We start from the raw sequence: 54,779 nt of genomic DNA on the forward strand, positions 1-54,779 counted from the left end.
AACCACCTACGCGCGCTTTACGCCCAGTAATTCCGATTAACGCTTGCACCCTCTGTATTACCGCGGCTGCTGGCACAGAGTTAGCCGGTGCTTATTCTGTCGGTAACGTCAAGACACCAACGTATTAGGTTAATGCCCTTCCTCCCAACTTAAAGTGCTTTACAATCCGAAGACCTTCTTCACACACGCGGCATGGCTGGATCAGGCTTTCGCCCATTGTCCAATATTCCCCACTGCTGCCTCCCGTAGGAGTCTGGACCGTGTCTCAGTTCCAGTGTGACTGATCATCCTCTCAGACCAGTTACGGATCGTCGCCTTGGTGAGCCATTACCTCACCAACTAGCTAATCCGACCTAGGCTCATCTGATAGCGCAAGGCCCGAAGGTCCCCTGCTTTCTCCCGTAGGACGTATGCGGTATTAGCGTCCGTTTCCGAGCGTTATCCCCCACTACCAGGCAGATTCCTAGGCATTACTCACCCGTCCGCCGCTCTCAAGAGAAGCAAGCTTCTCTCTACCGCTCGACTTGCATGTGTTAGGCCTGCCGCCAGCGTTCAATCTGAGCCATGATCAAACTCTTCAGTTCAAACATCTTTGGGTTTTTAAGAAACCCTAAACTTGGCCCAGCAATCGTTGGTTACATCTTTGATTTCTCGCGGAGTAACTTGTGATGCTGATAATCTTGTTGACTATCAGTCTGACTCCACAAGCACCCACACGAATTGCTTGATTCAGTTGTTAAAGAGCGGTTGGTTAAGATCTTTCGTCTCAACCGAGGCGCGCATTCTACAGCACACTCCTCAAATTGCAACCTTAAAAGTTTTTGACTTCATTAATAAAATCAACTACTTAAGCCAAGAGCAACATCAAACTGCTCGTTAGCGGGAGGCGAATAGTACAGCATTAAAATACGTGGTCAACCCCCGTCTAAAAATCTTTTCCTTACCAAGGCGCCTAGGTTGCCACTATGAAAACTTCCAAGGTCCGTTCAAAGCATCAGGGCAGCAGAGAACCCAGACCTCGTCGTAATTGAAGCCCCCCTTATTCCGTGGACGCTGACTAACCACAAACCCGGTCAGCCCGTCGATAGTTACCCCGGCGTTCGGCGGTACGGCACAGTCGAAAGCATCAGCTCGGCGTCGGGCTCGAGCTTCTCGTTGCTGCCCGCGCAGAACACAACTGGCAATTGGGTCAAGGTCGTGCAGCGAATTCCAGAGCGCATCAGCATCGATGATGTAGCGGAAAAACCATCATTGCACACCGGCATGAGTGTGGAAGCACAGATTGATACAGGCTCGGCGCGCGGCATCGTCGCAGCTGCAATCATGAGGCCGCCCCCCCTCTCCGGCCAAACGCTCCGGTCGCAAACGCGCGCTGCTGCGGGCGATTGTAGGTTTCGTCGTCTCGTCAATTCATTGCGGCTTGGCGCAGTCGCCGAAGGAAATCATCCTGACCCGTCTACTGCAAGAGCTTGCAGGTGCGGCGTTAGTGCCTTTATCCCAAGGCATTCTGCTGGATATTTACAACCTCAAAGAGCGCGGCTCAGCCATGACACTGTCCGGTGTGTCAGTCAGGGTCGACCCGGTGCTGGGCCCGATGCTGACATGCTCCTCGCAGACCGGTTGCTGGGCATAGTCGATACGCGCTTATTGCTGTTGACGGGACTGGGATTGCCAGCACTTTCCATGTGGCTGATGACCGGTTGGACGCCTGATGTGTCGATACAAACCATCATCTATATCGGCTTCCTTCAAGGCACCGGCCTGGGAATGCTTTTTGTGCCGCTGACCACAGTCGACTTTGCGACATTGCCAGCCACCTTACGGGCAGAAAGTACCGGGCTTTTTGCCCTGTCGCGAAATGTCGGTTCCTGCGTCGGGATCTCCATCGTCACCGTGCTGCTTGCTCAGAACGCTCAGGTCAATCTTGCGGAAATAGCTGCCTACATTCACCCCATTCAATCGGGCCCTCGACGCCTGGCTGATCAAGAATTATCTGGACCCGGTGGTCGCATCCGGTCGCGCAACATTGGACGCAATGATCACGGTGCAAGCCAGCTGGATCACTTAGGCGTTGTCACTAGCAGCCATGTCTTTGCTGCTGATTATCAAAACCCCAAAGATTCAGGCGAATGAAGAGCCAGCACCAGTCATGGAGTAGTTCAAGGGCTGCGGCAGATCCTGGATCACTAGAATGCATCCGATCCGCGGTATCGACCGACGACTGCGGACTTCAATGGCTCAGTCGCGTTCCAGGCAGCTTGTGCTCTGGTGTTTGAAGGTGTGCACCAACCGAGTGGTTACACCGAGCCGCTTCTGCACCGGTGCCGCGCCATTTTCAAACATCAAAGCCAGTATCACTGACCAAATTCCCATGCCTGCCGTGACTTTTTCACCTGATCTGGCCACCTGGATCACATCTGCGCCCAGTTGCAGCAGTAATTAAGTTGCATGCGGCCAAGCAACAACTGACTGACATCTATGAATTTCACATCTTTAAGGCAGGGCCATTCCGGCTTCTGACCCCATTACTTCAGACTCCCCGCCAAAAACTGCTGCAAACGCTCGCTACGGGGCTGTTCCAGCCCCGTGCCCGGTACCCCCTGCTGCTCCACCCGGCCTTGGTGCAGAAACATAATGTGGCTCGATACCTGCCTGGCAAAAGCCATTTCATGGGTAACGACAACCATAGTCCTGCCCTTTTCGGCAAGCTGCTGCATGACTTTGAGCACCTCGCCCACCAGTTCGGGATCCAGGGCGGAGGTCGGTTCATCGAACAACATCACCTGGGGCTACATCGCCAGAGCGCGGGCGATTGCTAGGCGCTGCTGCTGGCCGCCGGACAGGTGGACCGGATACTGGTCCTCGACCTTTGCTGGCAGACCGAGCTTCGCGAGGTAATGACGCGCCCGCTCCAATGCTTGCGGCCGAGCGATGCCCAGCACACTCATCGGGCACTCAATGAGGTTTTCCAGCACCGCCATGTGGCTCCACAGATTGAAATGCTGAAACACCATCGACAACTGGCTGCGCACGAGTTGCAACTGCCGGGATCGAGCGCACACAAATCGCCCCTTGAGTTCTTGCGGGTCAGCAGCTCCTGCGAATTGACAATGATCCGCCCCACCGAAGGCTGCTCCAGATGATTGATACAACGCAAAAAAGTACCTTTCCCTGACCCGGAGGAGCCGATGATGCTGATCACATCACCCGCCCTGGCCTTGAACGAAACACCCGTTCGAACCGCGACAGTTGAGCATCGTGACACGCCGCAGTGGTGCACTCAGCAATCCGGCATTGTGCTTCACCGACTGCCTGTTGCAGGTCATCCGGCGCCACGCGCGCTCGGCCAAAAAAGAAGATCGTCAGTTATTCGAAACGTTGCGTCTGATGTTGTGAAACTGCATCGAGTCGCGTCCCCACGAATGTGCCTAATAGGCTCTCGCATACCCGTAGCAGTTGCGTTTCTGAGGAAAAATTCAGCCTGAAGCGAAAAAACAAACCAGGAAAAAAAGAAATTCAACCACTAACTCCTTGATTCGCTTTATCCTCGATCCAAATCCCAATGCAAAGCCATGCCTGCACACGGCCGTTGACTGCTCCCCCATGCGCAAACTTCTGTACCTGACCTTTTCCATGGCGATCATTGCCGCCCTGACAACCTACGCCATGTGGGCCACGGATCGTCCCGTGGGCCATTACCTGTCGGACCTGCGCATCAACCTGGCCATCGATCAAGGCACACCCGCTGATCGCGGCAATTTGCTGGGCATCCAGCCCGAACTGTTCCCGACCGACTATCAAAGCCCCGAGCGTTTGCATCGCAAACTCGCGGCTTATTTGCAGAAGGCCCAGGATCAGGGCCTGCTGAATGACAAGACCATCGTCGTGTTACCCGAACATGTCGGCACCTGGCTGATGGTCAGCGGCGAGAAAGACGAGTTGTACCAGGCTACGACGATCAAGGAAGCCATGAACTGGCTGGCGGCGAGCAATCCTTTGCAATTCGTTCGCGCGCTGATCAGCGCCGAGGGCGGCAGCCGCCTCGACGATGCCCATTTGCGGATGAAAGCCAAAGGCATGGCCAAGAATTACCAGGCACTATTCGGTGGGCTGGCGAAGGAATTTCACGTGACGCTGGTGGCGGGCACCATCGTATTGCCGGAGCCCAGCGTCATCGACGGAAGGCTGAAAATCGGGCGCGGCGCGCTGTACAACAGCAGTGTGATCTTTGGTCGCGATGGCCTGCCGATTGGCCAGCCTCAACGCCAAATGCATCCAGTGTTCGAGACGCCTGACGACACCAAGGCCAATGACCAACAGGCACTCAGCGTCATCGATACGCCGGCCGGACGCTTGGGCGTGTTGATCGGCAGCGACAGTTGGTACCCGGAGAATTACCGCAAGCTCGACGATCAAGGTGTGCAACTGGTGGCGGTTCCGGCGTTCGTCGTCGGTCGCGATACCTGGGATAAACCGTGGCGTGGTTACCGGGGATTGCCAACACCCAAATCCGTCAGCCTCAAACCCGGCGAACTGAGTGAAGGTCAGGCCTGGCATCGCCTGACATTGACCGCCCAACCGCCGAGCAGCCAGGCCATCGCTGGGATGAGCGTGTTCCTGCGCGGCCAGTTCTGGGATCAGGGCAGCGCCGGGCAAAGTTTTCTCAGCAACAACGGTCAACAGTTCGCCGACGGCAACGCCCGTGGCGCGCGGTTGCTGAACCTCTGGCTGTAACCCATGAAACCGCTGACGATGCGCCTCGGGGATTTGTCGGTGGGTTTCGTCCATAGCCTGGCCGATGCGGTGCACAGCCACGGCTTAGACCCTCAACCGTTGCTCGATCAATACGGCCTGGATGCGGCCCGGCTTGCAGAGCCAGGTGCCCGACTGTCGATTCCGCGCTACATGCGCCTGGGGCACGGGGCGATTCAACTGACGGATGACCCGGCACTGGGTTTGCGCATGGGCCATTTCAGTCGTCTGAGCCAGGCCGGCCTGGCCGGCGTCACGGCCGCACAGGCGCCGACGGTTCGCGAAGCCGCGCGCTGCCTGATTCGTTTCGAAGCTTTGTACGGCTCCAACTATCGCGGGCAGTCGAGCTTTAATGAAGACGCCCAGGGCGCATGGCTGCGCTTCTACTCCATCAGCCCGTACAACGCCTATAACCGCTTTGTAGTGGACTCGATCATCGCTGGCTGGCTGCAGCAATTGTCGAGCCTGAGCCCTGCCCCGCTGCGCGCAGAACGCATCGAAATCGAATTTGACGCGCCGGATTACCGTGAGGCGTATGCCCTGCTGGGCGATTGCCCGATCCAGTTTGGCTCCGAGCATAACCAACTGCGTCTGAGCCTAACCAGCCTCGCCCAACGCAACCCGGTGCACTGCCCGAGTACCTGGCGGCATTTGCTGCAACTCTGCGAACGGGAACTGGAGCAACTGACACGCACCCGCAGCCTGCGCGAACGCATCACTCAGTTACTGGGACCATTACTCAATGGTGGCCGGGAACCCGACCTGGAGGAAGTGGCGGCACGCCTGAAGCTGCCCACCTGGACCTTGCGCCGCAAACTCGCCGAAGAGGGCACGCAATATCGCGCGATTCTCAACGGCACACGTCGCGACCTGGCCATGACCTACATCCGCGATACCGAACTGGCATTCGGAGAAGTCGCCTACCTGTTGGGTTTCGCTTCAGCTGAAGCCTTCCAACGGGCCTTCAAACGCTGGAATGGCCAGACACCCGGCGAGTTTCGCCGCAGTCAACGCCAATCAGCTTGACGCTTACAGCTCGGTAGCGTCTTCGGCAGGTTCCAGCGGGTCCAGTTCAAACGCCTGATACTCGAGCAGCTCTTCTTGATAATCGTCCATTTTTGAATCCCCCAGCGCTCGTTTAAAAATGCCTGAATAAATGACCAACGCCCCGAGCATAAAGTGCCCCTGTGAAAGAAAAATGACACAGGCGCACCGCTCAACGGCTGCTTAGTAAAACGTAGCAGGCGGTCAGGAATTTATCACCGGTTTTTTTCGATAGGGGCTGTAGGACTAAGGCCTGGCTGATGCAGATCAACGTAAAGCGCCTACGGGATCGTTGTCGTCTGACCCGATCCCGTCGGGAATCGATTACTGACCAGAAACCGGCATGGCCGGAATTGGCTCGCTTGGCGGCGGCAAGTCCGACTGCGGTGGCGGTGTGACCGCTTCCAAGGCCGGTGCCGGTTCGCTGATTTGCGCAGGGGTAATCGGCGCGGTTTCAGCCGGTGGTGCGACCGGTTCCGAGGCTACTGGGGCGGGTGCAGGTTCGGCAGCCGGGGCTGGGGCTGGGGCTGGGGCTGGCGTTGGTTCTACCGCAGCTGCCGGGGTAGGTGCAGGTGCCGCTGTGGCTTCAGGCACGCCCAGATCGGTTTTCGGCTTCTCGACAATGTGCGCCGCTTTCTTCGCTTCCGGCGGCAGGAACAATTCGACCAGAGTGAAAAAACGTTCGTAGAACTTGGCCGAGGAAACGGTTTCGCTGGCGACCTTGACCATCGAGTCGTCGGACGAGCCGATCGGCATCGATACCGAGCCCAACACACCGACACCGAGACTGGCGGAGTTATTGGTTTTCTTCAGCGCATAACGGTCCTGCAAGGCGTTGGCGAACATGGTCGCGTGGTGCCCGTCGCTGCCGTCATCGGCACAGACCACACTGAAACTGATCTCCATGTGCGTCTCGCCGGTCTGCTGGAAACTCTTGTGCCCGCTGATCAGCTTGGGGTCGCTGCTGGTAATGATGTAACCCTGGCTGAGCAAGGCACGGCGCGCTGCTTCGCAGGTCTTCGCATCGGTCACGGGGTAGTTGCGCGAAAAGGTGCCGGAGTCGGCGAAGTTCTCATGCTCATAGATCGCGGCTTTTTTGGACGAGCAGCCGGCAGCGGCGAGCACCAGTGCCAGCCCGACGAGACGCATGGGAATTGATTTAAACATTGAACATCCTGAGGAAAACGGTCTGGGGCGTATTGTGCAACAGATCGATGCTTAGCGGCGCATCGATTAGTGTCTTAAAACAGTTACAAGTGTAAAGACTGCCATTGACGCGAAAAGGTCGCTCCACGCCCGCTTTCGGCGACGGATAACCCTTTCGCGCTCCTTTCAGACACAAAAAACCCCGGCCTTTCGGCCAGGGTCTTTGTGTCGCGACGCGCTCAATCAGGCATCAATAACGCTTGATATCAGCTTCGCTTTCCAGCTGTTTGCGGTAAGCCGCGAAGTCTTGCTGGCCAATGCGCGAGGCGAGGAAGCGACGGTATTGAGCCTTCTCTTCATCGGTCGGCGCGGCCGCTTCGTTCACGTTGTTCAAACGCACGATCACCAGGCTACCATCGGCCAGGGTCACGTTGCTGAAGGCTGGCTTGTCCTTGGCGGCTGGCTTGGGCATCCGGAACAGCGCTTGCAGCACGGTTGGGTCGACCCCTTCCTGAGCGCGGGTAGCCGCTTCGGTCACTTTCCAGTTCTGGCCATCAATTGCCGTGTTCAGCGGAGTTTTGCCGTCACGCAGGCTGGCAATCAACTGTTCAGCCTTGGTCTTGGCGGCAGAACTGGCGTGTTCCTTGGCCAATTGCGTGCGGATACTCGCATCCACGCTTTCCAGCGGCAGCTGTGCTGGTTTGAGGTGCTCCTTGGCGCGCAACACAATCACGGTTTCCGGATCGAGTTCGATGGCGGTGCTGTTGGCACCTTCATCCAGCACTTCAGGACTGAACGCAGCGGTAATCACCGCACGGTTGGCCGCAATCCCCTCACCGCCTTCACGACCAAATGGCTTGGCGGTGTGAACGGTCAGCTTCAGGTCTTGCGCCGGCTGGGCCAGGTCGGACGCTTCGAACGAGGCATCTTCCAGTTGCTTGGTCGCTTCGACGAAACGCTGCTCGACCTGCTGGGTTTTCAGCTCGCGGGTCAGCTTGTCTTTCAGGCTGGCAAACGTCGGCACTTCAGGTGCTTCCACACCCAACAGCTTGATCAGGTGGAAACCGAAATCAGTACGAACCGGCTCGGAGACTTGATCCTTGTCCAGCGAATACAGGGCTTTTTCGAAGACCGGGTCGTAGACACCAGGACCTGCATAGCCGAGGTCACCGCCATTGTTGGCCGAACCCGGGTCCTGGGAGAACTCTTTGGCCAGGGCCTCGAATTTTTCGCCTTTGGCCAGACGTGCCTGCACTTCTTCGATCTTGGCCTTGGCTTGCGCCTCGGTCATTTTGTCGTTCACTTCGATCAGAATGTGCGCAGCCCGACGCTGTTCGGACAGGTTCGCGATTTCTTTCTGATACGCCGCTTGCAGGTCTTCGTCCTTGACGGCGACCTGATCGAAGAAGGAAGCCTTCTTCAATTCCAGGTAATCGATGATCACCTGATCCGGCGTCATGAACTCCTTGGCGTGCTCGTCGTAGTAGGCTTTGACTTCTTCGTCAGTCAGCTTCACAGACGCCGGGTCAACCTTGACATTCAGGGAAGCGAAATCGCGGGTCTGCTTTTCCAGACGGGCGAAGGCAAGCACCTGAGCGTCGGTGACGAAACCGCTACCGGCCAAGCCAGCGCGCAGCTGACCAATCAGCATTTCCTGAGCCAGCATCTGGCGGAACTGCATACGGCTGTAACCGAGTTGGCGGATCACCTGATCGAAACGCTCAGGGCTGAACTTGCCGTCGGCCTGGAATTCAGGCGTCTGCAGGATCACCTGGTCCAGAGCGGCTTCAGAGAAAGCGAATTTCGAGTTTTGTGCGCCTTGCAGCAGCAATTTGCGATCGATCAAGCCTTTGAGGGCCGATTCGCGGAGCATTTTTTCATCGAGCAAGGAAGCATCGAAATCTTTGCCCAGCTGTTGCATGAGTTGACGGCGTTGCATATCAACCGCCTGGCTCAGCTCGTTCTGGGTGATTTCTTCACCATTGACCTTGGCCGCATCATTGCTGTGCGTCGTGGCCTGGAAAATGGCGTCGAAACCGGTCAAAGCCATCAGTGCAACGATGACCCCGATAATGGTCTTGGCAATCCAGCCTTGTGAATTGTCCCTGATATTCTGCAGCATGCGTCCCCCAGAAACGGTTGAACTTCAAAATTAGGCAACCGTGGAGCGTGGGTAGAATCCGGATAGAAGAAAGGCGCATCCGGGGATGCGCCTTCTCGTAACTGGCGGAGCGGATCGAAGGGTCGAACATGCGACCCTCGGCGTCTCGGACCGGCAACTTGCCGATTGGACTACCGCTCCGCTGCCAGGTCAGGCATGACCCTGACCCGGATAGGCAAAAACCTGAATCGAACTTAGTTGACAGCTTCTTTCAGTGCTTTACCGGCTTTAAAACCTGGCTTTTTGGCTGCTGCGATTTCCAGTGTCTTACCGGTCTGAGGGTTACGACCAATGCGAGCTGGACGATCAGTCACGGAGAAGGTACCGAAACCAACCAGAACAACAGAGTCGCCAGCCTTGAGAGCGCCAGTGACGGATTCGATTACAGCGTCCAGCGCACGGCCAGCAGCAGCTTTCGGGATATCAGCGGATGCAGCGATAGCATCAATCAGTTCCGACTTGTTCACTCTAAGTCCCCTTATATCTATTTGAGTATGATTCTAAGTTTTTTTGGTGAAAGCAAAAAACGTGTGTGCTGAATGGCCTACAGACACTTAAGAGCCGCTTTATAACAAGGGCTCTAAAAAGCTGTCAAGGAAGCCCCCCAGGCAAATGCGTACTAATGCGTGCTAATTCTTTCCTTAGAGTCAGACTCGCGTTTTTCATCCTTTGCAACTATCTCTGGAACCACATCAGGCAGGGGCTCCGGCGCGTATTGCAGCGCAATTTGCAGGACCTCGTCAATCCATTTAACCGGTTTAATCTGCAGATCTTGCTTGATATTGTCCGGAATTTCCTTCAGATCGCGTACGTTCTCTTCAGGAATGATCACGGTCTTGATTCCGCCACGGTGAGCCGCGAGCAGTTTTTCTTTCAAGCCGCCAATCGCCAGCACCTGACCGCGCAGGGTGATTTCACCCGTCATGGCGACGTCCGCACGCACCGGAATCCCGGTCAAAGCCGATACAAGGGCCGTGCACATGCCCACACCGGCGCTAGGGCCGTCCTTCGGGGTTGCCCCTTCCGGCATATGGATATGCGTGTCGCGCTTCTCGTGGAAGTCCAGAGGGATCCCCAGACTCTTCGCTCGGCTGCGGACAACGGTCAGCGCTGCGGTGATCGATTCGACCATCACATCACCCAGGGAACCGGTCTTGATCAACTGGCCTTTACCCGGTACGACTGCGGCTTCGATGGTCAGCAATTCGCCGCCCACTTGCGTCCACGCCAGCCCGGTCACCTGACCGATCTGATCCTGCGATTCGGCCAGCCCGTAGCGGAATTTACGTACGCCCAGGAAGTGCTCGAGCATCTCGGCAGTGACTTTCACCGAGAAGCGTTTTTCCATTGCATGCTCTTTGACCGCCTTGCGGCACACCTTGGCAATCTGGCGTTCCAGCCCACGCACACCCGCTTCGCGGGTGTAGTAGCGGATGATGTCGCGGATCGCTTCGGCGTCGAATTCCAGCTCGCCTTTCTTCAAGCCGTTGGCAGTAATCTGCTTGGGCGAGAGGTACTTGACGGCGATGTTGATTTTCTCGTCTTCGGTGTAACCCGGCAGGCGAATCACTTCCATCCGGTCCAGCAATGCCGGCGGGATGTTCATGGAGTTCGAGGTGCACAGGAACATCACATCGGACAAGTCGTAATCGACTTCCAGGTAGTGATCGTTGAAGTTGTGGTTCTGCTCAGGGTCGAGCACTTCCAACAACGCCGACGCCGGATCGCCACGCATGTCGCTGCCCATTTTGTCGATTTCATCGAGCAGGAACAGCGGGTTGCGGACGCCCACCTTTGTCATCTTTTGAATCAATCTTCCTGGCATCGAACCGATGTAAGTACGGCGATGACCACGAATTTCAGCTTCGTCACGCACGCCACCGAGGGCCATTCGCACGAATTTGCGGTTGGTGGCGTGAGCAATCGACTCTGCCAGCGAGGTTTTACCCACGCCCGGAGGACCGACCAAGCACAACACCGGGCCACGAATTTTTTTCACCCGCTTTTGCACGGCGAGGTATTCGAGGATCCGCTCTTTGACTTCTTCCAGACCATAGTGGTCTGCATCGAGAATGTCTTCGGCGCGCGCAAGGTCCAGACGTACTTTGCTCTGGGCTTTCCAAGGCACCTGAACCAGCCAGTCGATGTACGAACGCACCACGGTCGCTTCCGCGGACATTGGTGACATTTGCTTAAGCTTGTTCAATTCGCCCTGGGCTTTGGCCAAGGCATCTTTCGGCAGGCCAGCGGCATCGATGCGCTTTTTCAGCTCTTCGATTTCGTTGTGACCTTCGTCGCTGTCGCCGAGCTCCTTCTGAATGGCCTTCATCTGCTCATTCAAGTAGTACTCGCGCTGACTGCGCTCCATTTGTTTTTTGACGCGACCGCGAATGCGTTTTTCGACCTGCAGCAGGTCGATCTCGGCATCCAGCAGCGCCAGAACGTGCTCGACCCGGGCCGACAAATCGATGATTTCGAGGATTTCCTGCTTCTGCTCGATCTTCAGGGCCATATGCGCGGCCATGGTGTCGACCAGCCGACCTGGCTCGTCGATGCTGTTGAGCGACGACAGGACTTCAGCCGGAACTTTCTTGCCCAATTGCACATATTGTTCGAACTGAGCCAGCAGGCTACGTACAAACACTTCCGATTCGCGCTCAGGCGCGTCGACTTCGTCGATCAACGAGACTTCGGCACGGCAGTGGCCATCCACTTCGCTGAAGCGCTCCACGGCGCCCCGCTGCTCGCCTTCGACCAAAACCTTGACCGTGCCGTCAGGCAGCTTGAGCAGCTGCAGAACGGTCGCAATAGTACCTACGCGATAAAGTGCATCTTCACCGGGATCGTCGTCAGCAGGGTTTCTCTGAGCCAGCAGAAGGATCTGCTTGTCGCCCGTCATCGCAGCCTCAAGGGCTTCGATGGATTTCTCGCGCCCCACGAACAGCGGGATAACCATGTGCGGATAAACCACAACATCACGCAATGGCAGGAGAGGCAATTCGATGGTTGTCTTCATGATTTCGCCTCTACGGCGGCCATAAGGCCGTAAACAGATGGAAGTAAGCTTGAAACCAAGATGGGGGCTGCCTACAAAAAAAACAAGCGCAAAGACAGGGATAAAAGGCAGTAAAAGCAAAGGGGCCCGAAGGCCCCTTCTTTGTTCCAGCTGCGTGACGCTTAGGCGTCTGGCGCGGCCTTGGCAGCAGGCTCACTGTTTTCGTAGATATACAGTGGCTTGGACTTGCCTTCTATAACGCTTTCGTCGATCACTACTTTACTCACCTCTGACTGCGAGGGGATTTCATACATAGTGTCGAGCAACACGCCTTCGAGAATCGAACGCAGTCCACGGGCACCGGTCTTGCGTTCCAGGGCACGTTTGGCGACCGATTTCAGTGCGTCGGCCCGGAATTCCAGGTCCACGCCTTCCATCTCGAACAACTTGGCATACTGCTTGGTCAGGGCATTTTTCGGCTCGGTGAGAATCTGCATCAGTGCAGCCTCATCAAGCTCGTCGAGCGTGGCAAGTACCGGCAGACGACCAACGAATTCCGGGATCAGACCGAACTTGACCAGATCGTCAGGCTCGACTTCTCGCAGGGACTCACCGACTTTCTTGCCTTCTTCCTTGCTGCGCACTTCTGCGTTGAAACCAATGCCGCCCTTGGTGGAACGGTTTTGAATAACCTTTTCCAGACCGGAGAACGCACCACCGCAGATGAACAGGATGTTACGGGTATCGACCTGAAGGAATTCCTGCTGCGGATGCTTGCGACCACCTTGAGGCGGAACGGAAGCGACCGTGCCTTCGATCAACTTGAGCAGGGCCTGCTGCACGCCTTCACCGGAAACGTCCCGGGTGATCGACGGGTTGTCAGACTTGCGCGAGATCTTGTCGATCTCATCGATATAGACAATGCCCATCTGGGCTTTTTCTACGTCGTAATCGCACTTCTGCAGCAGCTTCTGAATGATGTTCTCGACATCTTCACCCACATAACCCGCCTCGGTGAGGGTGGTTGCGTCGGCAATGGTGAACGGAACGTTCAGCAAACGAGCCAATGTTTCGGCAAGCAGGGTTTTACCCGAGCCTGTCGGGCCGATCAGCAAGATGTTGCTTTTGCCGAGTTCGACGTCGTCATTCTTTTTGTCACGCTGGTTCAGGCGCTTGTAGTGGTTGTACACCGCTACTGCCAGAACCTTTTTCGCACGTTCCTGACCAATCACGTACTGATCAAGGATGCCGCTGATTTCTTTAGGCGAAGGCAATTTATGCGCGCTGCTTTCGGCCTGGGCTTCCTGCACCTCCTCACGGATGATGTCATTGCACAGGTCTACGCACTCGTCGCAGATAAAGACCGAGGGGCCGGCAATCAATTTGCGCACTTCATGCTGGCTTTTGCCACAGAAGGAGCAATAGAGCAGCTTGCCGTTGTCCTCGCCGTTGCGGGTGTCAGTCATTCGTTCGATCCAAATCCGATAGGCTTGCAACACAAGATGAAGGCTATTGCGGGCTTTTTCAAGCCCGCCGGTGATCAGACCAGCCGACCATCCTTATTTTGAGCTGCTTATTTTTAAGCCGGGCGCTGGCTGATCACTTCATCGATCAACCCGTACTCACGCGCAGCTTCTGCACTCATGAAATTGTCGCGATTGGTATCGCGCTCGATTTCTTCAAGAGTGTGCCCGCTGTGCTGGGCCATCAACGTGTTGAGACGCTCACGAATGAAGAGGATTTCCTTGGCATGGATTTCGATATCCGAGGCCTGGCCCTGGAAACCGCCCAGAGGCTGGTGAATCATCACACGCGAATTTGGCAGGCAGTAACGCTTGCCAGCGGCACCGGCCGTCAGAAGAAACGCGCCCATGCTGCACGCTTGACCGATACAGGTAGTCGACACGTTTGGCTTGATGAACTGCATGGTGTCGTAGATCGACATGCCCGCCGTCACCGAACCGCCCGGGGAGTTGATATAGAGATGGATGTCCTTGTCCGGGTTTTCCGCTTCAAGGAACAGCAGTTGCGCACAGATCAGGTTGGCCATGTAGTCCTCTACCGGACCAACCAGAAAGATCACTCGCTCCTTGAGAAGGCGCGAGTAGATGTCATAGGCGCGCTCGCCACGAGCAGATTGCTCGACAACCATCGGGACCAGGCCGCCTGCGGCCTGGATATCAGAGTTCTGCTGAATATACGAATTACGGAACATGCTCTGCAGTCACTCCCAAATAGTTATGTCTTGAATACGCATAAGCCAGCACGAAGGCTGGCTTATGGTGATTACTTCTTACCGCAAAAACGATCAGTCGGCTTGTGGAGCTTCTACCGGCTTGACTGCTTCTTCGTAAGAGACCGATTTGTCGGTCACACTAGCTTTCTGCAGAACAGTATCCACAACTTGTTCTTCCAGCACAACCGAACGGACTTCGTTCAGCTGCTGGTCGTTCTTGTAGTACCAGGACACGACCTGCTCAGGCTCTTGGTAGGCCGAAGCCATTTCCTGAATCATTTCGCGAACGCGGGTTTCGTCAGGCTTGAGGTCGAATTGCTTGACCACTTCAGCCACGATCAGACCCAGTACAACACGGCGCCTGGCTTGTTCTTCAAACAGCTCGGCCGGCAGTTGGTCAGGCTTGATGTTGCCGCCGAACTGCTGAACAGCCTGCACGCGCAGACGGTCAACTTCGTTGGACAGCAGAGCCTTAGGCACTTCGATCGGGTTGGTGGCCAGCAGACCGTCCATTACCTGATTCTTGACCTTGGATTTGATCGCCTGACGCAGTTCGCGCTCCATGTTCTTGCGAACTTCGGTGCGGAAGCCTTCCAGACCGGTTTCCTTGATACCGAATTGAGCGAAGAATTCTTCGGTCAGTTCTGGCAGTTTTGGCTCGGAAACAGTGTTCACGGTAACAGTGAACTCGGCAGTTTTGCCGGCCAGGTCGAGGTTCTGATAGTCAGCCGGGAAGGTCAGGTTCAGAACACGTTCTTCGCCGGCTTTAGCGCCAACCAGACCGTCTTCGAAGCCAGGGATCATGCGGCCGGAACCCAGCACCAGCTGAGTGCCCTTGGCGGAACCGCCAGCGAACACTTCACCGTCAACCTTGCCGACGAAATCGATGTTCAACTGGTCTTCGTTCTGTGCAGCGCGATCGGCCACTTCGAAACGGGTGTTCTGCTTGCGCAGAATTTCCAGCATTTTGTCCAGATCGGCATCAGTCACGTCAGCGCTCAGGCGCTCTACGGTGATACCTTCGAAACCGGCTACGGTGAACTCAGGGAACACTTCGAATACGGCTACGTATTCCAGGTCCTTGCCTGCTTCCAGGGATTTAGGCTCGATCGAAGGCGATCCAGCCGGGTTCAGCTTTTGCTCGACAACAGCCTCGTAGAAAGAAGACTGGATCACATCGCCCACGGCTTCTTGACGCGCATCAGCACCGAAACGGCGCTTGATTTCGCTCATTGGCACTTTGCCTGGACGGAAGCCAGCAATCTTGGCCTTTTGGGCGGTCTGCTGCAGACGCTTGTTGACCTGGCTCTCGATGCGCTCAGCCGGCACGGTGACGCTCATGCGGCGCTCAAGAGCAGTAGTATTTTCAACAGAAACTTGCATGGATATTCCTCGTTGCACAGACGTTAGCCGGCCGTTTCCGACCCCAGAATCAAGGGCATGCATTCTAGTGGGTCAAACTCAAGAAGTCACCCTACTGAAAACGGGTAAAAACGCAGCAGGCAATTTATAGGTGCGAATGCACGAATGCACCTCGCCCCGATGGCAAATACAGCCAATCACGCCAGGGCCCTGCGCCAACCCTTCTATATAGAAGCGGTTGCCACTCATCTCCCTGACAGCCGATCTTGCAAGCAAGGCCGGCGGGCAGCGCGGCATCATCGAGAAACATAAATACGACGAAACGCCCTGCCCCTGCGACCCAAAACCTGCAGCCGCCAATCACTCGAACCGCTGAAACAAAAAAGGCGCCAGACTGTTAAATCTGGCGCCTCTCGAAATATGGGGTGGACGAAGGGGATCGAACCCTCGACAACGGGAGTCACAATCCCGTGCTCTACCAACTGAGCTACGCCCACCATATTGCATGCCAAAGAAGCCAAACAACTTCTTTGTTCAGCCCCAGCCACGCCAATCGGCATGAGTGAAGCTTTATTTGGTGCGGATGAAGAGACTCGAACTCTTACGCCTCGCGGCGCTGGAACCTAAATCCAGTGTGTCTACCAATTCCACCACATCCGCGGTTGAAGCTGTTAAAGCAAAGGCGCCAGATTGTTAATCTGGCGCCTTTCGAAATATGGGGTGGACGAAGGGGATCGAACCCTCGACAACGGGAGTCACAATCCCGTGCTCTACCAACTGAGCTACGCCCACCATATTGCGCTACTTGTGCCAAAGCTGCCTAATGGCGCACCCGGCAGGACTCGAACCTGCGACCATCCGCTTAGAAGGCGGATGCTCTATCCAGCTGAGCTACGGGCGCCTTGTTAATTTGTACTCTTGGAGGACTACAAACTAAGTGCTTTCCAGTCTTGCAGAACCGCAATCCCGCTTGACCTTCCTAACCAGTGCTAGGCTGTGCCCGACAAGTGCGACGAATAGTATAGAGCCCCCCGAGGGCCGTCAAATGCTTTTTATAAAAAATTCATTTAATTAAAGGAGTTAGGGGAATTTGCAGACCAAGCGCCTTTGCCCTCACCTCATGACATGCGAGAATGCGTTCTCTTTTTTTCCCCTCTCGATGGTTAATCACGCGCAATGACTGCACAACTAATCGACGGCAAATCGATCGCCGCCAGCCTGCGCCAGCAGATCGCCAAACGAGTCGCCGAGCGTCGCGAGCAAGGCTTGCGCACACCCGGCCTCGCGGTAATCCTGGTCGGCAGCGATCCCGCCTCTCAGGTTTATGTCTCGCACAAGCGTAAAGACTGCGAAGAGGTCGGCTTTATATCCCAAGCCTACGACCTGCCTTCCGAAACCACTCAAGAAGCGCTGACCGATCTAATCGATCGCCTGAACGACGACCCGACAATTGACGGCGTTCTGCTTCAGCTTCCATTACCCGAACACCTGGATGCCTCCAAATTGCTGGAGCGCATTCGTCCGGATAAAGACGTCGACGGTTTCCATCCTTATAACGTCGGTCGTCTGGCCCAGCGAATCCCACTGCTGCGCCCATGCACCCCTAAAGGCATCATGACCTTGCTGGAAAGCACCGGTGTCGATCTTTACGGGATGGATGCCGTGGTTGTTGGCGCGTCCAACATCGTTGGCCGCCCGATGGCGATGGAATTGCTGCTGGCCGGTTGCACCGTGACCGTCACTCACCGCTTCACCAAGGACCTGGCCGGCCACGTTGGTCGAGCCGATCTGGTGGTGGTTGCCGCTGGCAAGCCCGGCCTGGTCAAGGGTGAATGGATCAAGGAAGGCGCAATCGTGATCGACGTCGGTATCAACCGCCAGGAAGACGGCAAACTGGTCGGCGACGTGATTTACGAAACCGCCCTGCCCCGCGCCGGCTGGATCACACCAGTACCGGGTGGTGTTGGCCCGATGACCCGCGCCTGCCTGCTGGAAAACACGCTGTACGCGGCGGAAACCCTGCACAGCTAAGCGCCAAAGCAGAGGCAAACAGCGAGTTAAACAACCCCGCCCTCGGCGGGGTTCTTTTTGCCCGAAAAAAAAGTCCGACCAGCCGCCGGAAAATGACGTTTTTTTCATATTCCAGAAGACTTTCATTACTTCCCGGAACAACCATCGACAGTTATTCAGCCATACTCCAGAATGTCGCGCTTTTTACGAAATAGCCCGTTACAAAACGGCTTATCAACACCTAATGAGTCTGCCAGCGTGAAAATCCGTCTATCCATCCTGAGCCTATTTTTTGCAGTTGCAGGGACTTTCATCACGCCAATCGCCAGCGCTGGCGATACCACCGCTGCGCCTCGAGATACGACACATCTCAAACTCGCTTCGGGCAGCTCATTAGTCATGGATATGCAGACCAACAAAATCATCTACGCCAGCAACCCTGACGTGGTGGTACCGATCGCGTCCGTCAGCAAACTGATGACAGGCCTTGTCGTGGTTGAAGCCCGGCAGAACATGGACGAATACATCAACATCAACATCAGTGACACCCCGGAAATGAAGGGCGTGTTCTCCAGGGTCAAACTCAACAGCGAAATGCCCCGCCGGGAAATGCTGCTGATTGCGCTGATGTCTTCGGAAAATCGTGCGGCGGCGAGTCTGGCCCACCATTATCCGGGCGGCTATGCGGCCTTCATCGCCGCGATGAACGCCAAGGCCAGGGCGCTGGGCATGACCAACACCCACTTTGTTGAGCCAACCGGCCTCTCCCCACGAAACGTGTCCACTGCTCGTGACCTGAGCAAACTACTGGTCGCTGCGCACAAGCAACCGCTATTGACCGAACTCAGTACTACAAAAGAAAAGATCGTGTCGTTCCGCAAGCCCAACTACAACCTGGCGTTCCGCAATACCGACCATTTGGTCCGCAAACAGGACTGGGACATCCAGCTGACGAAAACCGGCTTTACCAACGAGGCGGGTCACTGCCTGGTGCTGGTCACCAGCATGGGTAATCGCCAGGTTGCGCTGGTCATTCTTGATGCCTATGGCAAGTACACCCACTTTGCCGACGCTACCCGTATTCGCAACTGGGTAGAATCCGGCAAGGCCGCAGATGTGCCTTCGGTAGCCTTGCAATACAAGTCCGACAAGAATCTCAAAAGCCGTCAGACCGGGGTGATTGAAGCCTCGAAATAGACAAGCGCCCTGAAAACAAAGCCCCGAATATTCGGGGCTTTTTGTTGGGCGGATCTCAGTCGTTGGGCAGCGGCATCTGGTCGTCATCCGGAATGCCATCCCCGGCGCTCGGGTCACGATAGCCCTTGGGGGGCTCCGTCGACACCACCACTGGCCTGGCCAAAGGATCGCGCAGCGGACTGTCCGGATCCATCACCGGGTCCAGATCCTCTTCAGGGGTTGTCGGAACGCTGTCCGGACGTTTGTCATCAAAACTCGAATCGGTAGACATAGGCACCTCATCAGGCTCAGGGTTTCAGATCAGCAAGAGGGTCATAGGGCTTCGCTGGCGCCTTTGGGTTGTCGCCCGGTTTCACGTCCCTGGGCGCCTTGGCGGGACCGATGGGATCGACCTGAGGGTCGGCGAGGTCCGGCGAATCGGGATCGAACCCCAACTCATCGCCCGAAGAATGCTCGGACGAGTGCGGGCCCTCAGGGGTAGTGGAATGTGCCATGGGCGCCTCCTTGGGTGTGGCCCGGACAAATCCGGGCGCTTTCCTTTAGAGAGCGAGTGCGCACGGCAGTGCCATGCAGAATGACGAACGGACGTTTACTGCGCAGTCAGGGCCTTCTTGGCCCGCGCAGCCGCTTGCTCCTGACCGGCCTGCCCCAGATCATTCGCCGCCTTGAGCCAACGCTGCTGATCAACGTTGGCCGGAATCTGATTCGGCTTTTGGATCAGCACGGCCCAGCCGCCAGCATCCTTGAACGAGGATTCAAACGAGCTGAAGCTCATCAAATCCCGACGATCCATCCCCACACGCAGCAAAACGGTCTGCTTCTTACGGTTGTAACCGGCGAGAATGGCGTAGCGCGGCTCAGACCAGAGCGCCGTGCCTTCCGTGAAGCGCACCATCACCGGAAAGCCGGCGGCGACCTGAGTCAGCAGCGCTGGCAAAGTGCTGTCGAGGGGGTAAACCACCATCCCGTATTCACGGGCCAGGCTCTGCATGTTCTGCTGCAACTTGTCCTCGGCGCCCGGCAAATGCAGCGGTTTTTCGAGCAAACCCGGGGTAATCACGATGCCCTGCTGCGCCAACATGCTGGCCAACACTTGCGGTCCGCTTTGATAGGCTTGCCCGCGGTAGAACGTACCGCTGAGTTCCACCCGCTCCGGCAGACGCTGGATTTCAGGCGCAACGCTCCCGGCGCAACCTGCCAACCCGGCAACGCAGCCAACAATCAGCGCCGCCGCTCGAATTCGAGAAAATACCCGCTCCATCTTCACACTCTTGTTCAGACGCCAGGCAACAGGCTCCCGGCTTGGCCGTCGATCATAAGACGCCGCGTGACGGCGGTATAGCTTTAACCGGCAGTTGAGTACATTCGATAGAGCGAACTTGTTGGTGCCAGTAGACCTTTGGTCGATTGTCTGACACACAGCTGCGACTAGACTGATATTTGCAAAACGTGTGTGCCCGATGCAGGGCAAAGAGGAGGCACGATGAGCCTGGCAATGACGATCGTGATGTTGATTACTGGCTGGCTGGCCGTTGCCGCTGCCATGTTATGGGGAGTCCTGCGCATTACCCGGCGGCACCATCACCACCTGGTTCAATCGCCGGCTGAGGTCGAAAACGAAAAACCGGCTGAACACCATGCCACCGCGCACTGAATAGCCATTTCAGTCTTCAAAAAAAAGGCCGCCTGAACACATTCGTATTCAGGCGGCCTTTTCATTTATCGCCGATCAAGCTTCAGAGGCAATGCGCTTCTGCCTGGCCCGGCGCGACATCATGTTCAAGCCCTCAATCGTTGCCGAGAACACCATGGCCGCATAGACGTAGCCTTTCGGTACGTGAGCGCCGAAGCCTTCGGCGATCAGCGTCATGCCGATCATGATCAAGAAGCCCAGCGCCAGCATCACTACCGTCGGGTTGTCGTTGATGAACCTGGCCAATGGATCAGCCGCCAGCAACATCACCAACACCGACACCACCACCGCAATGATCATGATCGGCAAATGCTCAGTCATGCCGACAGCAGTGATGATGCTGTCGATGGAGAACACCATGTCCAGCATCAGGATCTGACCAATCGCAGCGGCAAAGCCCAGAGTCACGGTCGACGTCGCCGACTTCGGATCTTCCGGCGCCGGGTCCATGCTGTGATGGATCTCGGTGGTCGCCTTCCACAACAGGAACAGGCCGCCGGCAATCAGGATCATGTCCTTCCAGGAGAACGCCTTGCCGAGGATTTCGATCACAGGCTCCGTCAACTGGACGATGAACGCGATGGTGCTCAGCAGCGCCAAACGCAGGATCAGCGCCATGCCGATACCAATGCGGCGGGCTTTCTGTCGATGCTGCTCAGGCAGTTTATTCGTCAGGATCGAGATAAAGATCAGGTTATCGATACCGAGCACGATTTCCATCACCACCAGGGTGGCCAGGGCGACCCAGGCGGCAGGGCTTGCAGCAAGTTCTAAAAGGTATTCCATGGGTCAGTCCTGACTCGTATTAGACGTTAAATTTCCTGGGACGAAGATTCGGTTTTTTCTTTGTTATCGCCCGATGGTTCTTTCTTGCTGATTATGCCGCCGGTGGCATCGCTGAGTGCTTGTTCCGCGGCCTTGTGGGTGTCGTCAATCGCCTGTTTAGCGCTTTCGGCAGCCTTGCCCATCAGTTGCTGAGCGCTTTTTTCGGCCTGGTCGCAACCGGCCAATACCAGTAAAGACGCGAACAGCACTGCTGTGGTTTTGTATTTCATGATGCTTCCCTCGTTAGAACAAACGGCACCAAAACCATGGCCCGTTGATAGCGACGCATTCTAGAGACGCAAACACTTCAGGAAAATTCGTTTTTTTAGCGGTTATACTTCGGTTTTTACGAACTGTAGACCGTCATGCTCAACTATCGGCAATTGCATTACTTCTGGGTGGTGGCCAAGACCGGCAGCATCGTGCGCGCCTGCGAGCAGCTCAATCTGACACCCCAGACCATCAGCGGGCAAATCTCACTGCTTGAGCAAACCTACGGCATCGAGTTGTTTCGACGGGTGGGCCGGCAACTTGAACTCACCGAGGCGGGCCGCCAGGCCCTGCCCTACGCCGAGCAGATGTTTCAATTGGGTGGTGAACTGGAATTGATGCTGCGAGCGCAGCCCAACGAGCAGCAAATTCAGTTTCGGGTCGGTGTCGCGGACGTCGTGCCCAAGTCCATCGTCTATCGACTGATCGCGCCGACCATGGAATTGAGCGAGCCGCTGCGCATTACCTGTCGCGAGGACAAACTCGAACGTTTGCTCGCCGACCTGGCGATCCAGCGCCTGGACATGGTGATTTCCGACAGCCCGATGCCCTCGCACCTGGACATCAAGGGCTACAGCCAGAAACTCGGGGAGTGCGGAATCAGCTTCTTTGCCACGGCTGAACTGGCCGCGCAGTATGGCCAGGATTTCCCCCGCAGCCTGCACGGCGCACCGCTGTTGATTCCGGGGCCGGAAACCGTGGTGCGCAACCGCTTGCAGCGCTGGTTTGCCGAGCAGCAGATCCAGCCGCGCATCGTCGGCGAGTTCGACGACAGCGCGTTGATGCAGGCTTTCGGTCAGTCCGGCAGCGGCATCTTCATCGGGCCGAGCGTGATTGCCGATGAAGTGAAACGCCAATATGGCGTGGAAGTGATTGGCCAGACCGACGCCGTGACCGAGTCGTTCTACGCCATTTCAGTGGAGCGCAAGGTCAAGCACCCCGGCATTGTCGCCATTACCGAAGGTGCCCGACGCCAGTTGTTTACTGAACTTTAAGCTTCAAGCGCAGACTTCACGCGGCTTGAAGGTCATCAGCGCAATCGCCAGCAGAATCGAGGCGAGGATAAAACCGGCCGCCGCAAAACCCAGGCCTTGCAGCCCGACGCTGTCGATCACCCGGCCACCGACCATGGCGCCCAGGCCGATGCCGAGGTTGGCCCCGGCAATGTTCAACGACGCGGCAAATGCCGGCGCCTCGGGCGCCGCCTTCATCAGGCGCACATGGCTGACCAGAAACAACGCCGCCTGCGTCACGCCCCAGATGCCCATCGCTGCCGCCAGACCGAGGGGCGAATGAATGTTCGGCACCAGCGCCACCAGGCCAGCAATCATGAACGCGCAGAACATCACCGAAGCGATCAGCGGATGACGATCCACCGCACGGCCGCCCAGCGAGTTACCGATCAGCCCGACCGCGCCAAAGCCCATCAGGCACCAGCCGACCAACGTGCCGTCGAAACCGGCCAGGCGTTCAAGAATGTCCGCCAGGTAGGTATAAGCGGTAAACATGCCGCTGAAGACCACAATCGACAACACCACATGGCCGACCATCAGCGGGCTGCGCAGGATTTTGAATTGCGAACGGAAACTCACCTGATGCTGGTGCAGATTGGTTTTCGGCAGGTAAATAAACAACAGCAAGGCTTTGGCAAAGGCGATCACCGCCAGAATGCCAAAGGCGCTGCGCCAGCCGAACGCATCGGAGATCAGCGTGCCCACCGGAATACCGAACACCGTGGCACAAACAATGCCGAAGCCGATCTTGGCGATGGCGCGCCCCGCGTAATCGGGGCCGACAATGTCCACCGCTGTTTCACTGGCCAGGGCCCAGAACACCGGCAACCCCAGTGCCGGGATCAACCGGGCAAATGCCATCACCCAGATATTGGGCGCAAACGCCGCCAGGGTGTTGGCCAGACCGAACATGATCAGCACAGAGATGAACAGTTTGCGGCGTTCAAAGCGTGCGAAGTACGCGGTCAGGAACGGCCCGAAAGCCGCGACGGTAAAGGCGAACAAAGTCACCAGCAAACCCGCTTGCGGGATGCTGACTTCAAGGTCTCGGGCGATGGCCGGCAACAGGCCGACGATGACGAACTCCGTGGTCAGCACCGTGAAACCGGCGGCAGACAACAGAAGAATGGGCAACAGCATGCACAACTCCAGAAAACGACGACACCAGCGAATAGCCCGAAGGCCCACTGGCAGACTTGAAAATGAGGATGGCGAATCTTAACAGAGTGTTTCCAAACAGGGTTGCACGAACCTGTTTATCTCGTTGTTTGCGCGGGTGACAGATCGTCACAGCTCTGAAGGATCAGTCCTGCGCTGTGATAAAGTCCGCGCCCTGAAAAACGTACACCCTGTGGTTCCTTTTCGGTTTCCTGCCTGCGGCCTGCCCAGTTTGTTGCTGCATACCTGCGAAACCCTGCACCTATAAAAAATCAGAGATGCCGTTTTATGACCGCTTCATCCCCTTCGCTATTGCAACGCCTGAAACGCTTGAGTCTGGTCACGCAAATCATCATCGGCCTGATCGCCGGGATTGCGTTGGCGCTGCTCGCGCCGGACGTGGCCAAGTCCTGCGCCTTCATCGGCAAAGTGTTCGTCTCTGCACTGAAAGCCGTCGCACCGATTCTGGTGTTCGTGCTGGTCATGGCGTCCATTGCCAACCATAAGCACGGCCAGGAAACCCACATCCGGCCGATTCTGTTTTTGTATTTGCTGGGGACGTTTGCCGCAGCGGTGGTCGCGGTGGTGGCCAGCATGATGTTCCCGTCGAGCCTGGTGCTCGCCACCCACGATGTCGCGGTCACCGCGCCGGGTGGTATCGGCGAAGTGCTGCAAAGCCTGCTGCTGAGCGTGGTCGATAACCCGGTCAGCGCGCTGATGAATGCCAACTTCATCGGTATCCTGGCCTGGGCCATCGGCATGGGCGTCGCCATTCGCCATGCCGGCGATACCACCCGTGAAGTGCTGGGCGACCTGTCCAACGGCGTGACGCTGATCGTGCGGCTGGTGATTCGCTTCGCACCGCTGGGGATCTTCGGCCTGGTGGCTTCGACCCTCGCCACCTCCGGCTTTGGCGCCTTGATCGGCTACGCGCATTTGCTGGCCGTGCTGCTCGGCTGCATGCTGTTCGTGGCGCTGGTGATGAACCCGGTCATCGTGTTCTGGAAGCTGCGCCGCAACCCGTATCCGCTGGTGCTGACCTGCTTGCGCGAGAGCGGCATTACTGCGTTTTTCACTCGCAGCTCAGCGGCGAACATTCCGGTCAACCTGGAGTTGAGCAAGCGTCTGGGCTTGCATGAAGACACCTACTCGGTGTCGATCCCGCTGGGCGCTACCATCAACATGGCCGGTGCGGCGATCACCATCACCGTGTTGACCCTTGCAGCAGTGCACACCCTGGGCATCACCGTGGACATTGCGACCGCGATTCTGCTGAGCGTCGTCGCGGCAATCTGCGCCTGTGGCGCTTCGGGCGTGGCGGGTGGTTCGTTGCTGCTGATCCCACTGGCGTGCAGCCTGTTCGGCATCCCGAGCGAAATCGCCATGCAGGTGGTGGCGGTCGGGTTCATCATTGGCGTGTTACAGGATTCGGCGGAGACCGCGCTGAACTCGTCTACAGACGTGCTGTTCACCGCCGCGGCGTGCCTGGGTGAAGAACAGAAAGCCGAACGCCTCGCCTGACCAACATGAAAAAACCCCCGCAACCCAAGGCTGCGGGGGCTTTTTTGTATCCGGACGGTTTAGAACGCGCCCATGTAATCGCGTTTGCCCACGTCCACACCGTTGTGACGCAGCAGTGCGTACGCAGTGGTGACGTGGAAGAAGAACTGGGGCAGGCCGTAGCTCAGCAGGTAGGCCTGACCACTGAAGCGCTTCTCTTTCGGAGTGCCCGGACGAGTAACGATCTCGATGCCTTCCTTGCCATTGATCTGCTCCGGCTTGATCTCGGCGATGTAAGCCAGAACCTTGGTCAGCAGTGCTTGCAGCTCGGCGAAGGTGGTTTCGGTGTCTTCGTACTTCGGCACTTCAACTTCGGCCAGACGCGAGGAAACGCCTTTGGCGAAATCAACGGCGATCTGCACCTGACGCACCAGCGGGAACATGTCCGGGTACAGGCGGGCTTGCAGGAACGCGTTCGGGTCGATGTTCTTTTCGGTAGCCTGCGCTTCAGCTTTTTTCAGCACGTCACTCAGGGCGGTGAGCATTTGCTTGAAAACAGGGACAGAAGCGTCGTACAGGGAAATGGTCATGGCAGTCTCGTGTGGTGACAGGAGGGGAAAACGTCGGCCGATTATAGCCATGCCCGCCCCTCCTGCGACGGGTCTTTTTCAGTGGCAGTCCCCACCCATGCGCACGAGCAGTGCGGCGCGGTGCGGTTTCAGATAGGAGTCGACTTCACCGCCTTTGCACGACGCCAGGTTCTGCAAATGCGGATCGAGGCAGCACAAAGTCGCCGCCAGCGCCGAAGGCAGCGTACGCTCCACTCGGACATACTGCCCAGCACGGCCGTCGATAACAGGCCGGCCCAATAGAAAAACGGCGGTTTGGACAGGTACAAATCGCCGTTCATGTACGGCAGCAGCCAGCTCCCGGCTTCGTGCATTTCACACACGGTGACGGCGCGGCGCGCCTCGTTGACGCTGAGAAACGGTACGCTGCCCAGTCCCCAGAAAAACAGCAGCGCGATGGCGACCGCCGCCAGCAACGTGATATTTCGGGTCGAACGATCCGCGCATGACCTACTCCTTCAGGTTGTTGCTTTTGGCGATCAACTGCAAGTTGCGAAAGTAAACGATAGTGCCAAAGGCCTGGCCGACGATGAACACCGGGGCTTCCCGGTAAATGGCATACGCGAGCAAAAGCATGCTGCCGACGATGCTCAGGTACCAGAAATTCACCGGGATCACGCTGCGTTTTTTGTATTCGCTGTACAGCCACTGCAGGACAAAGCGGCCGGTAAAGGCAATCTGGCCGAGAAAACCGACCGTCAGTCACAAGGCTTCGCGGGAAAGGATCATCCTTCGATTTCCTGTGCATGGGTGTTCAAACGCGTGCGCTTGATCAGCCACCAGACCCCGACCAGGTCGAGGATGCCCACCAGGGCGCGGTCGAGATTGCCGTACTTGGACACCCCGGCGGTGCGCGGGCGGTGGTTGACCGGATGGACGATCATTCGGCCGTTATGACGCTGGATCAGCGCAGGAAATAAATCGCTGCATAGGGTCGAAGTACGGTAGACGCAAAAACGCGGCGCGCTCGATCAGTTTCAAGCCGCAACCGGTATCCGGGGTGGCGTCCTTGAGCAAGCGGCGGCGCAGTCCATTGGCGAAACGCGAGGCCCAGCGTTTGCTCGCGGTATCGCGGCGATTGACGCGGTGTCCGGCCACCAATTGCACGTCGCCCGGCCGCGCACCAGCGCCAGCATGCCGGGAATGTCCGCCGGATCGTTTTGCCCGTCGCCATCAAGGGTGGCCAACCAGTGTCCGCGCGCCTCGAGCGCTGTGTGGTAGAGCGACGTGCTCTGCCCCAGCGAGCGTTCATGGTGCAGGATGCGCAATGCGCTCAGGCCGTTGTGCCGGATCTGTCACAGCTCATGCAGGGTGGCATCGGTGCTGCCATCGTTGACGACGATGATTTCGTAGGGCTCGTCAGCCAGGGCCACGCGGATTTCCTCAAGCAGGGGCTTGAGGTTTGTTGGCTGCGTTTTTGGCGGGAATCAGTACGGATACAAAAATGTCTTGGCTCATGGAGTCTCTCTCGCCCTTATTGGTTTTCAGTTATCGGAGGCGAATAAAGTAGCCTACACCGAGAGACTCGATGCATGGGTCAGTTGATTGGAACGGTGCAGCCCTGCGGGCCACAGCGGTTAGCACTGGCGCGAGCACGCCTACGGTGCCCGTCAGATTGTAAAAATGGCGTTAAGATTTCATCACGGTTTCATCATCGTTTCCCCGGGAGCACGACGAATTCTGTTGCCATTGGCGCTCGCCAATCTAAAGTGCATTCACGCAAGTGAAAAACATGAACCGGGTAAGGATGCGCCACCATGAGCACTGAGCAAGAGACGACCTTCGACGAGCCGCGGCTTAACAGCACGGAAATCCGCATTTTGGGCTCGCTGATCGAAAAGCAGGCCACCAGCCCGGAAACCTATCCGCTGACCCTCAACGCCCTGGTGATCGCTTGCAACCAGAAAACCAGCCGCGAACCGGTGATGAACCTGACCCAGGGCCAGGTCGGCCAGAGCCTGCGGGCACTGGAAGGACGCGGCTTCACCAAACTGGTGATGGGCAGTCGCGCGGATCGCTGGGAACACAAGGTCGACAAGGCCCTGGAGTTGGTGCCGGCTCAGGTGATTCTGACCGGGTTGTTGTTCTTGCGCGGCCCGCAAACAGTCAATGAACTGCTGACCCGCAGCGGGCGCATGCATGAATTTGAAGACGCCGAACAGGTAGTTCATCAACTGGAGCGTTTAATTGCTCGGGGGTTGGCGTTGTTGATCCCGCGCCAGGCCGGGCAGCGCGAGGACCGGTATATGCATGCGCTGGGTGATCCGGCGGATATCGAGGTTATCCTGGCGGCGCGACAGAACCCGGTAGAACGCGGCGCTGGTAGCGGCGTTTCGATTGAGCGAATCGAAGAACTTGAAGCGCGCGTTGCTGCGCTGGAAGAACGCCTGGCACGCCTCGAATAACCAGACAACACACATAAAACTGTGGGAGCGGGCTTGCTCCGGGCGGCGTTCCGACGAAGAGGCCCTGACATTCACCATCATGGGTGACTGTCACATCGCCTTCGAGCAAGCCCGCTTCACACATTGAATTGATGGCGCCTGTAGCTACTCACCCTCCCAATAATCTACACCGTCGCCCGGCCGGGCGATGGCGACAAAGCCTGATGCATTGCCCTCGGCATCCACCTTGAAATCATCCATCACCGCGTATTTTCCGGAATCCGGGTACTCGCAGATCTCAGGCGATTGCTGGGTGCTGACCGCCAGATAGCGCAGTTCAGCGTTGCTGGTATTGATGATTTGATGCGCCGATTCCGGGCCACCCGTCGGGCAAGCGATCACGTCACCGGCCCGAATCGGGAAACGCTCGCTTCCGAGACGAATCTCCCCTGTCCCGGCCACGACGTAAAACATCTCCTCGTTGACCCGATGACTGTGAAACGGACTGCCTCGCATGCCCGGTTCCAGCACATACAACCGATACCCAAGCTTCTGCGCGCCCAGTTGCTGACCGACGCGGGCTATTCGCTGCTGATAGCGTCCGGCCGTGTCGCCCGTGGGCGCCAAGGCTTCGGGCAACGATTCAAGACCGATCTGGTTCAGGTTGAGAATACGCGGATGCATGGGACTCCTCCTAGCTGCGGGCAAATTCCACAGCTTTGTGAAACTGCTCATCCGTCGGCCGAACACCGGTGTACAGCACAAATTGCTCCAACGCCTGGATCGCGACAACCTCCAACCCGGTAATCACCCGCTTGCCTTCAGCGCGACCTCGCACGATCAGCGGTGTTTCCGAAGGGATTGCCACCACATCGAAGACAGTCTCGGCTGCGGCGATGGTTTCAGAATCGAACGCCAGTTGATCGGCCTCCGGACCGCCCGTCATGCCGATCGGAGTGACGTTGATCAGCATTTGCGGCCGCTGTGCGCCCAGTTCCGCTTGCCACTGATAGCCCAGCGACTCAGCCAATGCACGCCCGGCGCGTTCATTACGGGCGACAATCAAGCCGTTTTTGTAGCCACCGTCACGCAACGCGCTGGCCACAGCCTTGGCCATGCCGCCGCTGCCGCGCAGGGCAAAGGTCGAATCCTTGGGGACTTCGTGGGTGTTGAGCAGTTGCTCGATGGCAATGTAATCGGTGTTGTAGGCCTTTAAATGACCGTCGGTGTTGACGATGGTGTTGATCGATTGAATGGCCGCCGCCGAGGCGTCGAGTTCATCCACCAGTGCGATGCACGCTTCCTTGAACGGCATCGACACGCCGCAACCACGGATACCCAGGGCGCGAATACCACCCACGGCACCGGGCAAATCCTGGCTGCTGAAGGCCTTGTAGTAGAAGTTAAGGCCCAGTTGTTCATACAGATGATTGTGAAACCGCAGGCCGAAGTTACCGGGGCGCGCGGACAGCGACATGCACAGTTGGGTGTCTCGATTGGGGTTCATCTGCATGAAACTTTCTCCTTCAACAGCACTTTCAGATGGACGGGATTAGCCATTCCATCGGGCCTGTTCGATCATTACTGTATAGGCAGCGCGAGATAGCACAGGCCCGTCAGGAAACCGGTACAGACCTTACACAAAATTTACCCGACGGCCGTGCTGATTTTCGAAAGAATGCTGTCTTAGAGGTATCCCCCGCGACAATCCTTGAGTCTATTGCAGACGCAAGCGCCGGGGCGAAGAGCCGAGGAATTATCATGATTCGTTCAATTCCCGCAGTTGCCTTGCTGATCGGTGTACTCGCTGTCACAGGGCAGGCGCAAGCCCATGGCGGTGGTTGTGGTAACTGCTGGCAAGGTCCAGCGATCTATGGCGCGATTGTCGGTTCGGCCATCGTCGGTTCAGCCCTGATCACCGCCAATCGGCCGGTCTATGTACAACAACCGGTTTATTACCAACCGCCACCGGTTTACTACCAGCCAGCGCCGGTCTACGTGCAACAACCGGTCTACCACGCCCCCGCACCGATTTACTACGGCCCGCCGCGTTATTACGGCCCGCCACGCGGTTACTATGGCAATGGCCACGGTTATGGCCACTGGTAACAGAATCACCCGGCCCCGCCTCAGCAGCGGGGCTTTTTTATGACCGTTCGTCGGCGAACGTCTGGATAAATCGCATCAATGTCGCTGTGGGGACAGCGTAGGTGCTTCAAATTGGCAATATTGACTTGAATCATCCCCGCCTTGCGCCAAACAGTCATATTTATGTCATGTCAGGTCCGCAAACTTGGATCTGTCCGCAAACAACAAGTCAATAACAACAAGGACGACCTAATGCCCACACAAAACCCGCACCGCATTGTCGGTTTGTGCACTTCCAGCAAGGTGTACAACGCATTGACCGAACTCAAGCACCTGGAAGGCCATCGCAGCGCCAAGTTTCTTTCACTGCTGGCCGAAAACCTGGTGCGCAAAGGCCTGCTAAATGAGCACGAAGTGGTTCATATGCTTGATCTGGTCGTCGACTGAGGCGAACAGTCACCGGCGTCAATGACGACTATCGAAAGCGTTGATTTTCCGTTTTAGTGCCAGGTCCGTAAGGTAGCCCCATCGATTGATGGAGGTACTTATGTCCCAGGTTCAAATCATGTCTGTTATTGGCAGCGCCGTTCCCGCCCCGCTTAGAGCGCTGGGAATGCTCGCCTGTTGGTACCTGGTGCAGGACGGTGAAGCGATCAGCGGTCCGCTCACCTCGCTGCCGGACGCCCAGGCCTTGTCGCAACGTCTCGGCCAAGGCCAGCTAAGCGCTTAAGGCAGCTGCACCTTCGGGTTGGTTTCAAGGAAAATGGCCCAGCTGGACATGAACAAGGCGGCGATCAGTGGCCCAATGACAAAGCCGTTGAGGCCAAAGATCGCGAGACCGCCCAGGGTCGAGATGAGGATCAGATAGTCCGGCATCTTGGTGTCCTTGCCCACCAGGATCGGTCGCAGCACGTTATCCACCAGCCCGATCACAAAAACCCCGTACAGCCCCAACACCACGCCCTGCCACATCGCCCCGCTGAGCAGGAAAAACGCCGCCACCGGCGCCCAGATGATCCCCGCCCCCACCGCTGGCAACAGCGATAAAAACGCCATGAGTACCGCCCAGAGCAACGCGCTCGGGATGTCCAGAAACCAGAAAATCAAGCCACCCAAAGCGCCCTGCGTGATTGCTACCAGCAGGTTGCCCTTCACCGTCGCCCGCACTACCCGATTGAACTTGAGTTGCAACCGACGTTTTTGGTGTTCCTGTAACGGCACGGCCGCGCGAACTTCGCGCGCCAACTCGGCGCCGTCGCGCAGAAAGAAATACAACAGGTAGAGCATGATGAAAAAGCTCACCACAAAATCAAACGTAACCTGGCCAAAACTGAACACCTGAGTGGCGAAATACTCGTTACCCGTCACCGCACTCTTGATGATTTTTTCCCGCAGCCCGCTCAGCTCACCCACCCCGGACCGATCGAGCAAATGCTGGAGGTACGGCGGCAGGCTGTGTTTGAAGTGCGACACATACCCTGCAATGTCCAACTCACCGCTTTCGATGTTTTTGTACAGTGTCGCCCCCTCTTGAACCAGGAAGAAACTGAGGATGATCACTGGCAGGATCGCAATCACCAGGCAGATACTCAGCGTGAGCAGCGACGTCAAGTTGCGCTCCCAGCCCAGCTTCAATTGCAGTCGACGTTGCATCGGCGCAAAGAGGATGCCGAGGATCACTGCCCAGAACACCGCGCCGTAAAACGGCAGCAAGATCCAGATGAACGCGGCAGTGACCAGCCCCAGCAAGATCACCAGCGATTTGTTCCGTACGGTTTTTTCGTTCATGTCCGATCCGTGTCAGTGCGCAGGGACACAGGCTCTTAAGTTGAGCTGTTCTTATGCTTAGTCCTCCACGGTTCGCGCGAGTGCCATGCGTTTGTTCACAAAGCCTGGATCCAGATCAATAAACTCCAAGCGCAAGGCGATTACGCTCCAGGCTTTTGCGACTGACAGTGCCATGACTCCCCTTGCCCCCGAACTGCTCGCCCCCGCCGGCACCTTGAAAAACATGCGTTATGCCTTCGCTTACGGCGCCGATGCGGTGTACGCCGGCCAGCCGCGCTACAGCTTGCGGGTGCGCAATAACGAATTCGATCACGCCAATCTGGCCGTTGGTATCCAGGAGGCACAGGCACAGGGCAAGCGCTTTTATGGGGTGGCAAACATTGCACCACACAACGCCAAGCTCAAGACCTTCCTCAAGGACCTGGCGCCGGTGATCGCCATGGCGCCGGATGCGCTGATCATGTCCGATCCGGGTTTGATCATGCTGGTGCGTCGGCACTTCCCGCAGATGCCAATTCATCTATCCGTGCAGGCCAACACCGTCAACTGGGCGAGTGTCGAATTCTGGCAGCTACAGGGAGTAAGCCGGATCATCCTGTCGCGGGAACTGTCCCTGGAAGAAATCGGCGAAATCCGCCAGCAAGTGCCGGCCATGGAGCTGGAAGTGTTTGTCCACGGCGCATTATGCATGGCGTACTCCGGGCGCTGCCTGCTGTCGGGATACATGAACAAGCGCGATGCCAATCAGGGCAGTTGCACCAACGCCTGTCGCTGGAAATATTCGGCCCAGGAGGCCACGGAAAACCAGCTCGGTGAGATTGTCCAGCAGTATCAGCCCGAACCGACCCTGGGCCTCGGCGCCCCCACCGACCAGGTGTTCCTGTTGCAGGAAGCCAATCGGCCGGACGAACTGATGCCGGCCTTCGAGGACGAGCACGGCACCTACATCATGAATGCCAAGGACCTGCGCGCCGTGCAACATGTCGAGCGCCTGACGCACATGGGCGTGCACTCTTTGAAAATCGAAGGGCGGACCAAATCCCACTTCTATTGCGCCCGCACCACGCAGGTGTATCGCCGGGCCATCGACGATGCCGTCGCCGGCCGTGAATTCGACCGAAGCCTGATGACCGATCTGGAGTCATTGGCGCAGCGCGGCTACACCGAAGGTTTTTTGCGTCGGCATGTGCATGACGAATACCAGAATTATCAGCACGGCAGCTCGGTGTCGGAGCGACAGCAGTTTGTCGGTGAATTGACCGGTGAGCGGCGTGAGCGGCTGGCGGAGGTCAAAGTGAAGAACCGCTTTCGCCTGGGCGATCACATGGAGTTGATGACACCCCAGGGCAACTTCCATTTCGATTTGCATCAATTGCAAAACGCTAGAGGCGAGCCGATTGAAGTGGCGCAGGGGGATGGGCACACGGTGTATTTGCCGATTCCGGACGCGGTGAACCTAAAGTTTGGCTTGTTGATGCGCAATGTCAGCGCCAGCCAGAAATGACACAGACCTGTGGCGAGGGCGCTTGCTCCCGCTGGGGTGCGAAGCGCCCCCCAAAAGCAACGATCACGATCCATCAGGCAGATCGCATTCTGCAGGTTTGCGACGGCTTCGCCGCCGGACGGGAGCAAGCTCCCTCGCCACAGCAAGCTCCTTCGCCACAATATTCAGCCACCCGCTGAAAAGCGGTCACGGCTGTTGGTCAGGTGCAGCCACATCGCTGCTCGCGCCGCGTCCGGATCCTGGCGCTTGATAGCGTTGAGAATCGCCTCGTGCTCAAGGTTGGCGAGTTGCCCAAGCTTGCTTAAATCCGCCGCCCCACGCTCGGCGGCATTGACGCGTGTTCGCGGGATCATCGCACTGCCCAGGTGCTGCATGATCTCGGTGAAGCACACATTGCCGGTAGCTTCGGCGATCAACAGATGGAAGCGCTTGTCGGCCTCGACGCAGCTGTCGTTGTTGCTCAGCAAGCGCTGATAGTCGTCCAGCGCTTCACGCATCTGCGCCAGTTGCTGCTCCGTACGACGGGTCGCCGCCAGCGCGGCGGCCTGGGTTTCCAGCCCCATGCGCAACTCCAGAATGCTGCGCACCCCCAGCGCGGTATCGACATTCAACCGCAAGCCCTGCTCCGGCGCGCGTTCGATGACAAACGTGCCAATGCCGTGCCGGGTTTCCACCAGTCCTGACGCCTGCAATTTCGAGATAGCCTCGCGCACCACGGTGCGGCTGACGCCGTGTTCTTGAACGATTGAGTTCTCCGACGGCAGCTTGTCTCCCGGCAGTATCTGGCCGAGAAGAATGCTCTGGGTCAGTTTGGCCACCAGGTCGTGAGCGAGGTTGTGACTGCGCCTGGGGACAGGCATGTCGAGGTCATGTTGCATGGCGATTATCCAGAAGCGGGGCTGACGGGATCTTAGCACCGGGCGCGTTCGTATTCTCAGAAAAACCACATCATCTTGTATGACAACACTCAACAATCTGACCAATTCCGACCTGTGACACGGCGTCGAAAACGGAAGAATAAATAACAAATCGCCTTAAATACGCCAATTCTTCGCAGAAGACTCCTTGCGGCATAAAAAAATGTAGTTGTATGATGTCTATCAACAACGACACACCAAGCCACAACCCGCATAACAATAATCAGTGGGCGAAACGCAAGTGAATACATCCATTTCTGAGATGCACGACGGCGACGATTCTGTCCTGAAGCCCGCCATGGGAATTGGCGCTGCTCCCGATGGCATCGGTGCTCGCCTGTTCTGTATCGGTTTCGCGCTGTTCGAAGCCCCCTCCAACATCCTCCTGCAAAAAGTTCGCGCACGAATCTGGCTGTACGGCTTGGTCGCGACCTCGCTCATCGCCGCGATCATCGTGTTCGCCGCCCGCAACACACCGAAAATTGCACCGGCCGTCGCGCAGTGCAAACCAACGCCCAACCCTGCCTGAATGCTGACTTTCAAGGACTAGACAATGAACGCACAAGACACTGCAAAAGCCCCGATCATCACCAGCATGCAAGTGGTTCCGGTGGCCGGTCACGATGGCATGCTGCTCAATTTGAGCGGCGCCCACGGCCCGTTTTTCACCCGCAATATCGTGATCCTCAAGGACAACGCCGGACACACCGGTGTCGGTGAAGTACCCGGTGGTGAGCGTATTCGTCAGACACTGGAAGACGCCCGCGCACTGGTGGTCGGCAGCCCGATTGGCACGTATCAGAAGATCCTCAATCAAGTGCGCCAGACCTTTGCCGATCGCGATGCCGGCGGTCGCGGTTTGCAGACGTTCGACCTGCGTATCACCATTCACGCAGTCACCGGCCTGGAAGCCGCCCTCCTCGACTTGCTCGGCCAGCATCTGGACGTGCCGGTTGCCGCCCTGCTCGGTGAAGGTCAGCAGCGTGACGAAGTGAAGATGCTCGGTTACCTGTTTTACGTCGGTGATCGCGACGAAACCGACCTGGCCTATCGCAGCGAACCGGACGCCGACAATGACTGGTTTCGTGTACGCCATGAAAAAGCCATGACCGCTGACGCCGTGGTCCGTTTGGCCGAGGCCGCCCACGCCCGCTACGGTTTCAAGGACTTCAAACTCAAGGGCGGCGTGCTCAGTGGCGATGAGGAAATCGAAGCGGTCACTGCGCTGGCCGAACGCTTCCCGGATGCGCGCATCACCCTCGACCCGAACGGAGCATGGTCACTCAAGGAAGCCATTCGCTTGTGCCGCGATCAGCACCCTATTCTGGCTTACGCCGAAGACCCGTGCGGGGCCGAAAATGGTTACTCGGGCCGCGAAGTCATGGCCGAGTTCCGCCGTGCCACCGGCCTGAAAACCGCGACCAATATGATCGCCACCGACTGGCGCGAAATGGGCCACGCGATTCAGTTGCAATCGGTGGATATTCCACTGGCCGACCCGCACTTCTGGACCATGCAAGGCTCGGTTCGCGTGGCGCAGATGTGCCACGAGTGGGGGCTGACGTGGGGTTCGCACTCCAACAACCACTTCGATATTTCCCTGGCGATGTTCACCCACGTCGCGGCGGCTGCGCCAGGCGACATCACCGCCATCGACACCCACTGGATCTGGCAGGACGGCCAGCGCTTGACCAAGACGCCACTGCAAATCGTCGGCGGCTGCGTGCAAGTGCCGAAGAAGCCGGGGCTAGGGGTTGAACTGGACATGGACCAGTTGGCCAAGGCCCATGAACTGTACAAAGGCATGGGGTTGGGCGCGCGCGATGACAGCGTGGCGATGCAGTTTCTGATCCCGGGTTGGAAATTCAATAACAAACAGCCGTGCCTGGTGCGCTGACCCACTGTCGCTGTACTCCTTGTGGGAACGAGCCTGCTCGCGAAGAGACCGGCACATTCAACATTGATGTTGCCTGCCCCACTGCTATCGCAGGCAGGCCAGCTCCCACAATGGATTGAAGTCGTACACAACTCCCCAGACTGACCACCGAACCCGTGTAGGAGCGGGCTTGCCCGCGAAGGCGCCGGCACCTTCAAGATGGATGTCGCCTGACACTCCGCTATCGCAGGCAAGCCAGCTCCTACAATGGACTCCGGGCTCGCTCCAACTCCAGAAATGGCATCCGCTAATTCATCTCGGCCGCTTGCATTAGCCAGTCTTTGAACGCCGTCATCGCCGCTGTTTCAGAGCGTGACTGCAAGCGCGTCAGCCAATAGCTGCCGGTGGTGATCCCGATGGCGAAAGGTTGCTCGATAGCACCCGCAGCCAGTTGTCGGGAAAACATCAGGGGCGGCGCCAACGCAATGCCTGCGCCTTGAAGCGCGGCCTCCATCATCGCCAGCGAAGAATCGAAAACAATGCTTTTGGCGGGCGGTGCATTGGCTGGCAACCCGCAGGCCAGAAACCATTCTGGCCACTCGTCTGTGCGGTAGGAGCGCAACAAAGTTTGTTTCAACAGATCCTCAGGCGAGAGCAATTGCCGGGCGAGCTCGGGAACGCACAGCACCGACAACGGCGCATCGATCAAACGTAGCGCTTCAATCCCGTGCCACGCGCCGGCGCCAAATCGAATCGCGTAATCCAGCCCTTCAGCGGCCACATCCACCCGGTTGTTATTGGTCGACAGCCGTAAATCTATAAACGGATGTTTCGCCTGGAAGTCCGGCAGCCGGGGTAACAGCCAGCCCACCGCAAAGGTCCCCACCGCCCCCACCGTCAACACCTCTCGATAGTGTCCACCTTCAAAGCGCTCAAGCGTTTCGGCGATTCGATCGAAAGACTCACGCAACACCGGCAGCAAAGTTTCACCCTCACTGGTCAGCAGCAGCCCGCGTGGCAAGCGCTTGAACAGTGCCACGTTCAGCATGGCTTCCAGGCTTTTGACTTGATGACTCACTGCCGCTGGCGTCACGAACAGCTCCACAGCCGCGCGCGTGAAACTCAAATGACGCGCCGATGCCTCGAAAGCGCGCAATGCATTCAGCGGCAAGTGAGGACGAATCATGCCAACTCCATAATTTTTCTAATGGCTAACCCGAAATATCGTCGTTTGTCGACGCACGGCAGACCGCCTAGATTTGGCACGCCTGTTCGCTAGCCCGATTTGCAAGAGCGCATGGAGTGTAGCGGGTTACCATCATCACAACTCATGAAGAGTGGATCAGATATGTACACAGACAAACTGCCAAGGCTTGCGTCCTACAGTGCTTTCGCACTTATCCTCGGCGCAGCGCCGGGCATGGCCGCGATGCCGTCCGACCAGCAACTCGAAACCCTGGTCAGCGCCGCCGTCGGTCCAGTGATGCAGCAACAGAACATTGCGGGGCTCGCCGTTGCGATCACCCAAAATGGCCAGCAGCATTACTTTAATTACGGCGTGGCCTCCAAACAGGATCGCAAACCGGTCAGTCAGGACACCCTGTTCGAAATCGGCTCTGTCAGCAAAACCTTTACCGCCACACTGGCCGCCTACGCGCAGGCCAACGACAAACTGTCCCTGGCCGATCCTGCCAGCGCTGTTTTACCGGCATTGCGCGGTAGTGCCTTCGATCACATCAGCGTGCTGCAACTGGGCACTTACACCGCCGGCGGGTTGCCGCTGCAGTTTCCTGGCGAAGCTGACCACCCAGAGACAATGCTGGGTTACTTCAAGCTGTGGACACCGGCTTATCCTGCCGGCACCCATCGCCTGTATTCGAACCCAAGCATAGGGCTGTTCGGCTACCTCGCCGCCAACAGCATGGGCCAGCCGTTCGATGTCCTGATGGAAAAGACCTTGTTGCCGAAACTGGGCCTCAAGCACACCTACCTCAAGGTCCCGCAAGAGCAGATGGGGCTTTACGCACAGGGTTACAACAAGGACGGCAAGCCAGTGCGCGTCGGGCCGGGCGCGTTGGACTCCGAAGCCTACGGCGTGAAAACCAGCGCCTCGGACCTGCTTCGCTATGTCGAAGCGAACATGCAACCGGCCCGACTGGTACAGCCATTACAGCAAGCCATCGCCACCACTCACACCGGTTATTACACCGTGGGCGATATGACACAGGGGCTGGGTTGGGAGCTCTACCCTTACCCGATCACGCTGGATCGGCTGCTCGCGGGTAATTCGACCGAGATGGCAATGCAGGCACATAAGGTCCAGTGGTTGAACCCGCCGCAGCTTCAACAGAAGAACGTGTTGATCAACAAAACCGGTTCCACCGGCGGCTTTGGGGCTTACGTCGCGTTTGTGCCCTCGAAGGACATCGGCATCGTGATCCTTGCCAACAAAAACTACCCCAACCCGGAGCGGGTCAAAATCGCCCACACCATATTGAGCGCCTTAATCGAATAACCAAGAGCAACACAATCCACTACGTGGCCTTCGGTTTTCGGGTGGACAAGCACAAAAAAGGGCGCCGCGATGGCTAATGCCAGTCAGTTAAGCTGACTGGCATTTTTATTTTTGATCGGATACTTCGGTGATTTAAGCCGGATGGCCCGGGGATAAAGGCGCTCCTCCCGCCGATGCGGCAGCACGTAGTGCGGCGCTGAAGCATGCAGCTCGGCCAAGTATTTGGGGATGTTCCCGGATCGGTCGGCGGAGACGCTGTTGATAAACCCGAGAATCGCCCAGGTGCAGGCGGTAAAGCTCATTTCGCACGGGTAAATCCCAGGACAGTGGCGACTCATTTCCACCATCTGATAGCGCAACAAGTTGTAGCCCAACAACACGCCCCACCATTCCTGCTCGATCATCTCGGGCGTTTTGCTGCGCAGCGTGTAACTGCTGTTGAGCAGAGTCTGTTTCATTTCCCGAAACCCGAGTTCGATCTCCCAACGCTGGCTGTACAGATCGACGATTTCGTCGGCCGGAAAGCGCAATGGGTCGGCCATCGAGGACAGAATCTGACACACCTTGCCCTTGACGGTTTTGCTCAGGAGTCGTGCGGTCAGGCGCTCTGGCAGGCCCGGCCATTGCTTGCGGGCCTGCGGCGAGGTACTCAGCGAAACAATCGCATCCTGGCACCCCAAACGCTGGATCACCTCATACTGCGAGCCTTTTTTCAGCGGCATCAGCCAGTGGCGTTCAACGCCTGCTTGCTGCCACTGATGCAGTAAACCTAACGAGTAAAAACCACGATCAAACAGCGTCAACGAGTGATCGGGCGTGGTTTCGATCAGTTGCTCGGCCAGTTTCATTTCGTTGCTGCGGTAGCCGTCAAAAGCGCTGCCAATCAGCAAGTGGCTGGTCAACTCCATTTGGCAGACCATGCGCACCTGAGGAAAACCGGTGTCGCCATGCTGGTTGCTGGCGGAGTCGAAACGCGCACGGTTTTCAGGGGTGTCGGGCGTTCGCCAGACGACGCCATCAACACCCAGTAAGCGCAAACCGGCCCAAGTCGGATGGCCAGCCGCTTCGTGCCAACTTTTCTGGGTCAGATCGAAGACTTGTCGTACAGCTTCGCTGCCCAATCTCTGACGGGCCTGGACTACAGCGCTGGGGGCGACCAACGGCCGTTGTCCTGGCAGCATGATGTTCATGCGACTGACCACGTCCCACGCCGACATGCGCCGGAAGAACGCCATGGAGATCACGCACCAGAGCATCATTTCCAACGGCAAACGGCGCTTGCACAGCGTCGCCACGCCTGCCTGTTCAAGTGCCTGCTCGACCAAAGAGGGATCGAGCAAGGCATCCAATCCCTCGATAGAGCGGGGGGTAGAGGCGATGTTGTGGGTCAGTTCCAGTGCCCGAGCGAGACGCATAAAAAATCCGATGCCAGTACAGGCATCGGATTTTGATTTCTTGCGGCCAAAGGTCAAGCGAGAAGGCTTAACTGATCGGCATTAGCCGCGATGGCGCCCTTTTCATTGCTCGGCCTTAGTGCTGCAAAGCCGGTTTTTGCGTCCCGTTGATCGGAATGCGTTTGGCTTTCGCCTCTTCTGGCACGATACGCACCAGGTCGATGCTCAACAGGCCGTTGCGCAGGTCAGCGGCCTTGATCTCGATGTGATCCGCCAGGCGGAACGACAGCTTGAACGCACGCTGAGCGATGCCTTGGTGCAGGAAGGTCACGTTTTCGTTCGCTTCACGTTTTCCGCCACTGATGGTCAGCACACCTTTCTCGACTTGCAGGTCCAGGTCTTCTTCCTGGAAACCGGCCGCGGCGACGACGATGCGGTATTGATCATCACCGTGTTTTTCCACGTTGTACGGTGGGTAGGTGCTGCCTGGCTCATTGCGCAGGGCGGTTTCGAACAGGTCGTTGAAACGGTCGAAACCTACCGAGGAACGGAACAGTGGGGCCAGGGAAAATGCAGTAGTCATGGTTCAAATCTCCTGAAAACAATCAGCAAGGTTTTTGTCTCCGCGACCCGAATTCGGCATCGCGTACCCCTTAGATAGGGAACACTGATTGTATTTCAAGAGATTATTTCGAGATTTTTTCAGGCCGCTTCGCTGACTTGTAGACCGAGCAAACGCGAGACGTGATCGAGTTCGGTCTCACGACGCAGGACGGTGAACAGCTCAACCGCTTCCGGATAATTGCGGGTCAGCATCGCCAGCCATTGCTTGAGGCGGCCGGGCGATTGACGGGGTGTCATCTGCGCCTTGGCTTGCAGCCAGAAGTCCTGAATCAGTGGCAACAGCTCAGCCCAGGTCATCTCGACCACTTCTTCACCGGCTCGCGCCGCCGCGATCTGCCGGGCCAGATCCGGCCGCGAGACCAGGCCGCGACCGAGCATGATGTCTTCGACGCCACTGATTTCGCGACAACGACGCCAGTCTTCGACGCTCCAGATATCACCATTGGCAAACACCGGCACCTTGACCACATCCTGCACCCGCGGGATCCACTCCCAATGCGCCGGAGGTTTGTAGCCATCGGTCTTGGTCCGCGCATGCACCACGATGTGCGCTGCGCCGCCTTCAGCCAGGGCGGTGGCACAGACCAGCGAGCCGTCCGGGCTGTCGAAACCGAGGCGCATCTTGGCAGTCACAGGGATGTGCGCAGGCACCGCGCGACGGACGTGCTCGACGATTTCGTTGAGCAGTTCAGGTTCTTTGAGCAACACCGCGCCGCCGCGAGACTTGTTGACGGTCTTGGCCGGGCAACCGAAGTTCAGGTCGATGACTTCAGAGCCCAGCTCACAGGCCAGCGCTGCGTTTTCCGCCAGGCACACCGGATCAGAACCGAGCAGTTGCACGCGCAGCGGCACGCCGGACGCGGTGCGGGCACCGGTCAGCAGTTCGGGGCCAAACTTGTGGTAGTAGGCAGGCGTAAGCAGTTGATCGTTGATCCGGATGAACTCGGTCACGCACCAATCGATACCGCCCACACGGGTCAGCACATCCCGCAGGATGTTGTCGACCAACCCCTCCATGGGCGCCAAAGCAATTTGCATGAATAACACACTCGACGAAAAACGTGCGGCAGTTTACTGGTTTCGGCGTGCAGAAGGTATTTCGTCAGACCGGACGGTGGCGATTGTACGGACGCCATCGCGGGCAAGCCCGGCTTCTACAGGTGATCACTGAACCCTGTGGGAGCCGGGCTTGCCCGCGATGAAGGCGGTTCAGACAATTAGATCGTGACGGGTAACGCCGGGCCGTAGCCTTCGATGAACTCGGCCGGCATGCGCTTGGGCTTGCCGGTCGACAGCTCGATACAGACAAACGTGGTCTGGGCGCGCAGCAAAGTGGTGTTGTCACGCGGGCGCTTCAACTGGAAGTGTCGGGTCATTTTCAGGCGCTGATCCCAATCGACGATCCAGGTCGCCAACTGCAATTCATCATCTTCATAGGCGGCGGCCAGGTAATCGATTTCGTGCCGCACTACCGCCATCGCCCGGTCCAGCCGCCGATACTCGACCAAATCCAGGCCCAGACGCTGCGAGTGGCGCCAGGCACAGCGCTCGAGCCACGTCACGTACACCGCATTATTGGCGTGACCCAGCCCGTCGATGTCCTCGGCGCCCACTTGCAGATCAATGATAAATGGCGTTGCCCGATCCCAGCTCATGCCCCACTCCCGGTCAGATAAAGTCGACCGGGGCAGTGTAACGGATGCTTACGCCGATTGGCGCGATTGCAGGCTGCGACCGGCCAACAGTGATAACACACCATCAATGACCCGGGGATCGGCCAGTACCCGCTGATGGCCGCCTTCTTCCAGGCGCAGCAAGCGGCTGTCGAACCAGGATTCATGGATCAGTTCGGACTCCTTGACCGACACGTAGCTGTCATCTTGGGCATGGACGATCAGGCCGGGCATGTCGAGTTGATAGTGGGCGACATCCAGCGTCGCGGCGCGCATTCCGACGTCTTTCTCGACCTGCCGAATGAAGGCCGAACGCGCCTTGGGCGGCAGTCGCACGTAACGTGCAAACCCCCGCAACACTCCGAGAATCCGCGCCGGGGCGGCAATCGTCACCAGGGTTTCGGTGCGCAGGCCCAATTGAACGGCGAGCATGGCACTGGCGCCCCCCATCGAATGACCGATGACTGCTTGCAGTGGCGGCAACTCGGCGGCGGCTTCCAGCATGGCCCGAGCGAACAGCACGACGTTCGCTTCTTCACCAGGTGAGCGGCCATGCGCCGGGCCGTCGAGGGCGACCACGGTATACCCGGCCTCCACCAGCGCGGTGATGAGACTGGCAAACTGCGTCGGCCGGCCTTCCCAACCGTGCATCAGCAACACGGCCGGGCCTTGCCCCCAACGTAGCGCCGAAAGGCCGAAGCGCAGCGTGATTCGTTCGGACTTCGCCAGAAGCGGCAGCTCCCAATCACGCGGAGGCAGTTCTCGCGGGGTCATGAATGCCAGTCGCATTTTGCTCGCGACCAGTTTCGGTGCGAACCAGCCCAAGGTGCCATTAACGCCACGAACCCACTTCAACGTGCTCATCGCTCTCACTCCCCAGGCCACTGCCTTCAGGTCATTGCACCGCCGACTTGGCGGCGCGCAGCAATCGATCGGACAACTCTCCTGGCCCCAGCGCGCGAGCCAGGGCCAAACCGCCCACCATCAAGGCCATGTCTGCCAAAGCTTTGTCGGTGTCTTCCGGACTGGCCGCCAGCTGCGCGACCATCAATTCCACATGCTCATTCAGAGCAACACGAAACGCATCCGGCAGCCTTCCCAGTTCGCCAACAGACGCCGGGATCGGGCATGCCGATTCGGAGGAGTCACGGTGTTTACGTGACAGGTAAAACGCAGCCACCAACGCGCGACGCTCTTCACCGGTGAGTTGCGCATCCATGTCAGCAATCAGGTCACGACGGTGCCCCAGCAATTGCTGGAACGCCTCCAGCATCATGGCGTCCTTGCTTTCGAAGTGCGCATAGAAGCCGCCGACGGTCAGGCCGGCTGCGCCCATCACTTCGCCCACGCTCGGCTCTGCCGGGCCACGCTGAATCAGCGCTGCACTGGCAGCCTTAAGGATGCGTTCGCGGGTTTGAGCTTTTTTATCGTTCATCGTTGCCTCCGAATATTACGACTAGAATATTATTCTCATAATAATTTTTCGCAAGTCATGGATGTGACCGCTGGTCTGAAGAACAGTTTGAAAGAAATTGAGGGATTTGGCCAAACGCCAGACAAACAAAAGGGCCATTCAATAATTGAATGACCCTTATAAAATCCCGCAGAGCGGGTAATCGTGGCGTCCCCTAGGGGACTCGAACCCCTGTTACCGCCGTGAAAGGGCGGTGTCCTAGGCCACTAGACGAAGGGGACGCAAAACCTTCTATACAACTGATCAGTGCTGAGAGCTGATCGATTCAAGGCCTGCGTGGCCAGACCTTGAACTGTAAAATTGGTGGAGCTAAACGGGATCGAACCGTTGACCTCTTGCATGCCATGCAAGCGCTCTCCCAGCTGAGCTATAGCCCCGGATTTTTCGCCTCGCGGCGGAGCGACATCTTGCAACATCGCTTCTGTAAAACTGGCGTCCCCTAGGGGACTCGAACCCCTGTTACCGCCGTGAAAGGGCGGTGTCCTAGGCCACTAGACGAAGGGGACGCAAACCCTTCTATACAACAGATCAACGCTGAGAGTTGATCGCTTCAAGGCCGGTGTGGCCAGACCTTGAAGTGTAAATTGGTGGAGCTAGACGGGATCGAACCGTCGACCTCTTGCATGCCATGCAAGCGCTCTCCCAGCTGAGCTATAGCCCCTCATCGCTGAGGACGGGGCGAATCTTAATGGCGGATCGAAAAGCTGTCAAACTTATTTTCAACAATTTTCAAAATTTTTTGTCGCCATAACAATCACTTACCGCCCTCCCCCCCGAAAAATCAGGGGGAGCGCCGAAGATCACGATCAAATGATCGCGCCCTCCGGCGGTTCCTGCAGGGTCAATCGCCCTCAGGCGATGTTACCCAACAGTTTTTCCCACTCCTTGTTTTCCTTCTTCGACACGCCGCCCAGCAGGTCAATCGCCTGGCGCAGACGGAATCGGGTCAGGTCCGGACCGAGGATTTCCATCGCATCCAGCACCGACACCGAACTGGCCTGCCCCGTGATCGCAGCAAACATCAGCGGCATGGCGTCACGCAGCTTCAGTTCCAAGGATTCGACCACCGCCTGAATCGTCGCGGTGATGCTGTCCTTCTCCCACTGACGCAGGCTTTCCAGTTTCCACAAGATCAGCTGCATCAACTGACGAACCTGGTCGCCCGAGAGCTTCTTCGATTCAAACAATTTGGCATCCGGGTTCACGCCACCGGCAAAGAAGAAGCCGGCCAACGGTGCAACCTGGCTGAAGGTTTCAACGCGCCCCTGTACATGCGGCGCGATCTTCATCATGTATTCAGGGTTCAATGCCCAGGTCTGCAGGCGCGAAGCGAACTCTTCTACCGGCAGGTCTCGCAGCCACTGGCCGTTGAGCCACGACAGCTTCTCGATGTCGAAAATCGGCCCGCCCAGCGAGACACGGCTCAAGTCGAAGTGGTCGACCATTTCCTGCAACGAGAACTTCTCGCGCTCGTCCGGCATCGACCAGCCCATGCGGCCCAGGTAGTTGAGCATCGCTTCCGGCATGAAGCCCATGCGCTCGTAGAACGTCACCGAGGTCGGGTTCTTGCGCTTGGACAGCTTGCTCTTGTCCGGGTTACGCAGCAGCGGCATGTAGCACAGCTCCGGTTGTTCCCAGCCGAAGTACTCGTAAAGCAGGATCAGTTTAGGCGCCGAGGGCAGCCACTCTTCACCGCGCAGGACGTGGGTGATGCCCATCAGATGGTCATCGACCACGTTGGCCAGGAAGTACGTCGGCAGGCCGTCGGTCTTCATCAGCACTTGCATGTCCATGCGATCCCACGGGATCTCGACGTCGCCACGCAGCATGTCCGGCACCACGCAAACGCCTTCACTCGGCACTTTCATGCGGATCACGTGAGGTTCGCCAGCGGCCAGGCGACGGGCAACTTCTTCCTTTGACAGCAACAGTGCGCGGCCGTCGTAACGCGGGGTTTCTCCTCGAGACATTTGCTCGGCGCGCATCTGGTCCAATTCTTCGGCAGTGCAGAAGCACGGGAACGCATGACCCATTTCAACGAGCTGTTGGCAGTACTTCTGATAGATATCGCCGCGCTCACTCTGACGGTAAGGACCGTGCGGGCCACCCACGTCCGGGCCTTCGCTCCAGTCGATACCCAACCAGCGCAGGGCGTCGAAAATCTGCTGTTCGGACTCACGGGTCGACCGCAATTGGTCGGTGTCTTCGATCCGCAGGATGAACTCACCGCCATGCTGCTTGGCAAAGCAGTAGTTGAACAAAGCGATGTAAGCGGTACCTACGTGGGGGTCCCCGGTAGGCGATGGCGCGATGCGCGTGCGGACGGTGGTCATGGCAAGTCTCGAAATGAAGATAAAACAAAGGGCGAATGGTAACAGGCGAAACCCGCCCGGCTCCAGTGAACAGGGCATTTAAGCCAAGTTTGCGCCTACAACGCGCGTATACCCTGGTGAATGGCCGAATATCACCCGATGGCATTTACCGCTTGTCGGCTGTATGACAGATTCACCTGCTGATAACTTTCCTTACAATTTCTCGACTACAGTCTGCCCCATGCCTGCCCAACTCAAGCGTCGCCTGTTTATTTTCCTGTTGATCGTCCTGCTGATTGCCGGGGGCTTTTTTGCCCAGTGGTTCTTCAAGGGACGATTCTATGAAAGCACCGACAACGCCTATGTCCAGGGCGAGATCACCCGTGTCTCGAGCCAGTTGGGCGCGCGCATCGATCAAGTGCTGGTGCACGACAACCAGCACGTCGAGAAAGGCCAGTTGCTGATCAAGCTCGAAGGCGCCGATTTCGACCTCGCCGTCGACCGCGCCAAAGCCACCCTCGCCACCCGCCAGGCCGAACGCCTGCAAGCGCAAAGCAAACTGACCCAGCAATCCAGTCTGATCGCGGCCAGCGAAGCGCAAGTCGCCTCCAGCCAAGCCAGTCTCGGCCGCTCGCTCATCGACTTGAATCGCGCCGAGACCTTGCGCAAACCCGGCTACATCTCGGAAGAACGGGTGACCACGCTGTCGGCCGACAACCACATCGCCCGCTCGCAAGTCGCCAAGGCCCAGGCTGACGCTCAGGGCCAACGCCAGCAGGTCAACGCCCTGACCGCAGAGATCAAGCGCCTAGACGCGCAGATCGCCAACGCCAAGGCCGACCTGGCGCAAGCGGAACTGAACCTGACCCGCAGCGAAATCCACGCACCCATCAGCGGCCTGATCGGTCAGCGCGCCGCCCGCGAAGGCCAAGTGGTGCAGGCCGGCGCGTACTTGCTGTCGATCGTTCCGGATCAGGACATCTGGATTCAGGCCAACTTCAAAGAAACCCAGATCGGCCACATGCAGCCCGGCCAGAGCGCCGAGCTGACCTTCGACGCCTACAGCGACATGCCCATCAAAGCGCGCGTCGACAGCCTGTTCGCCGCTTCGGGCGCGCAGTTCAGCCTGTTGCCACCGGACAATGCCACGGGCAACTTCACCAAAGTCGTACAACGGATTCCGGTAAAACTGACTTTCGCCGCGGACAATCCGCTGCAAGGCAAGATCCGTCCGGGCATGTCAGTCACCGCCAAAGTGAACATCAAAGACGCCCCTGACGATGGCCGGTGACCAACTGATCCGCCCGGTCGGCGAACCGACCCGGCGGGACTGGATTGCGGTCATGAGCGTGATGCTCGGCGCCTTCATGGCCGTGCTCGACATCCAGATCACCAACTCTTCGCTCAAAGACATTCAGGGCGCCCTGTCGGCCACCCTGGAGGAAGGCTCGTGGATTTCCACCTCGTACCTGGTGGCGGAAATCATCATGATCCCGCTGACCGCCTGGCTCGTGCAGCTGCTGTCCGCGCGACGACTGGCGGTCTGGGTTTCACTGGGATTCCTCGTCGCCTCGCTGCTGTGCTCCATGGCGTGGAGCCTGGAAAGCATGATCGTCTTCCGCGCCTTGCAGGGCTTCACCGGCGGCGCGCTGATCCCGCTGGCGTTCACCCTCACGCTGATCAAACTGCCCGAGCACCATCGCGCCAAAGGCATGGCCATGTTCGCCATGACCGCCACCTTCGCGCCCTCTATCGGCCCGACACTGGGCGGCTGGCTGACTGAAAATTGGGGCTGGGAATACATCTTCTACATCAACGTTCCACCTGGCCTGATCATGATCGCCGGCCTGATGTATGGCTTGGAGAAAAAAGAAGCGCACTGGGAGCTACTGAAAAGCACCGACTACATGGGCATTCTCACCCTCGGCGTCGGCCTCGGTTGTTTGCAGGTGTTTCTCGAAGAGGGCCACCGCAAGGACTGGCTGGAGTCGAACCTGATCGTAACCTTGGGCAGCATCGCGCTGATCAGCCTGATCACCTTTGTGATTGTGCAAGTTTCCAAGCCCAACCCGCTGATCAACCTGGGCATCCTGCGCAACCGCAACTTCGGCCTGTCGAGTATTTCCAGCCTGGGGATGGGGGTCGGGCTGTATGGTTCGATTTTCCTGTTGCCGCTGTACCTGGCGCAGATCCAGAACTACAACGCCCTGCAGATCGGCGAAGTGATCATGTGGATGGGCGTGCCGCAGCTGTTTCTGATTCCGTTGGTGCCCAAGCTGATGAAGTACATTTCGCCGAAGTGGCTGTGTACGCTGGGATTCGGGCTGTTCGGGCTGGCGAGTTTTTCTTCGGGGGTACTGAACCCGGACTTCGCCGGGCCGCAGTTCAATCAGATCCAGCTCATTCGCGCGCTGGGCCAGCCACTGATCATGGTCACCATTTCGCTGATCGCCACCGCGTACATCCTGCCGCAGGACGCGGGGTCGGCGTCGAGCCTGTTCAACATCTTGCGTAACCTCGGCGGCGCGATTGGCATCGCCCTCCTCGCGACCCTGCTGGATGCGCGAACCAAGACCTACTTTGATTACTTGCGTGAAGCCATCGTACCGAGCAATCCCCAAGTGGCCGAGCGGATGGCGTCGATGGCGGACCGGTTAGGCAGTGAGACGGCGGCGCTGGGCAAAATCAGTGAAATCGCACACCAGCAGGCGTCGATCATGGCTTACAACGATGCGTTTCACTTTGTCGGGATTGCGCTGGGGGTGAGTATGTTGGCGATCTTGCTGACCAAGAAATTGCCGGAGGGGATTAAGGCTGGGGAAGCACATTAAGACTGCGTCGCCGCCATCGCGAGCAAGCTCGGCTCCTACAGGTGATCACCTGACCTGTAGGAGCCGAGCTTGCTCGCGATGGAGGCCTGACAGGCACCGAAAATCTCAAACAGTGATCAACCGCTCCCGCAACTTGCCAATCTCATCGCGCATCTGTGCCGCTGCTTCAAACTCCAGATCACGCGCCAGCGCGTACATCTTCTCTTCCAGAGCTTTAATACGCTTGGCGATCTCGCCCGGCGAGCGCAATTCCGCTTCGTACTTGGCGCTCTCTTCGGCAGCCTTGGCCATGCCTTTGCGCTTCTTGCTGCGCGAGCCCGGCACGGTGGCGCCTTCCATGATATCGGCGACGTCCTTGAACACACCCTTCGGGGTGATGCCGTTGGCCAGGTTGAAGGCGATCTGTTTGTCGCGACGACGCTCGGTTTCGCCGATCGCCCGCTCCATGGAGCCGGTGATGCGGTCGGCGTACAAAATCGCCCGACCGTTGAGGTTACGCGCCGCCCGGCCGATGGTCTGGATCAGCGAGCGCTCGGAACGCAGGAAGCCTTCCTTGTCCGCATCGAGAATCGCCACCAGTGACACTTCCGGCATGTCCAGGCCTTCACGCAGCAGGTTGATCCCCACCAGCACATCGAACGTACCAAGGCGCAGATCACGAATGATTTCGACCCGCTCCACGGTGTCGATGTCCGAGTGCAGATAACGTACGCGAACGCCGTGATCGGCCAGGTAATCGGTCAAATCCTCAGACATACGCTTGGTCAGGGTCGTGACCAGAACCCGCTCTTCCAGCGCGACACGCTTGCCGATTTCCGAAAGCAGATCGTCGACCTGAGTCAGCGCCGGACGGATTTCAATTTGCGGATCGACCAGCCCGGTCGGACGCACCAACTGCTCAACGACGCGACCTGCATGCTCTGCCTCGTAATTGCCGGGCGTCGCCGAGACAAAAATCGTCTGCGGGCTGATGCTTTCAAATTCGTCAAAACGCATCGGCCGGTTATCCAGCGCGGACGGTAGGCGGAAACCGTATTCCACCAGCGTCTCTTTACGCGAACGGTCGCCCTTATACATGGCGCCGACCTGCGGCACGCTGACGTGAGATTCGTCGATCACCAACAAGGCATCGGCCGGCAGATAGTCGAACAACGTCGGTGGCGCCTGACCGGACTCACGACCGGACAGGTAGCGCGAGTAGTTTTCGATACCGTTGCAATAACCCAGCTCGAGGATCATCTCCAGGTCGAAGCGGGTGCGCTGCTCCAGACGCTGGGCTTCAACGAGTTTGTTGTTGCTGCGCAGGTAGTCCAGACGTTCCTGCAACTCGACCTTGATGCCTTCGATGGCGCCAAGCAGGGTTTCTCGCGGTGTCACGTAGTGGCTTTTCGGATAGAAGGTGAAGCGTGGCAGCTTGCGGATCACTTCGCCGGTCAGCGGATCGAAGGCGGACAGGCTCTCGACCTCGTCATCGAACAGCTCGATGCGGATCGCTTCAAAATCGGATTCGGCCGGGTGGATATCGATCACATCGCCACGCACCCTGAAGGTCGCGCGGGCGAAATCCATGTCGTTGCGGGTGTATTGCAGGTCCGCCAGGCGACGCAGCAACGCACGCTGATCGAGTTTGTCACCGCGATCCACGTGCAACACCATCTTCAAATAGGTTTCCGGACTGCCCAGACCGTAGATGCACGACACGGTGGTGACGATGATCGCGTCTTTGCGCTCCAGCAACGCCTTGGTCGCGGACAGGCGCATTTGTTCGATGTGGTCGTTGATCGAGGCGTCCTTCTCGATGAAAGTGTCGGACGACGGCACGTAGGCTTCGGGCTGGTAATAGTCGTAGTAGGAAACGAAGTACTCCACCGCGTTGTTCGGGAAGAACGCCTTGAACTCGCCATACAACTGCGCGGCCAGGGTCTTGTTCGGCGCCAGCACCAGGGTCGGACGCTGCACTTGCGCGATCACGTTGGCGATGCTGAAGGTCTTGCCGGAGCCGGTCACACCGAGCAACGTCTGGTGCGCCAGCCCGGCTTCGATGCCCTCGACCATCAGGCGGATGGCTTCCGGCTGATCGCCGGCGGGCTCGAAGCGGGTCACTAGCTGGAATTCAGACATTCAATACCCCTGGGGTCGCGCCTGACCGGTCAAACCGGACAGCCACGAGAAAGACCGCAAACGACCGACGTCGCCCGAGGAAAAAACTGGATTGTGCTCAATGTGGTGTCGATTGCCTGCTCTTTCAAGGCAAACGTCCTACATCCCATGAATCCTTTGACGACGCCAATCGACTAACGGTCGAAAAATAATCGGAAAAACTTGGCGGAAAAGCCGAATCGTCTGTCGCCATCGGTCGCCGATGGCCTCTATACTAGCTCCCCGTTTGTGCACCGCTCTAGTGCATTCGGCTGGAGCGCCACACGTCCCTCCACTCTCCATTCAGAGCCGCCGCAAAAATGAGCCTGTTCTCCGCTGTCGAAATGGCACCACGCGATCCAATCCTGGGCCTCAACGAAGCATTCAACGCCGATACCCGTACCAACAAGGTCAACCTGGGGGTCGGTGTTTACTGCAACGAGGAGGGGCGAATTCCACTCCTGCGCGCCGTTGTCGAAGCCGAGACGATTCGCGTCGCTCAACACGCTTCCCGTGGCTACTTGCCAATCGATGGCATCGCTGCCTACGACCAGGCTGTGCAGAAACTGCTGTTCGGCAACGACTCGCCACTGATCGCCGCTGGCCGCGTCATCACCACCCAGGCCGTGGGCGGTACCGGTGCACTGAAAATCGGTGCCGACTTCCTCAAGCAACTGCTGCCGAACGCTGTCGTGGCGATCAGCGACCCAAGCTGGGAAAACCACCGCGCGCTGTTCGAAACCGCCGGTTTCCCGGTGCAGAACTACCGTTACTACGACGCCGCGACCCACGACGTGAACCGCGTCGGCCTGCTGGAAGACCTGAACGCCCTGCCCTCCGGCTCGATCGTTGTGCTGCACGCCTGCTGCCACAACCCGACTGGTGTGGACCTGAGCCCGGCGGACTGGAACAACGTACTGGAAGTGGTTAAAGCCAAAGGCCACGTACCGTTCCTCGACATGGCTTACCAGGGCTTTGGCGATGGCATCGACGAAGACGCCGCCGCTGTGCGCCTGTTCGCTGAATCGGGCCTGACCTTCTTTGTGTCCAGCTCGTTCTCCAAATCGTTCTCGCTGTACGGCGAGCGCGTTGGCGCCCTGTCGATCGTCAGCGAATCGAAAGAAGAAAGCGCGCGCGTGCTGTCGCAAGTCAAACGCGTGATCCGCACCAACTACTCCAACCCGCCAACCCACGGTGCAAGCATCGTCGCCGCTGTTTTGAACAGCCCGGTACTGCGCGCCCAGTGGGAAGAAGAACTGGCTGAAATGCGCCTGCGGATTCGCGGCATGCGCATCCAGATGGTTGATCTGCTGGCGAAAAACGCCCCACAGCGCGACTTCAGTTTCGTCGGCCGTCAGCGCGGCATGTTTTCTTACTCCGGCCTGACGGTTGAGCAAGTTACCCGGCTGCGCACCGAGTTCGGCATCTACGCCCTGGACACCGGCCGCATCTGCGTAGCTGCGTTGAACCAGAGCAACATCGACGTGGTGACCAAGGCCATCGTTCAGGTGATCTGAGTCGTCGCGTGATGGAAAACGGGAAGCCATATGGCTTCCCGTTTTTTTATGGGTCGCAGATATCTCTCGACCCGACGGCCAAGCCCCCTAGACTGCACACCATCCTCTTGTGGGAGCCGGGCTTGCCCGCGATGAGGCCATCATATTCAACATTGATGTTGGCTGATCGACCGCTATCGCGGGCAAGCCCGGCTCCCACAGGTTATGAGTACACCCGAGAATTCTGACGAGAACCCACATGAAAAACGATGACCTACGCGCAGACCGCGATGAGCTGGACCACTTCGCGCCTCGCACCCCGGCCAAACGCGGCAGCAACCTGGTAATGCAAATCGCCGCGGGCGTATTTCTCGGTGGCCTCGCCTTGTGGCTGGTGCAACTGGCCGCCACGACGCTCTACGCCAAAATGATGCTCGGCACCTTTACCTTCGGCGGTTAAGCCAGTTCGGTGGCACGCTGACTGGCGGCGTCGTCATAGGCGACATAGAGCGACTCGGCAATCTGACTCTTGATCGCCTTGGTGCTTTCCAGGCCCAGAACAAAACCTTCGGCCTTGCCGCCGGCACGGTTCAATTCCTCAGCGGTGCTAGCCTGCGTGATTGCGTCGAACAATTTTTCGGCGTGGGGACCGACACCTTTGGGCAAGCTGATCTGAGCGATGCTCATGCGAACACCCCGTTGTTGTGAGGTGTGCAGGTTGAGTGATTCATGGCGCGTACCTTTTCGGCGAATGGCCGGCAGCGCGTGTTACCACTTCCGGGCGGCCATGGTAGACCTCTGGGAGGAATCTGGTAACCGCCCATGGCCGATAAACCACCGTCTGTCTCGACGAATCGGTAAAGTTGCTATCAGGCGCTTGACTTCTCTTTTTGAATCAGTAACATAGGCGCCATTCCGCGATAGCTCAGTTGGTAGAGCAAGTGACTGTTAATCACTGGGTCCCTGGTTCGAGTCCAGGTCGTGGAGCCATACAGCAATACTGGGAAAGCCTCTGAACCGAAAGGTACAGGGGCTTTTTTGTGACCGAAGGAAAAGCAAAAGGCCGATCTGTTCAACAGATCGGCCCTTTGTAGTGCTAGCTGTCGCTACACATGCTCACTGCTTTTCGCATGCGCCGCTTGCGGTTCTCCATGCCCGTGGTCCACCTCCACCACCGGAATTTCTTTCCCGTCGCAGTCATGCAGCTTGCCTTCGCTGAAGTAATCCCCCTCACGCAACGCTGCCAGATCCTGATAACGCAGCACACGCTCAGTACCGGCCGCGAACACCGACTGCTGATCCGAGTTACCGGCCGTGAGGTGGTTGAAGGTCAGGTTGAGCACGATGGCCATGATTGCCGACGAGCTTATGCCCGAGTGGAAGATGGTCGCGAACCAGCTTGGGAAGTGATCGTAGAAGCTCGGAGCAGCGATCGGGATCATGCCGAAACCGATGGAGGTGGCGACGATGATCAGGTTGACGTTGTTGCGGTAATCAACCTTGGACAGCGTACGAATACCACTGGCCGCCACGGTGCCGAACAGCACGATACCGGCGCCGCCGAGGACAGACGTCGGCACCGCCGCGATGACCCGGCCCATAAAGGGCAGTAAGCCGAGGATCACCAGAAACAAACCACCCGTGGCGACCACGAAGCGGCTCTTGATCCCGGTCACCGCCACCAGCCCAACGTTCTGGGCGAAGGCGCTTTGGGTGAACGAACCAAAGATCGGCGCGACCATGCTCGACAGCATGTCGGCGCGCAGGCCATTG

Annotated in this window: 53 protein-coding genes, 9 tRNA genes, 1 rRNA gene and 5 pseudogenes (2 of these 68 only partly in view); 23 read left to right on the forward strand and 45 right to left on the reverse strand. The window is 57.9% G+C overall.

The genetic code is table 11. The features are described from left to right. Window positions 1-584, reverse strand: a 16S ribosomal RNA gene (locus ACA048_RS18780) (it extends 953 nt beyond the left edge of the window). Between the two features lie 504 nt (window positions 585-1,088). Continuing rightward, the gene (locus ACA048_RS18785; RefSeq protein ID WP_497625757.1) at window positions 1,089-1,325 is read right to left on the reverse strand and encodes a hypothetical protein; all 237 of its coding nucleotides are present in this window, start codon (window positions 1,323-1,325) and stop codon (window positions 1,089-1,091) included. Between the two features lie 83 nt (window positions 1,326-1,408). On the opposite strand from ACA048_RS18785, the gene ACA048_RS18790 reads away from it, so the two are divergent. Together ACA048_RS18790 and ACA048_RS18795 are read left to right on the forward strand one after the other, a co-directional pair. Next, window positions 1,409-1,633: a hypothetical protein gene (locus tag ACA048_RS18790; protein ID WP_497629895.1), complete on the forward strand. Its 225-nt coding sequence runs from the start codon at window positions 1,409-1,411 to the stop codon at window positions 1,631-1,633. Next, window positions 1,603-2,133: a hypothetical protein gene (locus tag ACA048_RS18795; protein WP_497625758.1), complete on the forward strand. Its 531-nt coding sequence runs from the start codon at window positions 1,603-1,605 to the stop codon at window positions 2,131-2,133. The genes ACA048_RS18790 and ACA048_RS18795 overlap by 31 nt, the downstream gene beginning before the upstream one ends. 392 nt (window positions 2,134-2,525) lie before the next feature. Here ACA048_RS18795 and ACA048_RS18800 read toward each other — a convergent pair. Further along, window positions 2,526-3,280: pseudogene (locus ACA048_RS18800) on the reverse strand (ATP-binding cassette domain-containing protein). Here ACA048_RS18800 and ACA048_RS18805 point away from each other — a divergent pair. The 3 genes and pseudogenes from ACA048_RS18805 to ACA048_RS18815 all read left to right on the forward strand — a co-directional run. Then, window positions 3,235-3,396 (forward strand): annotated as a pseudogene (locus ACA048_RS18805) (LysR family transcriptional regulator); the annotation flags it as partial. The pseudogenes ACA048_RS18800 and ACA048_RS18805 sit on opposite strands and share 46 nt — an antisense overlap. A 207-nt stretch (window positions 3,397-3,603) precedes the next feature. After that, window positions 3,604-4,734, forward strand: a complete 1,131-nt coding sequence (locus tag ACA048_RS18810) for a carbon-nitrogen hydrolase family protein (protein ID WP_497625760.1) — start codon at window positions 3,604-3,606, stop codon at window positions 4,732-4,734. Window positions 4,735-4,737: 3 nt separating this feature from the next. Next, on the forward strand, window positions 4,738-5,778 hold the full coding sequence (locus tag ACA048_RS18815; RefSeq protein WP_497625761.1) for an AraC family transcriptional regulator: 1,041 nt from the start codon (window positions 4,738-4,740) through the stop codon (window positions 5,776-5,778). Between the two features lie 3 nt (window positions 5,779-5,781). On the opposite strand, the gene ACA048_RS18820 is transcribed toward ACA048_RS18815, so the two are convergent. The 12 genes from ACA048_RS18820 to ACA048_RS18875 form a co-directional block, all read right to left on the reverse strand. Further along, window positions 5,782-5,928 carry a hypothetical protein gene (locus ACA048_RS18820; protein ID WP_223517417.1) on the reverse strand — a complete coding sequence of 49 codons (147 nt, stop codon included), beginning with the start codon at window positions 5,926-5,928 and terminating at the stop codon, window positions 5,782-5,784. A 192-nt stretch (window positions 5,929-6,120) separates the two neighbouring features. After that, a complete protein-coding gene (locus tag ACA048_RS18825) occupies window positions 6,121-6,963 on the reverse strand; it encodes a DUF2242 domain-containing protein (RefSeq protein WP_497625762.1) in 843 nt (280 codons plus the stop codon). A 229-nt stretch (window positions 6,964-7,192) separates the two neighbouring features. Next, window positions 7,193-9,064, reverse strand: a complete 1,872-nt coding sequence (locus ACA048_RS18830; protein ID WP_497625763.1) for a SurA N-terminal domain-containing protein — start codon at window positions 9,062-9,064, stop codon at window positions 7,193-7,195. A 233-nt stretch (window positions 9,065-9,297) separates the two neighbouring features. Further along, the gene (locus tag ACA048_RS18835; protein WP_002552737.1) at window positions 9,298-9,570 is read right to left on the reverse strand and encodes an HU family DNA-binding protein; all 273 of its coding nucleotides are present in this window, start codon (window positions 9,568-9,570) and stop codon (window positions 9,298-9,300) included. Window positions 9,571-9,722: 152 nt separating this feature from the next. Beyond that, complete coding sequence (gene lon / locus ACA048_RS18840; RefSeq protein ID WP_007946894.1) at window positions 9,723-12,119, reverse strand: endopeptidase La; 2,397 nt, start codon at window positions 12,117-12,119, stop codon at window positions 9,723-9,725. A gap of 161 nt (window positions 12,120-12,280) precedes the next feature. Then, window positions 12,281-13,564, reverse strand: coding sequence for an ATP-dependent Clp protease ATP-binding subunit ClpX (gene clpX / locus ACA048_RS18845; RefSeq protein ID WP_007946893.1), 1,284 nt, complete (start codon window positions 13,562-13,564; stop codon window positions 12,281-12,283). Between the two features lie 113 nt (window positions 13,565-13,677). Further along, window positions 13,678-14,313 (reverse strand): ATP-dependent Clp endopeptidase proteolytic subunit ClpP, encoded by a 636-nt coding sequence (gene clpP, locus ACA048_RS18850; RefSeq protein WP_201118005.1) that lies wholly within the window; start codon window positions 14,311-14,313, stop codon window positions 13,678-13,680. Window positions 14,314-14,406: 93 nt separating this feature from the next. Further along, complete coding sequence (tig, locus tag ACA048_RS18855) at window positions 14,407-15,717, reverse strand: trigger factor (RefSeq protein WP_497625765.1); 1,311 nt, start codon at window positions 15,715-15,717, stop codon at window positions 14,407-14,409. Between the two features lie 400 nt (window positions 15,718-16,117). After that, window positions 16,118-16,193 (reverse strand) — tRNA-His (locus tag ACA048_RS18860). A gap of 78 nt (window positions 16,194-16,271) precedes the next feature. After that, window positions 16,272-16,356: transfer RNA gene (locus ACA048_RS18865), tRNA-Leu, on the reverse strand. A gap of 56 nt (window positions 16,357-16,412) precedes the next feature. Then, window positions 16,413-16,488, reverse strand: a tRNA-His gene (locus tag ACA048_RS18870). A gap of 32 nt (window positions 16,489-16,520) precedes the next feature. Then, a tRNA-Arg gene (locus ACA048_RS18875) sits at window positions 16,521-16,597 on the reverse strand. 275 nt (window positions 16,598-16,872) lie between these two features. Between ACA048_RS18875 and folD the strand changes: the two genes are divergently transcribed. Further along, on the forward strand, window positions 16,873-17,727 hold the full coding sequence (gene folD, locus ACA048_RS18880) for a bifunctional methylenetetrahydrofolate dehydrogenase/methenyltetrahydrofolate cyclohydrolase FolD (protein WP_497625766.1): 855 nt from the start codon (window positions 16,873-16,875) through the stop codon (window positions 17,725-17,727). A gap of 155 nt (window positions 17,728-17,882) precedes the next feature. Here folD and ACA048_RS18885 read toward each other — a convergent pair whose 3' ends face one another. Next, window positions 17,883-18,107: a hypothetical protein gene (locus tag ACA048_RS18885; RefSeq protein WP_497629950.1), complete on the reverse strand. Its 225-nt coding sequence runs from the start codon at window positions 18,105-18,107 to the stop codon at window positions 17,883-17,885. Between ACA048_RS18885 and pbpG the strand changes: the two genes are divergently transcribed. After that, entirely contained in the window at window positions 18,019-18,903 is an 885-nt protein-coding gene (gene pbpG, locus ACA048_RS18890) for a D-alanyl-D-alanine endopeptidase (RefSeq protein ID WP_497629896.1), read from the forward strand. The genes ACA048_RS18885 and pbpG overlap by 89 nt on opposite strands. A 55-nt stretch (window positions 18,904-18,958) precedes the next feature. Here the strand turns inward: pbpG and ACA048_RS18895 are convergent, their stop codons facing one another. The 3 genes and pseudogenes from ACA048_RS18895 to ACA048_RS18905 all read right to left on the reverse strand — a co-directional run bounded on the left by ACA048_RS18895 (window position 18,959) and on the right by ACA048_RS18905 (window position 20,220). After that, entirely contained in the window at window positions 18,959-19,174 is a 216-nt protein-coding gene (locus ACA048_RS18895) for a hypothetical protein (protein WP_497625767.1), read from the reverse strand. Window positions 19,175-19,190: 16 nt separating this feature from the next. After that, complete coding sequence (locus tag ACA048_RS18900) at window positions 19,191-19,397, reverse strand: DUF6021 family protein (RefSeq protein ID WP_223517428.1); 207 nt, start codon at window positions 19,395-19,397, stop codon at window positions 19,191-19,193. A 95-nt stretch (window positions 19,398-19,492) separates the two neighbouring features. Then, window positions 19,493-20,220, reverse strand: a pseudogene (locus ACA048_RS18905) (cysteine peptidase family C39 domain-containing protein). 166 nt (window positions 20,221-20,386) lie between these two features. On the opposite strand from ACA048_RS18905, the gene ACA048_RS18910 reads away from it, so the two are divergent. After that, complete coding sequence (locus ACA048_RS18910; protein ID WP_497625768.1) at window positions 20,387-20,557, forward strand: hypothetical protein; 171 nt, start codon at window positions 20,387-20,389, stop codon at window positions 20,555-20,557. Between the two features lie 75 nt (window positions 20,558-20,632). Here ACA048_RS18910 and ACA048_RS18915 read toward each other — a convergent pair whose 3' ends face one another. Both ACA048_RS18915 and ACA048_RS18920 read right to left on the reverse strand, forming a co-directional pair. Then, on the reverse strand, window positions 20,633-21,382 hold the full coding sequence (locus ACA048_RS18915) for a TerC family protein (protein ID WP_497625769.1): 750 nt from the start codon (window positions 21,380-21,382) through the stop codon (window positions 20,633-20,635). 26 nt (window positions 21,383-21,408) lie between these two features. Continuing rightward, window positions 21,409-21,651 (reverse strand): hypothetical protein, encoded by a 243-nt coding sequence (locus tag ACA048_RS18920; RefSeq protein ID WP_497625770.1) that lies wholly within the window; start codon window positions 21,649-21,651, stop codon window positions 21,409-21,411. 135 nt (window positions 21,652-21,786) lie between these two features. Here ACA048_RS18920 and nhaR point away from each other — a divergent pair, with 135 nt between their 5' ends. Then, window positions 21,787-22,686 (forward strand): transcriptional activator NhaR, encoded by a 900-nt coding sequence (nhaR, locus tag ACA048_RS18925; protein ID WP_497625771.1) that lies wholly within the window; start codon window positions 21,787-21,789, stop codon window positions 22,684-22,686. Window positions 22,687-22,689: 3 nt separating this feature from the next. Here the strand turns inward: nhaR and ACA048_RS18930 are convergent, their stop codons facing one another. Beyond that, entirely contained in the window at window positions 22,690-23,844 is a 1,155-nt protein-coding gene (locus ACA048_RS18930) for an MFS transporter (protein ID WP_497625772.1), read from the reverse strand. 306 nt (window positions 23,845-24,150) lie between these two features. Here ACA048_RS18930 and sstT point away from each other — a divergent pair, with 306 nt between their 5' ends. After that, window positions 24,151-25,383: a serine/threonine transporter SstT gene (gene sstT, locus ACA048_RS18935; protein WP_497625773.1), complete on the forward strand. Its 1,233-nt coding sequence runs from the start codon at window positions 24,151-24,153 to the stop codon at window positions 25,381-25,383. Window positions 25,384-25,442: 59 nt separating this feature from the next. On the opposite strand, the gene ACA048_RS18940 is transcribed toward sstT, so the two are convergent. From ACA048_RS18940 to ACA048_RS18955, 4 genes and pseudogenes are all read right to left on the reverse strand, one after another. Further along, window positions 25,443-25,952 carry a DUF1993 domain-containing protein gene (locus ACA048_RS18940; protein ID WP_497625774.1) on the reverse strand — a complete coding sequence of 170 codons (510 nt, stop codon included), beginning with the start codon at window positions 25,950-25,952 and terminating at the stop codon, window positions 25,443-25,445. Window positions 25,953-26,080: 128 nt separating this feature from the next. Continuing rightward, window positions 26,081-26,407, reverse strand: coding sequence for an ArnT family glycosyltransferase (locus tag ACA048_RS18945; RefSeq protein WP_497625776.1), 327 nt, complete (start codon window positions 26,405-26,407; stop codon window positions 26,081-26,083). A gap of 34 nt (window positions 26,408-26,441) precedes the next feature. Further along, a complete protein-coding gene (locus tag ACA048_RS18950; RefSeq protein ID WP_497629897.1) occupies window positions 26,442-26,693 on the reverse strand; it encodes a lipid-A-disaccharide synthase N-terminal domain-containing protein in 252 nt (83 codons plus the stop codon). 23 nt (window positions 26,694-26,716) lie between these two features. Then, window positions 26,717-27,449, reverse strand: a pseudogene (locus ACA048_RS18955) (glycosyltransferase family 2 protein). A 299-nt stretch (window positions 27,450-27,748) separates the two neighbouring features. Here ACA048_RS18955 and ACA048_RS18960 point away from each other — a divergent pair. Beyond that, window positions 27,749-28,396: a YceH family protein gene (locus tag ACA048_RS18960; RefSeq protein ID WP_497625777.1), complete on the forward strand. Its 648-nt coding sequence runs from the start codon at window positions 27,749-27,751 to the stop codon at window positions 28,394-28,396. Window positions 28,397-28,540: 144 nt separating this feature from the next. On the opposite strand, the gene ACA048_RS18965 is transcribed toward ACA048_RS18960, so the two are convergent. Together ACA048_RS18965 and ACA048_RS18970 are read right to left on the reverse strand one after the other, a co-directional pair. After that, window positions 28,541-29,059, reverse strand: a complete 519-nt coding sequence (locus ACA048_RS18965; RefSeq protein ID WP_497625778.1) for a cupin domain-containing protein — start codon at window positions 29,057-29,059, stop codon at window positions 28,541-28,543. Between the two features lie 10 nt (window positions 29,060-29,069). Further along, window positions 29,070-29,888 carry a shikimate 5-dehydrogenase gene (locus tag ACA048_RS18970; RefSeq protein ID WP_497625780.1) on the reverse strand — a complete coding sequence of 273 codons (819 nt, stop codon included), beginning with the start codon at window positions 29,886-29,888 and terminating at the stop codon, window positions 29,070-29,072. A 248-nt stretch (window positions 29,889-30,136) separates the two neighbouring features. On the opposite strand from ACA048_RS18970, the gene ACA048_RS18975 reads away from it, so the two are divergent. From ACA048_RS18975 to ACA048_RS18985, 3 genes are all read left to right on the forward strand, one after another. Next, the gene (locus ACA048_RS18975; RefSeq protein ID WP_497625781.1) at window positions 30,137-30,484 is read left to right on the forward strand and encodes a hypothetical protein; all 348 of its coding nucleotides are present in this window, start codon (window positions 30,137-30,139) and stop codon (window positions 30,482-30,484) included. A gap of 231 nt (window positions 30,485-30,715) precedes the next feature. After that, window positions 30,716-30,910 carry a hypothetical protein gene (locus tag ACA048_RS18980; protein WP_007944773.1) on the forward strand — a complete coding sequence of 65 codons (195 nt, stop codon included), beginning with the start codon at window positions 30,716-30,718 and terminating at the stop codon, window positions 30,908-30,910. Between the two features lie 100 nt (window positions 30,911-31,010). Then, complete coding sequence (locus tag ACA048_RS18985) at window positions 31,011-31,193, forward strand: hypothetical protein (protein ID WP_452627363.1); 183 nt, start codon at window positions 31,011-31,013, stop codon at window positions 31,191-31,193. On the opposite strand, the gene ACA048_RS18990 is transcribed toward ACA048_RS18985, so the two are convergent. Continuing rightward, window positions 31,190-32,251 (reverse strand): AI-2E family transporter, encoded by a 1,062-nt coding sequence (locus ACA048_RS18990; protein ID WP_497625782.1) that lies wholly within the window; start codon window positions 32,249-32,251, stop codon window positions 31,190-31,192. The genes ACA048_RS18985 and ACA048_RS18990 overlap by 4 nt on opposite strands. A gap of 172 nt (window positions 32,252-32,423) precedes the next feature. Between ACA048_RS18990 and trhP the strand changes: the two genes are divergently transcribed. Continuing rightward, window positions 32,424-33,755: a prephenate-dependent tRNA uridine(34) hydroxylase TrhP gene (trhP, locus tag ACA048_RS18995; protein WP_497625783.1), complete on the forward strand. Its 1,332-nt coding sequence runs from the start codon at window positions 32,424-32,426 to the stop codon at window positions 33,753-33,755. A 164-nt stretch (window positions 33,756-33,919) separates the two neighbouring features. On the opposite strand, the gene ACA048_RS19000 is transcribed toward trhP, so the two are convergent. Further along, entirely contained in the window at window positions 33,920-34,633 is a 714-nt protein-coding gene (locus tag ACA048_RS19000) for a FadR/GntR family transcriptional regulator (protein WP_497625784.1), read from the reverse strand. Window positions 34,634-34,913: 280 nt separating this feature from the next. Here ACA048_RS19000 and ACA048_RS19005 point away from each other — a divergent pair. Both ACA048_RS19005 and gudD read left to right on the forward strand, forming a co-directional pair. Continuing rightward, window positions 34,914-35,147 (forward strand): annotated as a pseudogene (locus tag ACA048_RS19005) (MFS transporter); the annotation flags it as partial. 78 nt (window positions 35,148-35,225) lie between these two features. Next, on the forward strand, window positions 35,226-36,569 hold the full coding sequence (gene gudD, locus ACA048_RS19010; protein WP_497625786.1) for a glucarate dehydratase: 1,344 nt from the start codon (window positions 35,226-35,228) through the stop codon (window positions 36,567-36,569). 286 nt (window positions 36,570-36,855) lie between these two features. Here gudD and ACA048_RS19015 read toward each other — a convergent pair whose 3' ends face one another. Next, a complete protein-coding gene (locus ACA048_RS19015) occupies window positions 36,856-37,734 on the reverse strand; it encodes a LysR family transcriptional regulator (RefSeq protein ID WP_497625787.1) in 879 nt (292 codons plus the stop codon). Between the two features lie 162 nt (window positions 37,735-37,896). Between ACA048_RS19015 and ampC the strand changes: the two genes are divergently transcribed. Continuing rightward, window positions 37,897-39,063 (forward strand): class C beta-lactamase, encoded by a 1,167-nt coding sequence (ampC, locus tag ACA048_RS19020; RefSeq protein ID WP_497625788.1) that lies wholly within the window; start codon window positions 37,897-37,899, stop codon window positions 39,061-39,063. A gap of 83 nt (window positions 39,064-39,146) precedes the next feature. Here the strand turns inward: ampC and ACA048_RS19025 are convergent, their stop codons facing one another. From ACA048_RS19025 to gltX, 11 genes are all read right to left on the reverse strand, one after another. Beyond that, window positions 39,147-40,478, reverse strand: a complete 1,332-nt coding sequence (locus ACA048_RS19025; protein WP_497625789.1) for an IS4 family transposase — start codon at window positions 40,476-40,478, stop codon at window positions 39,147-39,149. A 115-nt stretch (window positions 40,479-40,593) separates the two neighbouring features. Continuing rightward, the gene (locus ACA048_RS19030; RefSeq protein WP_497625790.1) at window positions 40,594-41,040 is read right to left on the reverse strand and encodes an Hsp20 family protein; all 447 of its coding nucleotides are present in this window, start codon (window positions 41,038-41,040) and stop codon (window positions 40,594-40,596) included. 119 nt (window positions 41,041-41,159) lie between these two features. Next, on the reverse strand, window positions 41,160-42,119 hold the full coding sequence (locus ACA048_RS19035; RefSeq protein WP_497625791.1) for a tRNA dihydrouridine synthase: 960 nt from the start codon (window positions 42,117-42,119) through the stop codon (window positions 41,160-41,162). A 179-nt stretch (window positions 42,120-42,298) separates the two neighbouring features. Next, window positions 42,299-42,736, reverse strand: coding sequence for an acyl-CoA thioesterase (locus ACA048_RS19040; protein ID WP_497625792.1), 438 nt, complete (start codon window positions 42,734-42,736; stop codon window positions 42,299-42,301). Between the two features lie 48 nt (window positions 42,737-42,784). Beyond that, window positions 42,785-43,618, reverse strand: a complete 834-nt coding sequence (locus ACA048_RS19045) for an alpha/beta fold hydrolase (RefSeq protein ID WP_497625793.1) — start codon at window positions 43,616-43,618, stop codon at window positions 42,785-42,787. A gap of 31 nt (window positions 43,619-43,649) precedes the next feature. Next, entirely contained in the window at window positions 43,650-44,189 is a 540-nt protein-coding gene (locus ACA048_RS19050; RefSeq protein ID WP_007943510.1) for a TetR/AcrR family transcriptional regulator, read from the reverse strand. 184 nt (window positions 44,190-44,373) lie between these two features. Further along, a tRNA-Glu gene (locus ACA048_RS19055) sits at window positions 44,374-44,449 on the reverse strand. 80 nt (window positions 44,450-44,529) lie between these two features. Continuing rightward, window positions 44,530-44,605, reverse strand: a tRNA-Ala gene (locus ACA048_RS19060). A 53-nt stretch (window positions 44,606-44,658) separates the two neighbouring features. Then, window positions 44,659-44,734: transfer RNA gene (locus ACA048_RS19065), tRNA-Glu, on the reverse strand. A gap of 79 nt (window positions 44,735-44,813) precedes the next feature. Continuing rightward, window positions 44,814-44,889, reverse strand: a tRNA-Ala gene (locus ACA048_RS19070). A 190-nt stretch (window positions 44,890-45,079) separates the two neighbouring features. After that, entirely contained in the window at window positions 45,080-46,561 is a 1,482-nt protein-coding gene (gene gltX, locus ACA048_RS19075) for a glutamate--tRNA ligase (protein ID WP_497625794.1), read from the reverse strand. Window positions 46,562-46,781: 220 nt separating this feature from the next. On the opposite strand from gltX, the gene ACA048_RS19080 reads away from it, so the two are divergent. After that, the gene (locus ACA048_RS19080) at window positions 46,782-47,831 is read left to right on the forward strand and encodes an HlyD family secretion protein (RefSeq protein WP_497625795.1); all 1,050 of its coding nucleotides are present in this window, start codon (window positions 46,782-46,784) and stop codon (window positions 47,829-47,831) included. Further along, the gene (locus ACA048_RS19085; RefSeq protein ID WP_497625796.1) at window positions 47,821-49,371 is read left to right on the forward strand and encodes an MDR family MFS transporter; all 1,551 of its coding nucleotides are present in this window, start codon (window positions 47,821-47,823) and stop codon (window positions 49,369-49,371) included. Before ACA048_RS19080 ends, ACA048_RS19085 begins: the two co-directional genes overlap by 11 nt. A gap of 105 nt (window positions 49,372-49,476) precedes the next feature. Here ACA048_RS19085 and uvrB read toward each other — a convergent pair whose 3' ends face one another. Continuing rightward, the gene (uvrB, locus tag ACA048_RS19090) at window positions 49,477-51,492 is read right to left on the reverse strand and encodes an excinuclease ABC subunit UvrB (protein ID WP_497625797.1); all 2,016 of its coding nucleotides are present in this window, start codon (window positions 51,490-51,492) and stop codon (window positions 49,477-49,479) included. 338 nt (window positions 51,493-51,830) lie between these two features. Here uvrB and ACA048_RS19095 point away from each other — a divergent pair, with 338 nt between their 5' ends. Next, window positions 51,831-53,027 carry an amino acid aminotransferase gene (locus tag ACA048_RS19095; RefSeq protein ID WP_497625799.1) on the forward strand — a complete coding sequence of 399 codons (1,197 nt, stop codon included), beginning with the start codon at window positions 51,831-51,833 and terminating at the stop codon, window positions 53,025-53,027. Window positions 53,028-53,265: 238 nt separating this feature from the next. After that, window positions 53,266-53,466, forward strand: a complete 201-nt coding sequence (locus ACA048_RS19100) for a hypothetical protein (protein ID WP_497625800.1) — start codon at window positions 53,266-53,268, stop codon at window positions 53,464-53,466. Here ACA048_RS19100 and ACA048_RS19105 read toward each other — a convergent pair. Continuing rightward, the gene (locus tag ACA048_RS19105) at window positions 53,463-53,693 is read right to left on the reverse strand and encodes a hypothetical protein (RefSeq protein ID WP_007943502.1); all 231 of its coding nucleotides are present in this window, start codon (window positions 53,691-53,693) and stop codon (window positions 53,463-53,465) included. The two genes, ACA048_RS19100 and ACA048_RS19105, sit on opposite strands and share 4 nt — an antisense overlap. 227 nt (window positions 53,694-53,920) lie before the next feature. On the opposite strand from ACA048_RS19105, the gene ACA048_RS19110 reads away from it, so the two are divergent. Continuing rightward, window positions 53,921-53,996 (forward strand) — tRNA-Asn (locus ACA048_RS19110). Window positions 53,997-54,112: 116 nt separating this feature from the next. Here ACA048_RS19110 and ACA048_RS19115 read toward each other — a convergent pair. After that, window positions 54,113-54,779, reverse strand: the end of a protein-coding gene (locus ACA048_RS19115; protein ID WP_497625801.1) for a nucleobase:cation symporter-2 family protein. The gene runs 851 nt beyond the window's last position; the window shows 667 of its 1,518 coding nt (coding positions 852-1,518); the start codon falls outside the window, past its right edge — the gene reads right to left on this strand; its stop codon occupies window positions 54,113-54,115.

The sequence above is a fragment of the Pseudomonas sp. LBUM1659 genome, assembly GCF_059716045.1.

Bases quoted from the DNA above. Each gene is read 5' to 3' on its own strand.
- ACA048_RS18940 (WP_497625774.1), bottom strand. From the start codon at position 25,952: ATGACCATTTCCCTGTACGACGCTTCTGTCCCTGTTTTCAAGCAAATG.
- ACA048_RS19025 (WP_497625789.1), bottom strand. From the start codon at position 40,478: ATGCGTCTCGCTCGGGCACTGGAACTGACCCACAACATCGCCTCTACC.
- ACA048_RS19045 (WP_497625793.1), bottom strand. From the start codon at position 43,618: ATGAGCACGTTGAAGTGGGTTCGTGGCGTTAATGGCACCTTGGGCTGG.
- ACA048_RS19095 (WP_497625799.1), top strand. From the start codon at position 51,831: ATGAGCCTGTTCTCCGCTGTCGAAATGGCACCACGCGATCCAATCCTG.
- ACA048_RS18975 (WP_497625781.1), top strand. From the start codon at position 30,137: ATGATTCGTTCAATTCCCGCAGTTGCCTTGCTGATCGGTGTACTCGCT.
- ACA048_RS18985 (WP_452627363.1), top strand. From the start codon at position 31,011: ATGTCCCAGGTTCAAATCATGTCTGTTATTGGCAGCGCCGTTCCCGCC.
- ampC (WP_497625788.1), top strand. From the start codon at position 37,897: ATGTACACAGACAAACTGCCAAGGCTTGCGTCCTACAGTGCTTTCGCA.
- folD (WP_497625766.1), top strand. From the start codon at position 16,873: ATGACTGCACAACTAATCGACGGCAAATCGATCGCCGCCAGCCTGCGC.
- ACA048_RS19050 (WP_007943510.1), bottom strand. From the start codon at position 44,189: ATGAACGATAAAAAAGCTCAAACCCGCGAACGCATCCTTAAGGCTGCC.
- clpP (WP_201118005.1), bottom strand. From the start codon at position 14,313: ATGTTCCGTAATTCGTATATTCAGCAGAACTCTGATATCCAGGCCGCA.
- ACA048_RS18910 (WP_497625768.1), top strand. From the start codon at position 20,387: ATGAGCCTGGCAATGACGATCGTGATGTTGATTACTGGCTGGCTGGCC.
- ACA048_RS18960 (WP_497625777.1), top strand. From the start codon at position 27,749: ATGAGCACTGAGCAAGAGACGACCTTCGACGAGCCGCGGCTTAACAGC.
- ACA048_RS18900 (WP_223517428.1), bottom strand. From the start codon at position 19,397: ATGGCACATTCCACTACCCCTGAGGGCCCGCACTCGTCCGAGCATTCT.
- uvrB (WP_497625797.1), bottom strand. From the start codon at position 51,492: ATGTCTGAATTCCAGCTAGTGACCCGCTTCGAGCCCGCCGGCGATCAG.
- ACA048_RS19100 (WP_497625800.1), top strand. From the start codon at position 53,266: ATGAAAAACGATGACCTACGCGCAGACCGCGATGAGCTGGACCACTTC.
- ACA048_RS18815 (WP_497625761.1), top strand. From the start codon at position 4,738: ATGAAACCGCTGACGATGCGCCTCGGGGATTTGTCGGTGGGTTTCGTC.
- ACA048_RS19000 (WP_497625784.1), bottom strand. From the start codon at position 34,633: ATGCAACATGACCTCGACATGCCTGTCCCCAGGCGCAGTCACAACCTC.
- ACA048_RS19040 (WP_497625792.1), bottom strand. From the start codon at position 42,736: ATGAGCTGGGATCGGGCAACGCCATTTATCATTGATCTGCAAGTGGGC.
- ACA048_RS19085 (WP_497625796.1), top strand. From the start codon at position 47,821: ATGGCCGGTGACCAACTGATCCGCCCGGTCGGCGAACCGACCCGGCGG.
- ACA048_RS18965 (WP_497625778.1), bottom strand. From the start codon at position 29,059: ATGCATCCGCGTATTCTCAACCTGAACCAGATCGGTCTTGAATCGTTG.
- ACA048_RS18920 (WP_497625770.1), bottom strand. From the start codon at position 21,651: ATGAAATACAAAACCACAGCAGTGCTGTTCGCGTCTTTACTGGTATTG.
- sstT (WP_497625773.1), top strand. From the start codon at position 24,151: ATGACCGCTTCATCCCCTTCGCTATTGCAACGCCTGAAACGCTTGAGT.
- ACA048_RS18825 (WP_497625762.1), bottom strand. From the start codon at position 6,963: ATGTTTAAATCAATTCCCATGCGTCTCGTCGGGCTGGCACTGGTGCTC.
- ACA048_RS18820 (WP_223517417.1), bottom strand. From the start codon at position 5,928: ATGCTCGGGGCGTTGGTCATTTATTCAGGCATTTTTAAACGAGCGCTG.
- clpX (WP_007946893.1), bottom strand. From the start codon at position 13,564: ATGACTGACACCCGCAACGGCGAGGACAACGGCAAGCTGCTCTATTGC.
- ACA048_RS18930 (WP_497625772.1), bottom strand. From the start codon at position 23,844: ATGCTGTTGCCCATTCTTCTGTTGTCTGCCGCCGGTTTCACGGTGCTG.
- ACA048_RS18795 (WP_497625758.1), top strand. From the start codon at position 1,603: ATGCTCCTCGCAGACCGGTTGCTGGGCATAGTCGATACGCGCTTATTG.
- ACA048_RS18990 (WP_497625782.1), bottom strand. From the start codon at position 32,251: ATGAACGAAAAAACCGTACGGAACAAATCGCTGGTGATCTTGCTGGGG.
- ACA048_RS19015 (WP_497625787.1), bottom strand. From the start codon at position 37,734: ATGATTCGTCCTCACTTGCCGCTGAATGCATTGCGCGCTTTCGAGGCA.
- gltX (WP_497625794.1), bottom strand. From the start codon at position 46,561: ATGACCACCGTCCGCACGCGCATCGCGCCATCGCCTACCGGGGACCCC.
- ACA048_RS18830 (WP_497625763.1), bottom strand. From the start codon at position 9,064: ATGCTGCAGAATATCAGGGACAATTCACAAGGCTGGATTGCCAAGACC.
- nhaR (WP_497625771.1), top strand. From the start codon at position 21,787: ATGCTCAACTATCGGCAATTGCATTACTTCTGGGTGGTGGCCAAGACC.
- ACA048_RS18785 (WP_497625757.1), bottom strand. From the start codon at position 1,325: ATGATTGCAGCTGCGACGATGCCGCGCGCCGAGCCTGTATCAATCTGT.
- ACA048_RS19030 (WP_497625790.1), bottom strand. From the start codon at position 41,040: ATGACTACTGCATTTTCCCTGGCCCCACTGTTCCGTTCCTCGGTAGGT.
- ACA048_RS18915 (WP_497625769.1), bottom strand. From the start codon at position 21,382: ATGGAATACCTTTTAGAACTTGCTGCAAGCCCTGCCGCCTGGGTCGCC.
- lon (WP_007946894.1), bottom strand. From the start codon at position 12,119: ATGAAGACAACCATCGAATTGCCTCTCCTGCCATTGCGTGATGTTGTG.
- ACA048_RS19035 (WP_497625791.1), bottom strand. From the start codon at position 42,119: ATGCAAATTGCTTTGGCGCCCATGGAGGGGTTGGTCGACAACATCCTG.
- ACA048_RS19080 (WP_497625795.1), top strand. From the start codon at position 46,782: ATGCCTGCCCAACTCAAGCGTCGCCTGTTTATTTTCCTGTTGATCGTC.
- ACA048_RS19105 (WP_007943502.1), bottom strand. From the start codon at position 53,693: ATGAGCATCGCTCAGATCAGCTTGCCCAAAGGTGTCGGTCCCCACGCC.
- ACA048_RS18885 (WP_497629950.1), bottom strand. From the start codon at position 18,107: ATGACTAATGAGCTGCCCGAAGCGAGTTTGAGATGTGTCGTATCTCGA.
- ACA048_RS18810 (WP_497625760.1), top strand. From the start codon at position 3,604: ATGCGCAAACTTCTGTACCTGACCTTTTCCATGGCGATCATTGCCGCC.
- tig (WP_497625765.1), bottom strand. From the start codon at position 15,717: ATGCAAGTTTCTGTTGAAAATACTACTGCTCTTGAGCGCCGCATGAGC.
- ACA048_RS18980 (WP_007944773.1), top strand. From the start codon at position 30,716: ATGCCCACACAAAACCCGCACCGCATTGTCGGTTTGTGCACTTCCAGC.
- gudD (WP_497625786.1), top strand. From the start codon at position 35,226: ATGAACGCACAAGACACTGCAAAAGCCCCGATCATCACCAGCATGCAA.
- ACA048_RS18970 (WP_497625780.1), bottom strand. From the start codon at position 29,888: ATGCAGATGAACCCCAATCGAGACACCCAACTGTGCATGTCGCTGTCC.
- trhP (WP_497625783.1), top strand. From the start codon at position 32,424: ATGACTCCCCTTGCCCCCGAACTGCTCGCCCCCGCCGGCACCTTGAAA.
- ACA048_RS18895 (WP_497625767.1), bottom strand. From the start codon at position 19,174: ATGTCTACCGATTCGAGTTTTGATGACAAACGTCCGGACAGCGTTCCG.